The organism is Nonomuraea sp. NPDC049152, from assembly GCF_040648355.1.
In the GTDB taxonomy this organism is placed as follows: Bacteria; Actinomycetota; Actinomycetes; order Streptosporangiales; family Streptosporangiaceae; genus Nonomuraea.
The window spans coordinates 1-57,156 of sequence record NZ_JBEZDO010000031.1; the positions used below are offsets into that span (position 1 = coordinate 1).

At 70.1% G+C, this 57,156-nt stretch carries 51 protein-coding genes, 1 tRNA gene and 1 pseudogene (1 of these 53 only partly in view); 23 read left to right on the top strand and 30 right to left on the bottom strand.

Annotation, left to right across the window (positions count from 1 at the left end; translation table 11 throughout):
• Positions 1–234 precede the first annotated feature (234 nt).
• Positions 235–1,446, bottom strand: coding sequence for a threonine ammonia-lyase (ilvA, locus tag AB0B45_RS39875; RefSeq protein WP_358142091.1), 1,212 nt, complete (start codon positions 1,444–1,446; stop codon positions 235–237).
• A gap of 425 nt (positions 1,447–1,871) precedes the next feature.
• Between ilvA and AB0B45_RS39880 the strand changes: the two genes are divergently transcribed.
• The 6 genes from AB0B45_RS39880 to AB0B45_RS39905 are packed head-to-tail and all read left to right on the top strand — an operon-like array spanning position 1,872 to position 7,691.
• Positions 1,872–2,738 carry a hypothetical protein gene (locus AB0B45_RS39880; protein WP_358142094.1) on the top strand — a complete coding sequence of 289 codons (867 nt, stop codon included), beginning with the start codon at positions 1,872–1,874 and terminating at the stop codon, positions 2,736–2,738.
• 54 nt (positions 2,739–2,792) lie between these two features.
• Positions 2,793–3,110 carry a PadR family transcriptional regulator gene (locus AB0B45_RS39885; protein ID WP_358142097.1) on the top strand — a complete coding sequence of 106 codons (318 nt, stop codon included), beginning with the start codon at positions 2,793–2,795 and terminating at the stop codon, positions 3,108–3,110.
• On the top strand, positions 3,107–4,012 hold the full coding sequence (locus AB0B45_RS39890; RefSeq protein WP_358142100.1) for a hypothetical protein: 906 nt from the start codon (positions 3,107–3,109) through the stop codon (positions 4,010–4,012). The genes AB0B45_RS39885 and AB0B45_RS39890 overlap by 4 nt, the downstream gene beginning before the upstream one ends.
• Before the next feature lie 55 nt (positions 4,013–4,067).
• Complete coding sequence (locus tag AB0B45_RS39895) at positions 4,068–5,837, top strand: peptidoglycan-binding protein (RefSeq protein ID WP_358142103.1); 1,770 nt, start codon at positions 4,068–4,070, stop codon at positions 5,835–5,837.
• On the top strand, positions 5,830–6,516 hold the full coding sequence (locus tag AB0B45_RS39900) for an ABC transporter ATP-binding protein (protein ID WP_358142105.1): 687 nt from the start codon (positions 5,830–5,832) through the stop codon (positions 6,514–6,516). Before AB0B45_RS39895 ends, AB0B45_RS39900 begins: the two co-directional genes overlap by 8 nt.
• The gene (locus AB0B45_RS39905) at positions 6,516–7,691 is read left to right on the top strand and encodes an ABC transporter permease (protein ID WP_358142108.1); all 1,176 of its coding nucleotides are present in this window, start codon (positions 6,516–6,518) and stop codon (positions 7,689–7,691) included. The genes AB0B45_RS39900 and AB0B45_RS39905 overlap by 1 nt, the downstream gene beginning before the upstream one ends.
• Before the next feature lie 29 nt (positions 7,692–7,720).
• Here AB0B45_RS39905 and AB0B45_RS39910 read toward each other — a convergent pair whose 3' ends face one another.
• Positions 7,721–8,890, bottom strand: coding sequence for an FIST N-terminal domain-containing protein (locus AB0B45_RS39910; RefSeq protein ID WP_358142111.1), 1,170 nt, complete (start codon positions 8,888–8,890; stop codon positions 7,721–7,723).
• 144 nt (positions 8,891–9,034) lie between these two features.
• On the opposite strand from AB0B45_RS39910, the gene AB0B45_RS39915 reads away from it, so the two are divergent.
• The 3 genes from AB0B45_RS39915 to AB0B45_RS39925 all read left to right on the top strand — a co-directional run bounded on the left by AB0B45_RS39915 (position 9,035) and on the right by AB0B45_RS39925 (position 13,261).
• Positions 9,035–10,426 (top strand): sigma 54-interacting transcriptional regulator, encoded by a 1,392-nt coding sequence (locus AB0B45_RS39915; RefSeq protein WP_358142114.1) that lies wholly within the window; start codon positions 9,035–9,037, stop codon positions 10,424–10,426.
• Positions 10,427–10,504: 78 nt separating this feature from the next.
• A complete protein-coding gene (locus tag AB0B45_RS39920; protein WP_358142117.1) occupies positions 10,505–11,242 on the top strand; it encodes a hypothetical protein in 738 nt (245 codons plus the stop codon).
• 27 nt (positions 11,243–11,269) lie between these two features.
• Positions 11,270–13,261 (top strand): hypothetical protein, encoded by a 1,992-nt coding sequence (locus tag AB0B45_RS39925; RefSeq protein WP_358142119.1) that lies wholly within the window; start codon positions 11,270–11,272, stop codon positions 13,259–13,261.
• Here the strand turns inward: AB0B45_RS39925 and AB0B45_RS39930 are convergent.
• Genes AB0B45_RS39930 through AB0B45_RS39940 form a run of 3 tightly spaced genes read right to left on the bottom strand, consistent with a single transcriptional unit; the run spans position 13,258 to position 14,949 of the window.
• Complete coding sequence (locus tag AB0B45_RS39930) at positions 13,258–13,611, bottom strand: DUF6292 family protein (protein WP_358142122.1); 354 nt, start codon at positions 13,609–13,611, stop codon at positions 13,258–13,260. The genes AB0B45_RS39925 and AB0B45_RS39930 overlap by 4 nt on opposite strands.
• A gap of 55 nt (positions 13,612–13,666) precedes the next feature.
• Entirely contained in the window at positions 13,667–14,173 is a 507-nt protein-coding gene (locus AB0B45_RS39935) for a GNAT family N-acetyltransferase (protein WP_358142125.1), read from the bottom strand.
• A complete protein-coding gene (locus tag AB0B45_RS39940; RefSeq protein ID WP_358142128.1) occupies positions 14,170–14,949 on the bottom strand; it encodes a GntR family transcriptional regulator in 780 nt (259 codons plus the stop codon). Before AB0B45_RS39940 ends, AB0B45_RS39935 begins: the two co-directional genes overlap by 4 nt.
• A 174-nt stretch (positions 14,950–15,123) precedes the next feature.
• On the opposite strand from AB0B45_RS39940, the gene AB0B45_RS39945 reads away from it, so the two are divergent.
• Positions 15,124–15,390, top strand: a complete 267-nt coding sequence (locus AB0B45_RS39945) for a hypothetical protein (RefSeq protein WP_358142131.1) — start codon at positions 15,124–15,126, stop codon at positions 15,388–15,390.
• Here the strand turns inward: AB0B45_RS39945 and AB0B45_RS39950 are convergent.
• Positions 15,366–15,788 carry a DUF6292 family protein gene (locus AB0B45_RS39950; RefSeq protein ID WP_358142134.1) on the bottom strand — a complete coding sequence of 141 codons (423 nt, stop codon included), beginning with the start codon at positions 15,786–15,788 and terminating at the stop codon, positions 15,366–15,368. The genes AB0B45_RS39945 and AB0B45_RS39950 overlap by 25 nt on opposite strands.
• Before the next feature lie 257 nt (positions 15,789–16,045).
• On the opposite strand from AB0B45_RS39950, the gene AB0B45_RS39955 reads away from it, so the two are divergent.
• Complete coding sequence (locus tag AB0B45_RS39955) at positions 16,046–16,474, top strand: hypothetical protein (RefSeq protein ID WP_358142137.1); 429 nt, start codon at positions 16,046–16,048, stop codon at positions 16,472–16,474.
• On the opposite strand, the gene AB0B45_RS39960 is transcribed toward AB0B45_RS39955, so the two are convergent.
• The gene (locus AB0B45_RS39960) at positions 16,471–17,610 is read right to left on the bottom strand and encodes a cystathionine gamma-synthase (RefSeq protein ID WP_358142140.1); all 1,140 of its coding nucleotides are present in this window, start codon (positions 17,608–17,610) and stop codon (positions 16,471–16,473) included. The genes AB0B45_RS39955 and AB0B45_RS39960 overlap by 4 nt on opposite strands.
• 113 nt (positions 17,611–17,723) lie before the next feature.
• Positions 17,724–17,915, bottom strand: coding sequence for a hypothetical protein (locus tag AB0B45_RS39965; RefSeq protein ID WP_358142142.1), 192 nt, complete (start codon positions 17,913–17,915; stop codon positions 17,724–17,726).
• 622 nt (positions 17,916–18,537) lie between these two features.
• On the opposite strand from AB0B45_RS39965, the pseudogene AB0B45_RS39970 reads away from it, so the two are divergent.
• Positions 18,538–19,128, top strand: a pseudogene (locus AB0B45_RS39970) (histidine kinase); the annotation flags it as partial.
• On the opposite strand, the gene AB0B45_RS39975 reads toward AB0B45_RS39970, so the two are convergent.
• On the bottom strand, positions 19,069–22,131 hold the full coding sequence (locus AB0B45_RS39975; protein WP_358142145.1) for a BTAD domain-containing putative transcriptional regulator: 3,063 nt from the start codon (positions 22,129–22,131) through the stop codon (positions 19,069–19,071). The pseudogene AB0B45_RS39970 and the gene AB0B45_RS39975 sit on opposite strands and share 60 nt — an antisense overlap.
• A gap of 53 nt (positions 22,132–22,184) precedes the next feature.
• Between AB0B45_RS39975 and AB0B45_RS39980 the strand changes: the two genes are divergently transcribed.
• A complete protein-coding gene (locus AB0B45_RS39980) occupies positions 22,185–23,063 on the top strand; it encodes an NAD(P)-binding domain-containing protein (RefSeq protein WP_358142147.1) in 879 nt (292 codons plus the stop codon).
• Positions 23,064–23,290: 227 nt separating this feature from the next.
• Here the strand turns inward: AB0B45_RS39980 and AB0B45_RS39985 are convergent, their stop codons facing one another.
• Positions 23,291–24,661 carry a cystathionine beta-synthase gene (locus AB0B45_RS39985; protein ID WP_358142150.1) on the bottom strand — a complete coding sequence of 457 codons (1,371 nt, stop codon included), beginning with the start codon at positions 24,659–24,661 and terminating at the stop codon, positions 23,291–23,293.
• A 187-nt stretch (positions 24,662–24,848) separates the two neighbouring features.
• Here AB0B45_RS39985 and AB0B45_RS39990 point away from each other — a divergent pair, with 187 nt between their 5' ends.
• From AB0B45_RS39990 to AB0B45_RS40005, 4 genes are all read left to right on the top strand, one after another.
• The gene (locus tag AB0B45_RS39990) at positions 24,849–25,829 is read left to right on the top strand and encodes an SGNH/GDSL hydrolase family protein (protein ID WP_358142153.1); all 981 of its coding nucleotides are present in this window, start codon (positions 24,849–24,851) and stop codon (positions 25,827–25,829) included.
• A 36-nt stretch (positions 25,830–25,865) separates the two neighbouring features.
• Positions 25,866–27,194 (top strand): PQQ-binding-like beta-propeller repeat protein, encoded by a 1,329-nt coding sequence (locus AB0B45_RS39995; protein WP_358142156.1) that lies wholly within the window; start codon positions 25,866–25,868, stop codon positions 27,192–27,194.
• Positions 27,195–27,334: 140 nt separating this feature from the next.
• A complete protein-coding gene (locus AB0B45_RS40000) occupies positions 27,335–28,552 on the top strand; it encodes an acetyl-CoA C-acetyltransferase (protein ID WP_358142159.1) in 1,218 nt (405 codons plus the stop codon).
• Positions 28,553–28,725: 173 nt separating this feature from the next.
• Positions 28,726–29,985 (top strand): hypothetical protein, encoded by a 1,260-nt coding sequence (locus AB0B45_RS40005; RefSeq protein WP_358142162.1) that lies wholly within the window; start codon positions 28,726–28,728, stop codon positions 29,983–29,985.
• Here the strand turns inward: AB0B45_RS40005 and AB0B45_RS40010 are convergent.
• From AB0B45_RS40010 to mfd, 19 genes are all read right to left on the bottom strand, one after another.
• The gene (locus AB0B45_RS40010) at positions 29,942–30,352 is read right to left on the bottom strand and encodes a PPOX class F420-dependent oxidoreductase (RefSeq protein WP_358142165.1); all 411 of its coding nucleotides are present in this window, start codon (positions 30,350–30,352) and stop codon (positions 29,942–29,944) included. The two genes, AB0B45_RS40005 and AB0B45_RS40010, sit on opposite strands and share 44 nt — an antisense overlap.
• 60 nt (positions 30,353–30,412) lie before the next feature.
• Positions 30,413–30,646 (bottom strand): DUF4287 domain-containing protein, encoded by a 234-nt coding sequence (locus tag AB0B45_RS40015; protein ID WP_358142168.1) that lies wholly within the window; start codon positions 30,644–30,646, stop codon positions 30,413–30,415.
• A 162-nt stretch (positions 30,647–30,808) separates the two neighbouring features.
• Positions 30,809–31,597, bottom strand: coding sequence for a Bax inhibitor-1/YccA family protein (locus AB0B45_RS40020; RefSeq protein ID WP_358142171.1), 789 nt, complete (start codon positions 31,595–31,597; stop codon positions 30,809–30,811).
• Between the two features lie 505 nt (positions 31,598–32,102).
• Positions 32,103–32,175: transfer RNA gene (locus tag AB0B45_RS40025), tRNA-Leu, on the bottom strand.
• 49 nt (positions 32,176–32,224) lie between these two features.
• A complete protein-coding gene (locus AB0B45_RS40030; protein WP_358142174.1) occupies positions 32,225–32,740 on the bottom strand; it encodes a peptide deformylase in 516 nt (171 codons plus the stop codon).
• Positions 32,737–33,249: an ACT domain-containing protein gene (locus AB0B45_RS40035; RefSeq protein ID WP_358142177.1), complete on the bottom strand. Its 513-nt coding sequence runs from the start codon at positions 33,247–33,249 to the stop codon at positions 32,737–32,739. Before AB0B45_RS40035 ends, AB0B45_RS40030 begins: the two co-directional genes overlap by 4 nt.
• Before the next feature lie 48 nt (positions 33,250–33,297).
• A complete protein-coding gene (locus AB0B45_RS40040) occupies positions 33,298–34,617 on the bottom strand; it encodes an NAD(P)/FAD-dependent oxidoreductase (RefSeq protein ID WP_358142180.1) in 1,320 nt (439 codons plus the stop codon).
• A 111-nt stretch (positions 34,618–34,728) separates the two neighbouring features.
• Positions 34,729–35,538, bottom strand: coding sequence for a uracil-DNA glycosylase (locus tag AB0B45_RS40045; RefSeq protein WP_358142183.1), 810 nt, complete (start codon positions 35,536–35,538; stop codon positions 34,729–34,731).
• A 136-nt stretch (positions 35,539–35,674) separates the two neighbouring features.
• Positions 35,675–36,598, bottom strand: a complete 924-nt coding sequence (locus AB0B45_RS40050; RefSeq protein WP_358142187.1) for a hypothetical protein — start codon at positions 36,596–36,598, stop codon at positions 35,675–35,677.
• Positions 36,598–36,924, bottom strand: coding sequence for a PadR family transcriptional regulator (locus tag AB0B45_RS40055; protein WP_358142190.1), 327 nt, complete (start codon positions 36,922–36,924; stop codon positions 36,598–36,600). Before AB0B45_RS40055 ends, AB0B45_RS40050 begins: the two co-directional genes overlap by 1 nt.
• 118 nt (positions 36,925–37,042) lie before the next feature.
• The gene (locus tag AB0B45_RS40060; RefSeq protein ID WP_358142193.1) at positions 37,043–38,515 is read right to left on the bottom strand and encodes a hypothetical protein; all 1,473 of its coding nucleotides are present in this window, start codon (positions 38,513–38,515) and stop codon (positions 37,043–37,045) included.
• A gap of 175 nt (positions 38,516–38,690) precedes the next feature.
• Positions 38,691–39,644 carry a Ppx/GppA phosphatase family protein gene (locus AB0B45_RS40065; protein ID WP_358142196.1) on the bottom strand — a complete coding sequence of 318 codons (954 nt, stop codon included), beginning with the start codon at positions 39,642–39,644 and terminating at the stop codon, positions 38,691–38,693.
• Positions 39,641–40,147: a DUF501 domain-containing protein gene (locus AB0B45_RS40070; protein WP_358142199.1), complete on the bottom strand. Its 507-nt coding sequence runs from the start codon at positions 40,145–40,147 to the stop codon at positions 39,641–39,643. The genes AB0B45_RS40065 and AB0B45_RS40070 overlap by 4 nt, the downstream gene beginning before the upstream one ends.
• Entirely contained in the window at positions 40,134–40,571 is a 438-nt protein-coding gene (locus AB0B45_RS40075; protein ID WP_358142202.1) for a septum formation initiator family protein, read from the bottom strand. Before AB0B45_RS40075 ends, AB0B45_RS40070 begins: the two co-directional genes overlap by 14 nt.
• A 543-nt stretch (positions 40,572–41,114) precedes the next feature.
• Positions 41,115–42,392, bottom strand: coding sequence for a phosphopyruvate hydratase (eno, locus tag AB0B45_RS40080; RefSeq protein WP_358142205.1), 1,278 nt, complete (start codon positions 42,390–42,392; stop codon positions 41,115–41,117).
• Positions 42,393–42,434: 42 nt separating this feature from the next.
• Positions 42,435–44,330 (bottom strand): serine/threonine-protein kinase, encoded by a 1,896-nt coding sequence (locus AB0B45_RS40085; RefSeq protein ID WP_358142208.1) that lies wholly within the window; start codon positions 44,328–44,330, stop codon positions 42,435–42,437.
• 76 nt (positions 44,331–44,406) lie between these two features.
• Complete coding sequence (locus tag AB0B45_RS40090) at positions 44,407–45,324, bottom strand: MazG family protein (RefSeq protein ID WP_358142211.1); 918 nt, start codon at positions 45,322–45,324, stop codon at positions 44,407–44,409.
• Position 45,325: 1 nt separating this feature from the next.
• Positions 45,326–45,916, bottom strand: coding sequence for a SurA N-terminal domain-containing protein (locus AB0B45_RS40095; protein WP_358142214.1), 591 nt, complete (start codon positions 45,914–45,916; stop codon positions 45,326–45,328).
• A gap of 72 nt (positions 45,917–45,988) precedes the next feature.
• Entirely contained in the window at positions 45,989–49,477 is a 3,489-nt protein-coding gene (gene mfd, locus AB0B45_RS40100; protein ID WP_358142216.1) for a transcription-repair coupling factor, read from the bottom strand.
• A gap of 281 nt (positions 49,478–49,758) precedes the next feature.
• Here mfd and AB0B45_RS40105 point away from each other — a divergent pair, with 281 nt between their 5' ends.
• The 3 genes from AB0B45_RS40105 to AB0B45_RS40115 are packed head-to-tail and all read left to right on the top strand — an operon-like array spanning position 49,759 to position 52,624.
• Positions 49,759–50,472 carry a methyltransferase domain-containing protein gene (locus AB0B45_RS40105; protein ID WP_358142219.1) on the top strand — a complete coding sequence of 238 codons (714 nt, stop codon included), beginning with the start codon at positions 49,759–49,761 and terminating at the stop codon, positions 50,470–50,472.
• A 44-nt stretch (positions 50,473–50,516) separates the two neighbouring features.
• Positions 50,517–51,746, top strand: a complete 1,230-nt coding sequence (cysC, locus tag AB0B45_RS40110) for an adenylyl-sulfate kinase (protein WP_358142222.1) — start codon at positions 50,517–50,519, stop codon at positions 51,744–51,746.
• Positions 51,734–52,624, top strand: a complete 891-nt coding sequence (locus AB0B45_RS40115) for a sulfite exporter TauE/SafE family protein (protein WP_358142225.1) — start codon at positions 51,734–51,736, stop codon at positions 52,622–52,624. Before cysC ends, AB0B45_RS40115 begins: the two co-directional genes overlap by 13 nt.
• Here the strand turns inward: AB0B45_RS40115 and AB0B45_RS40120 are convergent.
• On the bottom strand, positions 52,569–53,633 hold the full coding sequence (locus AB0B45_RS40120; protein WP_358142227.1) for a hypothetical protein: 1,065 nt from the start codon (positions 53,631–53,633) through the stop codon (positions 52,569–52,571). The two genes, AB0B45_RS40115 and AB0B45_RS40120, sit on opposite strands and share 56 nt — an antisense overlap.
• Positions 53,634–53,884: 251 nt before the next feature.
• On the opposite strand from AB0B45_RS40120, the gene AB0B45_RS40125 reads away from it, so the two are divergent.
• The 3 genes in view from AB0B45_RS40125 to AB0B45_RS40135 are tightly spaced (each overlapping or abutting the next) and all read left to right on the top strand, a layout consistent with a single transcriptional unit that may run on beyond the window.
• Complete coding sequence (locus AB0B45_RS40125; protein WP_358142229.1) at positions 53,885–55,243, top strand: Wzz/FepE/Etk N-terminal domain-containing protein; 1,359 nt, start codon at positions 53,885–53,887, stop codon at positions 55,241–55,243.
• On the top strand, positions 55,240–56,535 hold the full coding sequence (locus AB0B45_RS40130; protein WP_358142232.1) for a hypothetical protein: 1,296 nt from the start codon (positions 55,240–55,242) through the stop codon (positions 56,533–56,535). Before AB0B45_RS40125 ends, AB0B45_RS40130 begins: the two co-directional genes overlap by 4 nt.
• A protein-coding gene (locus AB0B45_RS40135; RefSeq protein ID WP_358142234.1) for a hypothetical protein crosses the window boundary here: on the top strand, positions 56,528–57,156 show its 5' portion. It continues 277 nt past the right edge of the window; 629 of the gene's 906 nt are visible here — the first part of the coding sequence; the start codon lies at positions 56,528–56,530; its stop codon lies beyond the right edge, outside the window. The genes AB0B45_RS40130 and AB0B45_RS40135 overlap by 8 nt, the downstream gene beginning before the upstream one ends.

Here is a 57,156-nt window from a genome sequence, read left to right on the forward strand (position 1 = left end):
GGGTTTCCTGACGAGCATCGGCCTCGCCAGGCTCGCCCGCATGAGTAAGGCCTACTCAGACGAACCGGCTCTCCTCCACATCCGGCAACAGATCACGACTTACCGTCCTCGACTGGCAACCCTCTGTGCCGATCGGGTGGTCAAGGCGGCGCTGGAGGACCCGCTACGCCCCGAAGCAGGCCTCGATCCAGGCCCGGATACGGGCCGAGTACGGACCGCTGCTCGGAGAGTGAGTCAGACGAAGACCTTGTAGCCCTCGCGAGCGAGCACCCCCAGCACCTCGTCGCAGTGCGCCTGGCCACGGGTCTCGAGCTGGAGCCTGACCTCGACCTCGTCGACGTGGAGCCTGGCGTTGACCCGCTCGTGAACGATGTCGATCACGTTGGCGCGCAGCTCGCCGAGCGTGGCGAGCAGCGCGGCGAGCGCGCCGGGCCGGTCGGGGAGCCTGATCCTGACCGTGAGGTAGCGACCGGCGGCGGCCAGGCCGTGCCGTAGCACCTTGGACAGCAGCAGCGGGTCGATGTTGCCGCCCGACAGGACCGCCACCACGGGCGGCTCGAAGGCGTGCGGGTGCGCGAGCAGCGCCGCCACCCCCACCACGCCCGCAGGCTCGACCACCAGCTTGCCCCGCTCGACGCACAGCACGAGCGCCCTGGAGATCTCCTCCTCCGACACCGTCACCACGCTGTCGACCAGGTAATGGATCATCTCGAACGGCAGCTCGCCAGGGCGGCCCACCGCAATGCCGTCGGCCATCGTGCCCGAGGGGTCGACCACCACGGGCTCCCCCATGGCCAGCGAGGCCGGGTAGGCGGCAGCCTGCTCGGCCTGTACGCCGACGATCCGCACGCCGGGCCGTAGCGACTTGACGGCCAGGGCCACGCCCGCGGCCAGCCCGCCGCCGCCGATGCCGAGCACGATCGTGCCCGTGCCGGGGAGCTGCTCGATGATCTCCAGGCCGATCGTGCCCTGGCCCGCGATCACGTCGGGGTGGTCGAAGGGGTGGATGAAGACCGCCCCGGTCCGTTCGGCGCGCTCCCTCGCCCTGGTCAGCGCCACGTCGACGCTGGCGCCACCGAGCACCACCTCGGCGCCGTAGGCCTGCGTCGCCTCCACCTTGGGCAGTGGCGCGGCCTCCGGCATGTAGACCGTGGCCCGCGTGCCGACCAGCCCTGAGGCGAGCGCGACACCCTGCGCGTGGTTGCCCGCGCTGGCGGCGACCACGCCGTTCCGCCTGTCGTCTTCGGTCAGCTTGGCGATGCGGACGTAAGCGCCGCGGACCTTGAACGAGCCCGCGCGCTGGAGGTTCTCGCACTTGAGGTGGACGGGGCCGCCGATGGCCTCCGACAGGACGCGGGACTGCAGCACGGGAGTCTGGACGGCGACGCCCGACAGGAGGTCGCGTGCGGCCACCACGTCGTCGAAGGTCACTCGCGGGAGAACCATGCAGCCCAGTCTCCCACCACCCGTTCTTCCGAAGGACCAGGTGAGACGCCGCCCCATGGGCCTGGAAGGGCGCCCGAGGGCAGCGCGGGGCGAAATGAACCGCTTGACCATACTTCGCGGGGCGAAGTATGGTCCTCTCCATGCCAAGCGATCAATGGCGATCCGGCGAAGATCCCAACGAGCGCATCATCTTCTCACTCTCCAGCACTCGCGCAAGGCCTCAGCGAGTCCTCGGAAAGAAGGCCTCCTCGGACGCGGACCTGACGACGGGCCCGGGCCATAGCGTTCGGGGAGGCCGCCCGGACCCACCGCACCAAGGAAACAACGAGCGCACTCGACGACGTGGAGTGCGGCAAGGAGTTCCATCCCATGTTCGGTCCCAAGCAGACCCCGCCGAGTGCGCGCGTCAACGCGGAGCTCGGACAGTGAGGCGCGCGGCGGCGTTCCTCGCCCTCGCCCTGGCTGCCGGGTGCGGAAGCACCCCGGCCGAGACCGACCCGAACCCACAGGCCCAGGGGGTCGAGCACCGACTGGAGGCCGAGCTGGCCACCTGCATGAAGGGCAAGGGCTTCAAGTACGTCGCGTTCGTGGCCAAGGGCCGCAAGCTGAGCGCGCAGCGCAAGGCGGCCAACAACGGCGACTACGCCGCGATGAAGGCGGAACGCGGCAAGTACGGCTTCGGGCAGTTCTCCCTGTACGTCTATCCCAAGGAATTCGACTCACCGATGTACAAGCCGGAGAATCCGGAGATCGACCCGAACTGGGCGATCCAGAGCTCGCTGTCCGAACAGCAGCGCAAGGCTTACGAAGACGCCCGCGAGTCCTGCTACACGGCCGCGATCAAGAAGATCACGGGCAAGGTCGTGAAGTCGTCGACGGACCACTACGAGGAGGCGGACAAGGCCAAGACGCAGGCCAAGGCCCGAGAGCTCGACGGCGATCCCGCCCTGGCGGAGAAGGCCACGCGCATGGCCGACTGTCTGAAGGGCCAGGGCTACAGGGTGCCGAAGGTCAATCCGTCCGCGATGGCCACGCGCGGCTCGGACGAGATCCGCGCCCAGGTCGTGAACCTCGGCAAGACCGACGACGTCGACGACAGCAAGCTTCCCGAGGGGCAGTTCTACGAGCCCACGCTCACGGCCGCGCAGGCCAGGCCGTACCTCACCAAGGAGATCAAGATGGCGCTCGACGACCTCGAGTGCGGCAAGGACTTCTACGCGGCCTACCTGCCGCGGGAACAGGAGATCACCGCGAAGGTCGACGAGGAGTACGGACTGAAGACATGGTCTTGACGATACTTCGCCGAACGAAGTACGTTTCCGGCTATGCCTAAGGGATCATCCGGTTTGAGTGAGCAGACCTATTTTGTCCTTGCCGCACTCCTGGACGGTCCGCTTCACGGACACGCGATCATCAAGAAGGTCGTCGACCTCTCGCAGGGCAGGATCACGCTGGCCGTCGGCACCCTCTACGGCGCCCTCGACCGGCTGGCCGCCAACGGTGTCATCACGGTCGAGCGCGAGGAGATCGTCAACGGCCGCAAGCGCCGCTACTTCAGGATCACCGACGAGGGCAGCGGCATGGTCGAGGCAGAGGCCAGACGCATGCAGCAGGCGGCCGCCGTGGTGACGGGACGCCACAGCCTGGGAGCCACGTTCGCATGACCTCGCTCGAGCGGCGTTACCGCTGGCTGTTGCGGGCCTACCCCAACGGCTACCGGGCCGACTACGGGGACGAGCTTCTCGACGTCCTGCTGGACAGCGCCGCGCCAGGCCAGGCCACGCCGCCGGCGCGCGAGGCCTGCGCGCTGGTCGCCGGCGGAATACGCACCCGGATCATCACGGCGGCACAGGGGCTCGCCTGGGCGGACGGGTTGCATCTCGGCGTCACGGCGCTGGCCGTGCTCAACCTCGCGGTACTCGTTCCCTACGCCACCAGCGTCCCGTTGTGGCTGGCGCTGTCGGCCGTCGCTCTCGTGCTCATCCTGCGTGGCCGTGTACGGCCGGCGCTCCCCCTCGCGGGAGCCGTCGCCGTCAAGGTAACCACGATCACCATGGGGCAGCAGTGGCTGGACCACACCCTGCTGCCCGTCTATCCCGACTTTCCCGAAGAGCTGTGGTCAGGTCCCGCGCTGTACGGCAACGGCGGGCCCATCGCCCCGCTGACCTCCAACGTGCTGATCATCGCCGGCCTGCTGGTCCTGGCGAGCAGGCGTGAGCGGCCGCGCACCCGCTCGTGGTGGTGGCTGGCGGCGGTCCCGCTGGTCGCCGGGGCCGACCCCGCGTGGCTCGACATCGTCGCCGGCTCGCCCACGGCCATGACGAGGGTGTGCCTGGAGGCGGCGCTGCTGTTCGGCGCCGCCTTCGCCGGCCACCTCACCGCCGACCCCCGCTGGGCGGTCGCGGCGGGCGTCTACCTGGTGCCCGCCACGGCCGTGCTCTACGAGAACACCTCCATCGAATACGCCATCACCAGGCAGGACATCGCGCACGCGGCCCTGCTGGTGGTTCTGACGATCGCGGCGGCGGCGGTGCCGTACCGCGCCAAGCGCCGCATCCTCCTCTAGCGCGCCGCAGGGCCATGAGCTCTGTTCGGCATGCCCGAATTCAAGGAGTTCCGACGTGAAGTCCCCCCGCAAGGTGCTGATCGGCACCGTCGCCGGCGTGATCGTGATCGCCGGTGTCGGCTGGGGTGTCAGCACCAGGCTGCGCTCGCCCGCCGACGAGGCCGCCCTGCGCAAGCCGCCGAAGGCCTCGCTGGTCACCGCGCCGGTCGAGCGCACCGAACTGGTCAGCACGATCGTGGTCAACGGCACCCTCGAGTACGGCTCGCCGCTGCCGATCACCCTGGCCGGCGTCGTCGGCGGCGCGGACACCACCCAGCGCGCCACCCGCGCCCCCCACCCCGGCAGGGTCAAGGAGGGCGGCATCCTCATGGAAGTGAACGGCAGGCCCGTCTTCGCCATGTCGGGCAAGGTGCCGATGCACCGCACGATCAGCCCCGGCGCCAAGGGCGACGACGTCAAGCAGTTGCAGCGCTCCCTGCGCCGCCTCGGGTACGGCACCCGCGTGACGGGCGTGTTCGACCAGGCCACCGTCACGGCGGTCACCAGGTTCTACGCCAAGAAGGGTTACGAGGCCCAGCAGCCCACCCTCGAGGCCCGCCAGCAGCGCGACACGCTGCGCAAGGCCGTACAGACCGCGCAGGAGACGCTGGCCATCGAGCAGAAGACGCTCGACCAGGGCGGCGACGTCCTGCCGTTGAAGCTGAAGCTCACCAACGCCAAAGCGGACCTGAAGGCGGCCGCGCTCGCCCACCGGCAGGCCAAGGCGCAGCAGTACACCACCGACGACGTCGCCAAGATCGAGGCCGCCGACGCGGCGGTCAGGGCGGCCGAGGAGAAGGTCCTGCAGGCCGAGCAGGACCTGGCGGCGGCAAGGGCGGAGAACAACAGGCAGGAGCCGACCACGCCGCCCAGCACGCCGGGGGCCACCCCCGCTCCCCCCTCCACGCCCAAGCCGCCCACCGACACGACCCTGCTGGAGCTGAAGGTGTCCAACGCGCGGGCCGACCTCGACGCGGCGCGCGGGACCTACGGACGGATCGAGGAGGAGGCGCGGCAGGTCAGGGACAAGAAGCTGACCGAGCTGAGCAAGTCCGTGCGCGACGCGAAGGAGGCCGTCGCCGTCGCCGAGCAGGGATTGCGGCAGGCCCGCGAGCTGTCCCCGGTCAAGCTGAAGGTCGCCAACGCCAAGAAGGACCTGGGCGCGGCGAAGGAGCTGATGGGTGAGTACATGAGGACCTACGGCACCACGATCCCGCCTGGCGAGCTGGTGTTCCTGCCGAAGCTGCCCGCCCGCCTGCACAAGGCGGGGGTCAAGGCGGGCGAGACCGCGGACAAGGCGATCGCCACCGTGACCAGCTCGTCCTTCGTGGTGACGGGGTCGGTGGAGGCTACCGAGGCCGGCCTGCTCAAGGAGGGGCTGAAGGCGGTCATCGAGACCGCCGCGGGCAAGACCTACCCGGCGCGGCTGATCGCGTTCGGCGAGAAGGCGAAGCTCGCCACCGGCGAGGCCAAGGCGGGCGAGAACACCGAGGCGATGAGCTCGGAGCCCGTGCTGATCAGTCCGCTGTCAGAGAAGGGACTCAAGGGACAGTCGGGCACGAACGTCACCACAAAAGTGACCGTGGGGGCGACGGACACCGAGGTGCTCGTCGTCCCGGTGGCCGCGGTGATCACCTCGGCGGACGGCAAGGCGCGGGTGCGGGTGGAGGTCTCGCCGGATCAGACCAAGGACGTCGAGGTGCGCACGGGCCTGACCGCCGACGGCAAGGTCGAGGTCACCGGCGAGCTCAAGGAAGGCGACAGGGTGGTGGTCAACAGTGCCTGAGCCCGTCATCTCCCTGGACTCCGTCAGCAAGGAGTTCCCCACGGACCCGCCCGTGCGCGCGCTGTCCGACGTCTCGCTCATGGTGGACCCCGCCGACTACCTGGCGATCATCGGGCCCTCGGGGTCGGGCAAGTCCACGCTGCTCAACGTGCTCGGACTGCTCGACAAGCCCAGCTCGGGCAGCTACCTGCTGGACGGGATCGAGACCACCGAACTGCGCGACGGCGAGCGCACCAAGCTGCGCGGCAGCCGGATCGGCTTCGTCTTCCAGTCCTTCCACCTGCTCTCCCACCGCAGCGTGGCGGAGAACGTGATGCTCGCCGAGGTGTACCGCAGCGGCGCCGCGAAGCGCGAGCGGAAGGGCCGCAGGGACAGGGCGCTGCGGGCGCTCGACCGCGTCGGCCTGTCGCACAGGGTGGATTTCCTGCCCGACCGATTGTCGGGCGGCGAGCGGCAGCGGGCGGCGATCGCCAGGGCGCTGATGGGCGGCCCCTCGCTGCTGCTGTGCGACGAGCCCACGGGCAACCTCGACAGCCGTAACACCGACGCGGTCCTCGACCTCTTCGACGACCTGCGCGACCAGGGGCTCACGATCGTGGTGATCACCCATGAGACCGAGGTGAGCGGCCGTGCCAAGCGCAGGGTCAGGATCACCGACGGCATCCTGGTGGAGGAGTGATGCACCTTCGCGACCTGCTGAACGAGGCCATGGCCGGCATGCTGGCCCGCCCCGTCAGGACCGCGCTCACCACCCTGGGCACCGTGCTCGGCATCACCACGCTGGTCGTCACGCTCGGCATCGCCGCCACGGCCGGCAACCAGATCGTCGGCAGGTTCGACGAGCTGACCGCCACGACGATCACCGTCGAGGTCCCCGACGACGGCAAGGCCGTCATCGAGTGGGACGCCATCGACCAGGTCACCAGGCTGCGCGGGGTGACCACCGCCGCCGCCGTCGCCGAGACCAAGCAGAGCGCCAACCTGAGCGTGCGCTCCAGCAAGCTCGTGGACCCCACCAGGGTGACCGACCAGACCCTGACCGTGGTGGCCGCCAGTCCGAGCCTCCCCCAGGCGGTCAAGGGAAGCATGGTCGAGGGCCGCTTCTTCGACCAGGGGCACCTCACCCGCAAGGACAAGGTGGTCGTCGTCGGCGAGCAGGCGGCCAAGATGCTCGGCATCACCCGGCTGGAGGGGGCGCCCGCCGTCTTCATCGGCAAGCACGCCTACACGGTCATCGGCATCCTCGGCGCGATGAAGAGGGAGCGGAACCTCAGCACCGCGGTCATGGTCCCGCCCACGATCGGCAGGCAGTTCGGGCTCAAGGACGTCACCAGAGTGCTCATCAACACCAGCCTGGGCGCCGCCGACCTCATCGCCAGGCAGGCGCCGCTCGCGCTCAGCCCGGGCAACGAGAGCCTGTTGCAGGTCATCTCGCCGCAGAGCCCCACCAGGGCGCGCGACGGCGTGCAGAACGACGTCAACTCGCTGTTCCTCATCCTGGGCCTGGTGTCGCTGGTCGTCGGCGCGGTCGGCATCGCCAACGTCACGCTGGTCACCGTCATGGAGCGCGTCACCGAGATCGGCCTGCGCCGCTCTCTGGGCGCCGCGCGCAGGCACATCGCCGCCCAGTTCCTGCTGGAGTCGACGCTCACCGGCCTGACCGGCGGGGTGATCGGCGCCAGTTTCGGCGTGGTCGCGATCGTCGCCGTCTCGGCGGCCAAGCAGTGGACGCCCGTGCTCGACCTACGGCTGGCCGTGGTGGCGCCGCTCGCTGGAGCCGTGGTGGGCCTGCTGGCGGGGCTCTATCCCTCGCTGCGGGCCGCCCGCATGGAGCCGGTCGACGCGCTTCGCTGAGGAGGGGCAGGGGGTGTCGATCGCCGGGGTCACGAGGAGAAGACCAGGATCGAGGCGGTGAACCCGTGCACGTGGTTCTGCCCTCCCACGGGTCCCACCTCCCCCGCGGCGAAGAAGCCCGCCATGCCGATCGAGCCGAGCGTGTCGCGCAGCGCCACCGCGTCGTGGTCGGCGGTGCCGAACATCGCCGACCCCCTGCCGTTGCAGGCGAACAGGAGCGCGCCGTCGATCCTGCCCAGCTCCTCGCGGTGCGCGTCGAGCAGGTCGTAGAGGTCCTCGTCCGCGGTGGCGGCGTCGCGCACCTGGAAGCGCACGGTCCTGCCGATGTCGACCACGTCCCCTATCGCGACCGCCTCCCGCTCGGGGTCGATGCCGAGAACCCCGCGGATCAGGAAGTCGCCCCGCTCGTGGTGCTCGGCGTACTCGTCCATGGCCACGCCGATCTGCAGGCCCGACGCGACCAGCTCGCGGTCGTCCTCGTCCAGGTCGCTGACGATGTCCTCCAGCCTGGCGAGCGCGGGCTGGCCCGCCAGCTCCAGCAGCAGGTTCTCCTCGGCGCTGGTGACGACCATGGTCGGGCCGATCGGCCTGCATCCCTGGCTGACGACCGTGCTGACCTTGACCTCGCCGCTCAGCAGCACGCCGATGGCGCCCTCGGTGTAGACCTCGCCGGCGGCGAACAACCGCACCGAGCCCCTGCCCTGCAGCCCGTTGGCCAGGCCGCCGATCAGCGGCAGTTCGCCGAGCACCTCGGCGGAGCGCTCGACGAAGGCGTCGGTGGGAAAGCTGTAGGGGTCGGCGAGCAGGATCGCCACCCTGTCGTCCACCCGGCGCTCGGGCAGGCCGACGACCACGAACTTGTCCTCGGCGCTCAGCGTCTCCAGTGCGAACGTGGTCAGCCGTCCCCCGTCGAGGGTGGCCGCCCACGCGCTGACGGACGGCGTGAGCTCCACGCCCTGGCCGCCCCCGATGACGCCGGTCGCGCTGCAGCCGATCACATGGGCGGCCGGCGCCACCGCCATGGCCCTCAGCCCCGCCCTCGCCACGTCGTCGGGATCCTCACCGCAGATGAAGAAGCAGACGAGGTCGGCGGGCCCGCTCAGCCCTGACAAGGCCTGCCTGACAGCTGTTTCCGCGGCTGTGACCAGGTCGGAACCCACGGCGAGGCCGTCCGCGAATCGGCTCGTCAACAGGGCCACGCGTCTCGCCCCCCTCACGCTTCGGTGATTTCCCTCGGGCGGATTCTCCCCACTGCAGGGACAAGCACGCGCCCTTATCGTCACGCATCAGTCAAATCCGAAAGACATTCCCGCATTCCCCAAACGCGACGTAGTCTCGAACGCGTGCATCAGCCTCGTATTCTCCGCGAGTTGCGAGAGAGCGGCCACGCCCATCGCAGCGTCAAAACCGAGGTCCGCGAAAACCTGCTCACCAGGTTGCGGGCGGGCGAGCCACGCTTTCCCGGCATCGTGGGCTTCGACGACACCGTCCTGCCCCACCTCGAGCGCGCCCTGCTCGCGGGCCACGATCTGGTCCTGCTCGGTGAACGCGGCCAGGGCAAGACCCGCCTCATCCGCACCGTCACCGGCCTGCTCGACGAGTGGACCCCCGTGGTCGAGGGTTGCGAGATCAACGACCACCCCTATGCGCCGGTCTGCGCCCGATGCGTACGGCTGGCCGCCGAGCTCGGCGAGGAGCTGCCCGTCGCGTGGAAGCACCGCGACGAACGCTACGGCGAGAAGCTGGCCACACCCGACACCTCGGTCGGCGACCTGATCGGCGACGTCGACCCGATCAAGATCGCCGAAGGGCGCACGCTTGGCGACCCCGAGACGGTCCACTACGGCCTGGTGCCACGCACCAACCGCGGCGTCTTCTCCGTCAACGAGCTGCCCGACCTCGCCGAGCGCATCCAGGTCTCGCTGCTGAACGTGCTGGAGGAGCGCGACATCCAGGTCCGCGGCTACAACCTGCGACTGCCGCTGGACATCCTGCTCATCGCCAGCGCCAACCCCGAGGACTACACCAACCGCGGCCGGATCATCACCCCACTGAAGGACCGCTTCGGCGCCGAGGTTCGCACCCACTATCCGCTGACGATCGAGGACGAGCTCACGCTCATCCGCCAGGAGTCGATGCCCGACATCGGCGCCGACGTCCCCGAGCACCTCGTCGAGGTCATCGCCCGCTTCACCCGCCTGGTCAGGGAGTCGACCGCCGTGGACGCCCGCTCGGGCGTGTCGGCGCGCTTCTCCATCGCCGCGGCGGAGACCGCGGCCGCCTCCGCCGTACGGCGGGCCGCGATCACCGGTGAGGAGCGCGCGGTGACGCGCGTCTGCGACCTTTCCACCGTCGTGCCCAGCCTGCGGGGCAAGGTGGAGTTCGAGGTCAGCGAGGAGGGGCGGGAGAGCGAGATTCTCGCCCACCTGCTGCGCCGCGCCACCGCAGAGACCTTCCGCGGCAGGCTCGGCGGCATGGACCTGGCGCCACTGTTGGACAAGTTCGCCGCGGGCAACCAGGTGGAGTCGGGCGAGCTGGTCCCCGCCGCCGAGCTGCTGCGCCGCATCGGGCCTGTCGACGGCCTGGCCAAGGTCATGTCGAAGCTCGGCATGGGCACCGGCGAGGAGTCTCCCGGCCACGCGGCGGCCGCCCTGGAGTTCACGCTGGAGGGCCTCTACCTCATGCGCCGCCTGTCGAAGGACGACGTGGACGGAGTCGCCGTCTACCGCACCTGATCCGCCGACACGCTCGGGTGAACATTTTCGCGATCTCCCGCGTCCTAGATGATGAAACCTACGACCTCGGGGGAGATCATGCGCCTGCTCGCTCTGACCGCCACTGCCGTTCTCTGTGCCGGCCTCTGCGCCACCGGCGCGGCCTCAGCCGCGGCCGCGGGCTCGGTCGCGTACGGCTTCGCGTGGTCCGACGGCGACGGCGCGCTCAGGGTCACGCCCGCCCGCGCGACCCTCGTCAAGGAGCACGGGATCCTGCGCTACAAGCTCAAGGCCGTCCCAGGCGCCAAGGAGGCCAGGCTCGAGTACGGCAAGGCCGCCTACCGCCGGGTCACCGTCGCGTGCGACCTCGTCGAGACCGAGGGCCACGTGGCGCTCGACGGCAAGGGCCTGGGCAGGACGGAGTGCAAGCCCTCCGATCTCGCCTTCACGCTGCGACGCGGACCCGCCCCCGTCAAGGTGGAGTACACGGGCAAGCAGGCGGTCAGGGTCAGCGAGTTCCTGACCGAGTGGGGCGACTCGAAGACCGCCACCGGCACGATCGAGCGGGTCAACGACACCACGGTCTCCTTCAAGGGGATCAAGCTGGGCTACACCCACGCCCTCGCCTTCAACCGCGTCACCGCCTCGTGCTCGTCGGGATGGCTCTCCGGCAGGCCCGTCAACGCCGACCACGACGGGCTCGGCAAGAAGCACTGCGACGCCGCCCAGTTCACCAAGACGCTGAAGGCGCAGAAGCATCCCGTGCTGGTCAAGGCCGACTACAACCCGCTGAGCGGTGAACTGCAGGAGGTCTGGGAGGTCTTCGGCGACGCATAGAGGGATATCTCGGGTTAGCGTGGGCCCATGGTCTACCGCTATGGCGAGTACCACGACGGGCCTGACCCGCTTGCTCCGCCGTACGACGTGCGGGCGGCGCTCGACGAGATGGGTGACGCCATCCTGTCCGGGTCCACCCCCATCCACGCGCTGCGCGACCTGCTCAAGCGCGGCCTGCCCGGCGCGCAGGACCGCAGGGGACTGGACGACATGCTGCGCGAGGTCCGGCGGCGCCGCCGCGAGCTGCGCGAGCGCGGACGGCTCGACGGCACCCTCGACCGGGCCCGCTCGCTGCTGGACAAGGCGATCGGGCAGGAGCGCGCCGAGCTGTTCCCCGACCCTTCGGACGACGCCCGCCTGCGGGAGGCCTCTCTCGACGGCCTGCCTGACGACACCGCGAGCGCCATCCAGGAGCTGAGCTCCTACGAGTGGCGTTCGGCGGCGGCGCGGCAGACCTTCGAGGAGTTGCGCGACCTGCTGCGCAGGGAGGTGCTCGACTCGCAGTTCAAGGGCATGCGCGACGCGCTGGCCAACCCTGATCCCGCCGCGATGGAGCGGATCAGGCAGATGATGAGCGACCTGAACGACATGCTGGACAGGGACGCCCGAGGCGAGCACACCCAAGCGGACTTCGACTCCTTCATGTCGAAATATGCCGACATGTTCCCTGAGCGTCCGCGCACGCTCGAAGAGCTCGTCGACGCCCTCGCCCGCAGGGCCGCCGCCACCCAGCGGATGCTGGCCTCGCTCACCCCTCGCCAGCGCGAGGAGCTCGCCAACCTGATCAACCAGACGCTCGACCAGGCCGGCCTGTCCGAGCAGATGCGCCGCCTCGGCGACTCGCTCTACGCCCGTAGGCCCGACCTGGCATGGGGCACCCCCGAGCGGCTGACCGGCGAGGACCCGATGGGCATGGGCGACGCCGTGAGCGCGCTGGAGGAGCTGGCCGACCTCACCCAGCTGGAGGCCGCGCTCAGGCAGGACTACCCCGGCGCGCGCCTGGACGACATCGACGAGGCCGCCATCCGCCGCGCCCTGGGGCGTTCGGCGGTCGACGACCTGGAGGCGTTGAAGCGAATCGAACGCGAGCTGGAGGAGCAGGGGTACCTGCTGCGGCGGCGCGGCAAGCTCGAACTCACCCCCAAGGCGGTGCGCCGCCTCGGTGAGACGGCGCTGCGGCGCGTCTTCGCCTCCCTCGACGCCGGACGCCGCGGCGACCACGACCAGCGTGACGCGGGGTCGGCGGGCGAGCTGACCGGGTCGTCGCGCGCGTGGCGCTTCGGCGACGAACAGCCGATCGACGTGGTGCGCACCCTCGTCAACGGCATCCGCCGAACCGACACCGCCCGCCGTACCGGCCATCCAGGGGGGCACCCGCGTATCGCCGGGCGCCCGCGGGTCCGGTTGTCGGTGGACGACTTCGAGGTCAGCGAGACCGAGCGACGCAGCGCCGCCGCCGTCTGCCTGCTCGTCGACCTGTCCTACTCGATGGCCCTGCGAGGCACCTGGGCCGCCGCCAAACAGACCGCGCTGGCCCTGCAGGCCCTGGTCGCCTCCAAGTTCCCTCAGGACGCCGTCCAGATCGTCGGCTTCTCCAACTACGCCAGGGTCCTGCAGCCCGACGAACTGGCCGGCCTCGACTGGGACATGGTCCAGGGCACCAACCTGCACCACGCCCTGCTCATCGCCGGCCGCCACCTCGACCGGCACCCCGACTTCGAGCCCGTCGTCCTCGTGGTCACCGACGGCGAGCCGACCGCGCACCTGATGCGCAACGGCCGGTCCGCCTTCGAGTGGCCGCCCTCACCGGAGACGCTGGAGCTCACGCTCGCCGAGGTCGACAAGATGACCAGGCGGCGAGCGACGATCAACGTGTTCATGCTCGCGGCCGACGAGCGGCTGCAGGAGTTCGTCGACGAGGTGGCCAGGCGCAACGGCGGCAGGGTCTTCTCCCCCAGCGCCGACCGGCTGGGAGAGTACGTCGTCAGCGACTTCCTCCGCCAACGCAGGTCCCGCTAGACGATCGCGGGAACGGTGTAGGTGGCGAGCCGCTCGTCGAGCCCGTCACCGTAGTCACGGTAGGACCGGTAGACGGTCCTGACCGGGCTGCCGCCCATGGCCTGCAGCACGGGCACGTCCGCCGGCCTGGGCAGCACGCCGCCACCGAGGTAACGGGGGTCGGCCAGTTCGGTGCGCACGCCCTTCTCCCCTGAGACGAACCTGCCGTGCCGCCAGCCGCTCTCTTCGTCCCAGACCAGCGCGGATCCCGAGACGAGCAGGATCGTCGCGTCTCGCGGGTCGAAGGGGTCGTCCCACCATTCGAGGGCGTCGACCGCCAGGGCGACTTCGGCGACATAGGCGACAGGCATCGAAAGCCATTCGGATGTGTACGGCCGCATGCTCTTCCCTTCGATGGGGGAGACTTTACCCTAATGTAACCAACTTCCTGTGGAAGAGGGCCGCGGACGGATACCCGGGCAGCGGGGAGATCCCGACGAATTCGAAACCCTGCCGCAGGTAGTACTTGTGGAGCGCCTCGTTGGTCCGCCACACGTCGATGCGCAGCAGCCCTGGCCCTCGTGCCGCCGCCCAGTCGATGATCTCCGCGCCGAGGCCCTGACCCGCGAGGTCGCGGTGGACGACCAGCCGGTGCAGGTACAGCGCGTCGGCGTCGGGATCGTGGTGTTCCCACAGCTCCCGCTGCACGGCCGTGGTGAGGGTGACGGTGGCCGCGATCATCCCGTCGCGTTCCTCGACCCAGGTGACGGCCTCCGCGATGCCGTTCCAGACCCTGGCGTCCCTGGCGGCGCGGTCGGGCCAGGGACGCTGCCACTGGTCGGTGTCCTTGTCCGCGAGCCATGTCGCGGCGTTCTCGATCAGGCCGATGATCGCCGGGAAGTCCTCCGGTGTGGCCCTGCGCAGATGGATCATGAGCTCCGGTCTCGATACTTCGCCGGGACGGACCCGATGTGGTAGACGAGGCGGTTGCGGTCGGCCGGATAGACGGTCACGGTGAGCCTGATCGGGCGGGTGGCGTCGAAGGCCGTGCGCCAGAGGACCTGGACCGAGACCCCGGCCCCGGTGACTCCGAAGAAGGCGCTCTCGTCGGTGTAGGACATGCGGGCGGTCAGCTCGTCGGTGTAGCCGACCTGAGGGTGCCCGAGGTCTTCGAGCAGCCTGATCGTGCCGCGCGTGATGTCGCCGGGCCTGATGAGCTCGGTGCCGTCGGCGATGTCCATCGGGTAGTAGGAGGTCTGCAGCGACCACGGCACGCCGTCCACGAAACGCTGCTGCACCCTGGTGACGACCTTGGCGCCGACCGGGATGTCGAGCCTGGCGGCGACGTCGGCACGGGCCTCGACCACGTCCACGTGCGGCCTGCCCACCTCGGGGCGGCGCCCGCGCAGAAGGACGGAGGAGACGTAGGCGTCGCCAGGCAGGTCCGCCGTGCGCCTGCCCTCCTCGTCCGACAGCAGCACGGGGAAGGTGTCGGGTGAGCGGCGGACGAACGTTCCCTCGCCCTGGCGCTTCTCCAGCAGCTCCTGGTTCACCAGCTGGCGGATGGCCTCCCGCACGGTGTTGACCGAGAAGCCGGACGACTCCTTCAGCTCGACCTCGGTGGGGATCTGGTCGCCCGGCCTCCAGCGCCCGTCCTCGATGGCCTTGCGCAGACGGTCGGCGAGCTGCTGGTACTTCGGGACAGGCACCGGATCGCTCCTCTTTGAGTTCCGATGGTTTGAATGACACCAATCATTGGTATGACTGGTTTCACACAACTGAATCCTACACCTAGGATTCCCTGCGAGAACGGACGCGGCAAGGAGGCCGCATCACGGGACCGCGATCCCCGAAATCCCACCCCACACCGAGGGGAGGCCTCCATGATGGAAGCAGCCATCATCCTGGCGCTGATCATCGCGAGCGGGGCGGCAGGCGTCTTCGTCGTCGTGGTCATCGGCATTCACCACGAGGACGGCAGGAGCTCGGCGACCGGAACGCCACCGGGCCCCATCGACGCGGGCACCAGGCGCATCCTCAGGCTCACCGTCGATCACGCTGGATGCAGGTACGCCACCAACGAGCAGCACGCGCCTTTCGACTGCCCCACCTGCGGGGGAAAGGGTCAGGCGTTGAGCAAGGAGCAGTAGTAGCTGAGCGCGATGTCGAAGCCGTCGCGGCAGTTGCGATGGGAGCGGTAGCAGGGCCGCCACGCCGAACTCGCGCCGACCCCGGCGCGGGCCTCGGCCAGCGCGCCCCGCACCCGCTCCGGTTTCGGCAGCAGTCCGTGGCCGAGATAGCGCACCTCGGCCAGCTCGGCGTGCTCACCGCGGCAGCCGGAGACGAACCGTCCGAGGCGCCAGCCGCTCTCCTCATCCCAGACCAGGGCACTGCCGTCACTCAGGCGCACGGTGGCGTCACGGGGGTCGCACGGGCCCTCCCACCAGTCGGCCACCTCGGCCCCGAGCAGGGCGACGACCTGGCTGACGTAGGAGAACGGCTGGCGTACCCACTCGTCCGAGTACGGCTCGACGTGCCTCACGGCCACGACGGCACCCCCTTGTGCCTGGGAAACAGATAAGCAACCATACCGGCGCTGAACTTATTCCATTGCCAGAGCGTCTAGTCATTACGGACGATATTCGGGGAAGGAGGAGGCCCATGCTCCCCATGATTGTGATCATCGTCGTGATGGCCGTGGCCATCGCGGCTTTCGAGCTGTGCATGAGCTGCCCTCACGACCGCGATGATTCGCGGGAGGAGAGTGTTTCCCGGTGAGATCACCGGGCGACTAATGTCAGCCCCATGAATAGCACGTTGCTCTGGCTGCACATCGCGTTCGCGATCTTCGCCATCGGCCCGCTCACCGCCGTGATCATGGCCTCGCCGCGCGCGATCCGGGCCAAGAACGCGGCCGTCCTGCAGACCCTGCAGCGGATGACCAGGATCTACGGCTTCGGCTCGCTCGGCGTCCTGGTCTTCGGCATCTGGCTCGCCCTCAGCCTCGGCGTGATCGGCGAGTGGTACATGACGGCGTCGATGACGCTGTTCCTCGTCTCCCTCGTCCTGCTGTTCCTGGTCGAACGCGACCTTCGCGCCGCGGTCAGGGTCTTCTCCACCCAGACCACCGACGACGACGCGAAGGTCGAGAGCGGCCGCATCGCCGCGCTCGGCGGCCTGACCGGCCTGATCTACCTCGTGATCCTGTTCCTGATGGTCGTCCCCGGCGACTAGCCCAGCGCCTGGGTGAGGTCGGCCAGCAGGTCGTCGATCGTCTCGATGCCGACCGACAGCCGGACCAGGTCGGACGGCACCTCCAGTGGCGAGCCCGCCGCCGAGGCGTGCGTCATCCTGCCGGGGTGCTCGATGAGCGACTCCACGCCGCCCAGCGACTCGCCCAGCGTGAACAGCTTCGTCCTGTCGCAGATCGCGACGGCCTCCTCCTCGCCGCCGTCGACGCGGAAGGACACCATGCCGCCGAAGCGCTTCATCTGCTTGGCCGCCACCTCGTGCCCCGGGTGCTCGTCGAGGCCCGGGTAGAGCACCTGGGTGACGCGCGGGTGCGCGAGCAGCAGGTCGACCACGCGCTCGGCGTTGTCGCAGTGGCGGTCCATCCGCACGCCCAGCGTCTTGAGCCCGCGCAGCGTCAGCCAGGCGTCGAACGGCCCCGCGACCCCGCCGATGGCGTTCTGGTGGTAGGCGAGCTCCTCGCCCAGCGCCTGCGACGCCGTGATCAGCGCGCCGCCGACGACGTCGGAATGTCCGCCGACGTACTTCGTGGTCGAGTGCACCACCACGTCGGCGCCCAGCGACAGCGGCTGCTGCAGGTACGGCGAGGCGAAGGTGTTGTCCACCACGAGCAGCGCGTCGTTGTCGTGCGCGAGCTGGGCGAGCGCGGCGATGTCGGCGATGCCGAGCAGTGGGTTCGTCGGCGTCTCGACCCAGATGATCCTGGTCTTCTGCGTCATGGCCCCAGCCACGGCGTCGATGTCGCCCAGCGGCACAGGGTCGTAGCGCAGGCCCCACCGGTCGTGCACCTTGGCGAACAGGCGGTAGGTGCCGCCGTAGGCGTCGTTCGGGATGACGACGTGGTCGTTGGGCTTGCACACCGTGCGCAGCAGCGTGTCCTCGGCCGCGAGGCCCGAGGCGAACGCCAGGCCCCTCGCCCCTCCCTCGACCGCCGCCAGCGCCTCCTCCAACGCTGTCCGCGTCGGGTTGGCCGAGCGGCTGTACTCGTATCCGCCCCGAAGGCCGCCCACGCCGTCCTGCTTGTAGGTGGACGTGGCGTAGATCGGCGGCACGACCGCGCCGGTCGTGGGGTCGGGCTCCTGGCCAGCATGAATGGCCAGGGTCTCAAATCCGTTGCTCATACCCCCCACGCTAAACCGTGAGGCCCGTGATCCGTCCCCCGACCGATCACGGGCCTCACTGCCGTCACGCGCGGCCTGTCCCCCAACCGCCCACGCGTGACGAGATCAGGGTGTCAGGCCGCCTTGGCCTCGCTCCGCTCCTCGGAGCGCCGAGGCAGCTGTACGACGTCGGCACCGATGTGGCGGCCGCTCCCGCCTTCGGCGGGCTCGCCGTTGATCCGGGACAGCAGCACCGGGTCTGCCAGCACGAGCAGCAGCACGACGACGAGCCCGAGAACCAGCATCACGAATCCGATAACGACCATTTCCTTCATCTCCTTCGACGCTTCAAGCATCCGCGATCGGCGGTTGCTCCCACCTCCGCTGAAGGGTTGGTCCGCGGGTGGCCCCCTCGGCCGAATGGTTGATATGGGTTGTCCGACTTCCGGCCTAGGCTCAGGTGCCGTGGGGGACAACAAACGTTTCGTCTACTGGGTCAGACGGCTCAGCGAGATCGCGATGATCGGCTGGCTGGGCATGCTGCTGCTGGTGGATCTGGCGGCCTCGTTCGGCGCGGGCGGGCTGCAGCACCTGGTGCCCGTGTGCGGCGCGACCGGGATCGCCGCTGTGGTGCTGCGCAGGCGCTACAGGATCGAGGGCTTCGTCGTCCTGATGTCCTGCTCGCTGGCGATCTCCCTGCTGATAGGCGTCACCGACTTCGCGGGTTTCCCCGGCATGGCCGAGAGCGGCGCGCTGCTCATCCTCACCATCGGGATCCTGCGGCACGTCGAGCCCGTCCCGACGGCGGCGACCCTCTCGCTGGTCGCGATGGGCGTCCTCATGGCCGAGGGCGGCATGCGCGACTACAAGAACGGCGGGCTCGCCTTCTCGTTCGTGCTGTTCATCGGCTGGGCGATGGCGGCCGGCGTCGGCGGCTACCTGCGCTTCATGCAGGAGCGCCGCACCGAGGCCATCCATTCGGTACGGCGCGCCGAACGCCTCGAGCTGGCCAGGGAGCTGCACGATCTGGTCGCCCACCACATCACCGGCATCGTGGTCCAGGCGCAGGCCGCCCGCACGGTGGCCGAGATGAAGCCGGAGGCCGTCGTGCCGGCCCTCGACGCCATCGCCCACGCGGGGGCCGACGCGCTCACCTCGATGCGCCGCCTGGTCGGCGTGCTGCGCGCGCAGGACGAGGCGGCCCGTACCCCCGGCACCTCGCTCGCCGACCTGCGCCTGCTGACCGAGCGCTTCTCCTCCAGCGGCCCCAACGTCGCCTTCGAGGTCGGGCAGGGCATCGACGACTCCACGCTGCCGCCCGAGGTCATGACGACCCTGCACAGGGTGCTGCAGGAGTCGCTCACCAACGTGCGCCGCCACGCCCCCGGCACCGGCTGGGTCGAGGTCCACCTGCGGCGCTACGACAGGGTCGTGGTGCTGCGGGTGCGCAACTACGGCTCGGCCACCGACCCGCGCATCTCACGACTGGGCGGCGGGTTCGGGCTGGTCGGCATGGCCGAGCGGGTCGAGGCGCTGGGCGGCAGGCTGCTGGCGGGGCCCACCGCGGAGGGTGCGTGGGAGGTGTGTGCCGAGTTCCCTCTGCCCTGAGGCGTGGGCCTCGGCGTAGGCCTGCTCGCCCAGCTCGGCCAGCGCCCTGGCGGCGATCCGCTCGACGTCGCCGCGTTCTGCGGGCGGCAGGGGCGCGCCTACCGACTCCCTGATGGCGCCTGCCGTCCCGAGGAACCTGGCCGCGTCGCGGGCGGGCAGCGCGCCCGCCAGCCCCTCCAGCGCCAGCGCAACGGCCCTCGGGTCGCCGCTGGCCCGCGCGCAGGCGTAGCCCTCGCGGTGCAGGGCCAGCGCCGCCGCGGTGTCGCCGCGCTGCTCGGCGGCGAAGCCCAGCTCGGCGAGGATCAGCGCGAGCCCCGGCTGCCCGTCCACCTGCCGCAGCCAGGTCAGCCATGGGCGCAGCAGCCTCTCCGCCTCCTCGAGCCGCCCCTGCCGTCGCGCGCTCAGCCCGAGGCCGAGCACCGCGTGCTCCTCCGCCGACTTGTACGACTGCTCGGCCGCGAGCCTCCTGGCCCGCTCGTGGTAGTCGTCGGCGAGCGTGTAGTCGCCCCTCAGCAGGGCGGTCCTGCCCAGCACCGACAGGCGGTAGGCCGATTCGAGCCCCAGCTCCTCGGCCAGCCGCAGGCCGAGTCCCCGCCACCTGGCCGACTCCTCGTACTCGCCGCGGATCTCGGCGAGCAGGCCGAGCGTCTCCATCGCCTCGCTCTGGCCCCAGCCGTCGCCGACCTCCTGGAAGATCGCGACGCTGCGCTCTCCGTCCGCCTCCATCGCCGCGAGGTCGCCGCGGACGATCGCGAGCTTGGACCGCACGTCCAGCGCCGCCGCCGTCCCCCAGCGGTCGCCCAGCTCGCGGAACGCGGTCAGCGCCCGCTCCACCCTGGCCTCGTGAGCGGGGCGGTCGCCGTAGGCCCACCTCACGTAGCTGAGGAACCAGTCCGCGAACGCGGCCCCCGCCCTATCCAGCTCCTCGTACGGCACGGCGTCCGCCTGATCGCCCGTCGACAGCGTCATCCCCGCCTGCCACACCGCGGCCAGCGCCCGCTCGCCCGTCTCGCCCCCGCCGAACGACAGCGCCCTGGCGATCGCCCTGCTCGCCTCACCCCGCCTGCCACGCAGGAACCAGTACCAGCCCAGCGCGTTGACCAGCCGCAGCGCGTGGCTCTCGCGCTCCAGCGCCACGCGCAGGTTGGCGCCCTCCGCGTCGAGCCTGCGCAGCCACTCCCCCTGCTCGGCCCCGCGCAGCTCGGCCCGCTCGGCCAGCTCCGTGTAGTACGCCGCGTGCCGTCGCCTCAGCTCCTCGGCCTCGCCCGCCTCCTCCAGCCGTTCGAGCCCGTAGGCCCTGACCGTCTCCAGCAGGCGGTACCGCGGCCCGGGGCTCACCAGCGACCTGTCGACCAGCTGCGCGAGCGTGCCGAGGACGTCCACGCCCTGCTCCGCGCACACCTGCTCGGCCGCCTCCAGCAGGCACCCGTCCGCGTGTACGGCCAGCCGCCGCAGCACCACCCGCTCGGCCTCCGACAGCAGCTCCCAGCTCCAGTCGATGACCGCGCGCAACGTCTGCTGTCTGCCGGGCGCGCCCCTGCGGCCCGCGCCGAGCACCCTGAACCTGTCGTCGAGCCGCGCCGCCAGCTCCCGCACTCCCAGCGCCCGCACCCTGGTCGCCGCCAGCTCCAACGCCAGCGGGAGCCCGTCGAGCCGCTCGACGATGGTCGCGACCGTCTCCGCGTTGCCGTCGTCCAGGGCGAAGCCGGGATCGGCGGCCACTGCCCGCGCCGCGAACAGCCGTACCCCCTGCGCGGTCTCCAGCGGGGGCACCGGCCACACCCGCTCCCCCTGCACGGCCAGCGGCTCCCTGCTCGTCGCCAGCACCCGCAGCCCGCCGGCGGCCCTCAGCAGCGTCGCGACCAGGTCGGCCGTGCCGTCGATGACGTGCTCGCAGTTGTCCATGACGAGCAGCAGCCGCTTGTCGCGCAGCGCGGTGACCAGGCGCTCGACCGGGCCCACGGAGGCCCCGTCGTCACGGATGCCCAGCGCCTCGATCACCGCCTGGACGGGGTCGTTCGTCGCGGCCAGCTCGACCAGCCGTACGTCCTCCAGCCGACCGGCGGTCTCCATCGCGAGCCGCGTCTTGCCCACGCCGCCGGGTCCCGTGAGCGTCACCAGGCGGCCCGCGTCAAGGAGCGAGCGCACCTCGGCGACCGCGTCCTCCCGTCCGATCAGCTCGGTCAGCGGCAGAGGGAGCCGCTGCCCTGACGGGCGCGTCTCGAGTGAGGGGTCCTGGCGCAGGATCGCCTCGTACAGCGCCGCGAGCTCCTTGCCCGGGTCCACGCCCAGTTCCTCGGCCAGCCTTTCCCGCACCCCGGCGTAGCTCTCCAGCGCCTCGCTCTGCCGGCCTCCGCTGTAGAGCGCCCGCATGTGCAGCCCGCGCAGCCGCTCCCTGAGCGGGTGCCGATCGACCAGCGCGCCGAGCTCCACCGGCTCGCCGAGGGCCAGCCGTACCTCCGCCTGGTCTTCGAGCGCCGTCAGGCGCGCCTCCTCCAGGCTCGCGGCCGCCGCCGCCACGAACGGCTCGTCGGCATGGTCTGCGTAGGCGGGACCCCGCCACAACGCCAGCGCGTCGGCCAGCAGCCCCGCCCGCGCCTGCGGCGTGCTCTCCCTCGCCCGCGCCACCAGCGCCGTGAATTCCCCCGCGTCGACCTGCGCCCCCGCCAGGCGGTACCCGGCAGGCTCGCGAACGACCGTCTCGGGGCCGCCCAGCGCGCGGCGCAACTGCGAGACCCTCGCCTGCAGCGTCCCGACCGGATTGCCCGAAGGGCGCCCGCCCCACAGGTCGTCGATCAGCCTGTCCATGGGCACCGGACGGCCCTCGTGCACCAGCAGGTCGACCAGCAGCGCGCGGACCTTGGCCTCGGGCACCCGGACGGGACTCCCGTCGTCCGCCCACACCGCCAGCGGCCCCAGCACTCCGAAACGCATGACCCGTAGCTAACCAGAAGGATTCCCGAAGGGCGGTCGCCGAGGCTGGGGGCATGACAACGCATGTGACTGTGATCGGGCTCGGCGCGATGGGCTCGACGATGGCCGAGACGTTCCTGAAGGCGGGACACCGGGTGACGGTGTGGAACAGGACGCCGGGCAAGGCGGGCGCGCTCGTGGCCCTGGGCGCGCACGAGGCCGCCTCCCCCGCGGAGGCGCTCTCCCCCGCCGCGGGCGAGCTGGTGGTGGTCAGCCAGGTGGACTACCGGGCGATGTTCGACAGCCTCGCCGACGTCGACCTGACGGGGAAGGTGCTGGTCAACCTCAGCTCCGACTCCCCTTCGAAGCTGCGCGAGGCCGCGGAGTGGGTGTCGGCCAGGGGCGGCGCGCTCATCACGGGCGGCATCATGACCCCGCCGCCGGGGATCGGCCGGCCCGGCGCCTACACGTTCTACAGCGGGCCCTCCGAGGCGCTCTCCCGGCACGAGGAGACGTTGAAGGCGCTGAGCGACGTGACCTACATCGGGGCCGACCCGGGGTTGGCGATGCTGTTCTACCAGGCGCAGCTGTTCATGTTCTGGTCGGGACTGACATCGTTCATGTACGCCAGCGCGCTGGCGGAGAGCGCGGGGCTGCCCGTGTCGACGATGCTGCCGTACGCGCAGGAGACGTACGGCGGGCTGGCCGGCGAGGGGCCGATGGGATTCCTGGCGATCCTGGCGGCGGAGTTCGAGGCCCGGGTGTATCCGGGCGAGCTGAACAACCTGCACATGCAGGCCGTCGGGATGGAGCACGTGGTGCACACGTTCGAGGACGCGGGGCTGGACCTGGCCGTGCCGGTCGCGCTGAAGGAACTGTTCGCCCGCGCGGACGAGGAGGGACACGGGGCGGAGGGGCTCGGCTCGATCATCGAATCCATCAGGAAGCCGTAACCCGCGATCGGCACACCCACGGAACCCCAGCCCGGCCGACACCCACCGCATCACGCGGGACGCGGGGCCGGGGTCTCCCGGGAGGACCGCGAAGTGGGATACGGGCGGGGTCTTTCCAGAGAACCACGAACCCCGGCTCGCATCCCACCCGCGCGGCCTGGCCACGTGGGGATGCGAGCCGGGGTATCCGAGGGCGACCGGCCGGCAGGCCGCGGCTCGGACGAGGGTCAGTGGTTGGCGAGGAAGGCCAGCAGGTCCTGGCGGGTGAGGAGTCCTGCGGGCTTGCCGTCGTCCAGCACCACCGCCGCGTCCGCCTTCTCCAGCGCCTCGACCGCCCGCGACACCGGCTCGCCCGCGCCGATCATCGGCAGCGGCTGCGACATGTGGTCCGCGATCGGGTCCTCGGAGCTGAGCTTGCCCCTGTACAGCGCCTCCAGCAGGTCGCGCTCCACGATCGAGCCGACCACCTCGGCCGCCATCACCGGCGGCTCCTCCTTCATGACAGGAAGCTGCGACACCGAGTACTCCCGCATGATCGAGATCGCGGTGCCGACCGACTCGTGCGGGTGCGCGTGCACGAACTCCGGCATCGTCCCGCCCTTGCGCGACAGCACGTCACGCACGAGCCCGTCGTCCGAGGCCGTGGTCAGGAACCCGTAGTCCGCCATCCAGTCGTCGTTGAAGATCTTGGACAGGTAGCCGCGACCACCGTCGGGCAGCAGCACGACCACCACGTCGTCGGGCCCCGCCTGCGCCGCCACCTTGAGCGCCGCGACCACGGCCATGCCGCAGGAGCCGCCGACCAGCAGCCCCTCCTCGCGGGCCAGGCGACGCGTCATGTTGAAGGAGTCCTTGTCGGACACCGCGATGATCGAGTCGCAGATCGTCGTGTCGTAGGTCGCGGGCCAGATGTCCTCGCCGACCCCCTCGACGAGGTACGGGCGTCCCGTGCCGCCCGAGTAGACCGAGCCCTCAGGGTCCGCGCCGATGATCTTCACGCGGCCGTCGGAGATCTCCTTGAGGTAGCGCCCCGTGCCGCTGATGGTGCCGCCGGTGCCGACGCCCGCCACGAAGTGCGTGATCCTGCCGTCGGTCTGCTCCCACAGCTCAGGGCCGGTGGAGTGGTAGTGCGACTCGGGGTTCTGGACGTTGGAGTACTGGTCGGGCTTCCACGCGTTCGGGATCTCCCTGGCCAGCCTGTCGGACACCGAGTAGTAGGACTCGGGGTGGTCGGGCGCGACGGCCGTCGGGCACACCACGACCTCGGCCCCGTAGGCGCGCAGGACGGAGATCTTGTCCTGGGCGACCTTGTCGGGGACGACGAAGACGCACTTGTAGCCCTTCCTCTGGGCCACGATGGCCAGGCCGACGCCGGTGTTGCCCGAGGTCGGCTCGACGATCGTGCCGCCGGGCCGCAGGGCCCCCGACTCCTCGGCGGCCTCGATCATCCGAACCGCGATGCGATCCTTCACCGAGCCGCCAGGGTTGAAGTACTCGACCTTGGCGAGCACCTGTGCGGGCAGGCCGGCGGAGACCTTGTGCAACCTGACGAGCGGAGTGTTCCCCATGAGCTCGATCAGGGAATCGTAGACGCGCACTGAGGTGTTCACCTTCTTTGCCGAAGCTTGATCAGCTTGTGGATGGCCGCGGCTCCCAGGGGGTGGTGGAGCCTCGGTTAGGTTTCAGACCGATGAGGATCACGCCGGGGGGCCGCCTGAGCAGCCATACCAGCACGTTTCTCAAGGACAACGCTACCGTCGCGACAGGTCGAGAGGGGCCGCTGAGGTGATCTGGACTCCGGGGGTGGCGCGTACCGCGCGCAGGATCGCCGCGGCGGCGGCGCTCGGCGGCGGCGGGTTGACCGCGCTCGGCGCCACGGCGTACGGCCTGCTCTTCGCCGAGAGCCTGGTCGCCAGGATGGTGATCGGCCGCCCGCACGGCTTGGAGGGCCCCGCCTCCGACGGCCTCTACGGCGACTTCCACGGCGAGCCTCTCAGGCTGGCCATGCTGGGCGACTCCCTCTCCGTCGGCCTGGGCATGAGCGACCCCGAGCACACTCCAGGCGTACGGCTGGCCCGCGGCCTGGCGGCCATCGCCGAGCGCCCCGTGGGGCTGACGGTCGTCGGCCAGTCGGGCGCGCCGTCGGCCGAGCTCGGCGACCAGGTCGACAGGGCCCTCAGGACGCGTCCCGAGGTGGCGGTCATCTTCGTCGGGGCCAACGACGTGACCACGCAGACGCCGCCGGCGACAGCCGTACGACATCTGGCGAAGGCGGTGCGGCGGCTGCGGGAGGCGGGCGCGGAGGTCGTGGTGGGCACCTGCCCCGACCTCGGCACGGTGCGGCCCATCGCGCAGCCGCTGCGGTGGGTGACGCGGCGGTGGAGCCGCCAGCTGGCCGCGGCGCAGACGGTGGTCGTGGTGGAGGCGGGCGGCAGGACCGTGGCCTTCGCCGACATTCTGGGGCCGGAATTCGCTACAAACCCGACAGAAATGTTCGGACCCGATCGTTTCCATCCATCTGACCGAGGTTACGCACAGGCCGCTTACGCGGTGCTACCTTCTGTATGCGCTGCGTTGGGGTTGTGGCCTGAGCCACATCCCGGGCGCGGCGAAGGACTGCAACCGATCTACCTTGCGGCGGCGACGGCCGCGGAGGAGTCAGGCACCGAGGTCACCGCGACCAGGGTCGCCGGGCGGGCGACGGGTCCCCACGGGAGATGGGTGACGCTCTTCCGCCGGAGGCCTGAAGACACCCTCCCTGGCTGAGCCGTCACTCCTCGCCCCCATTGGAGTGGAATAACCGTGCTCCGGCCCCTCGCGAAACCGGCCCTCGCCCTAGCCGGAACCATGGCGCTGGCCGCCTGCTCCGGCAGCGACGCCGCCACGGCGGACTTCCCGACATGGCGCAACTCCGACGTCAACGTGGTCAGCCGCATGGTCAGCGCCGCAGGCGTGGCCACCGCCACCTCCATGCGGCCCGACGGCACGCTGGAGACGGTCGCACTCGACCTGACCAGCGGCAAGAAGCTCTGGGCGCAGCCCGCCACGATGGAGGGCAGACTGCCCGGCATGGGCGTGCCGCCGCCCGCGATCGTCGACAGCGTCATCGTCTCGCTCGACCCGCGCAAGCGGGGCAAATGGAACGCCAACCTCGTGGCGCGTGATGCCCGTACGGGCAGGCAGAAGTGGATCAGGCCCGTCCACTCGACGTTCGGCCCGCAGCGCTGCGGGCCGTACGTGTGCCTGTCGGAGCACACCGCGCTGTCGACGGCCAGGGTGGTCGTGCTCGATCCCGCCTCGGGCAAGCTGATGTGGAAGCTGCCCGGCATCGCCGAGGTGGAGTGGTCCGACGCCAACAGGGTGCTGCTCCTTCGCCTGGCGTCCAACCCGATGATCGAGTCCTACGAGCTCAAGACCGGCAAGCTGCAATGGCAGCAGCCGATCGAACAGGCGCTCGGCCCCGGCATCGACATGTCGGGCGGCTGGGCGTTCGGCGCGACGGGCGACAACCTCGTCGGCTACGTCGCGCCGTACACCAATCCGGGCACGAAGAAGGTCTCGACCTTCGGGCTGTTCTCGCTCAAGATCGCCAACGGCACGATCAACTGGATGCGCCCGTCGGTCGTGCGCGTCTACCCCAGCGGCAGCCCCGGCCTGGCGCCGGTGGTCCGCCCCGTCGACCAGCAGGGCCAGTACGGCGGGTTCGCCAGGCTCGACGCCGAAACCGGTCGCGTGATGGGGCAGATCACCGCCTCTCAGGTGCCGGGCTCGGGCTGGTGGCTGGCCTTCCCCGGGCAGATGGAGCGGCTCGGCTTCCTCAAGCACAACAGCGCCGGCACCGCCTTCGACCTGGCCAGCGGCAAGTCGGTGCCGGTGAAGGAGCAGCACGGCTGGTCCTTCTGCGTCACCGATCCCAAGCCACTGCCGCTGAAGGGGCAGGCGCCGGGCTTCTACTCGATCGCCTCGGTCTGCGAATTCGACCTGTCGAACGGCAAGCGGGTGGCGGGCCAGAACGCGCCGCCCTTCTGGTTCACCGGCAGCCACGACGGCTGGCGGCTCTGGCGCGACGAGAAGGGCGGCATCCACGGCATCAAGGACGCCGCCGTCAGCGCGCCCGGCATGTACGGATGAGCGGAGGCCGGGCGGCCTGGGCCGCCCGGCCTTTCCCTTAACGAAACAACATTCTGTTTTCCCGGCCCCAGGTCGTTGCATGCGGGCTACTGAGGGGTAACCTCGCGGTTGGAGTGCTGACACGAACCCAGGAGAGCCCCATGCCCGAGGCAGTCATCGTCGCCACCGCGCGCTCGCCGATCGGCCGAGCCTTCAAGGGGTCGTTGAAGGACATCCGTCCCGACGACCTGACCGTCCAGATGATCCAGGCGGCGCTGGCCAAGGTGCCGCAGCTCGACCCGAAGACGATCGACGACATCATGCTCGGCTGCGGCCTGCCGGGCGGTGAGCAGGGCTTCAACATGGCCCGCGTGGTGTCGGTGATGATGGGCCTGGACAACGTCCCCGGCACCACGATCACCCGCTACTGTTCGTCGTCGCTGCAGACCACCAGGATGGCCTTCCACGCCATCAAGGCGGGTGAGGGCGACATCTTCGTGTCGGCGGGCGTGGAGACCGTCTCCCGCTTCGCCAGGGGCAACTCCGACTCGCTGCCCGACACCCAGAACCCCATCTTCGACGGCGCCCGTGCCCGCACCGCGACGTTCGCGGAGGGCGGCCAGACCTGGCGTGACCCGCGCGAGGACGGCACCGTGCCCGACATCTACATCGCGATGGGCCAGACCGCGGAGAACCTCGCCCAGCTCAAGGGCATCTCCCGCGCCGAACAGGACGAGTTCGGCGTCCGCTCGCAGAACCTCGCGGAGAAGGCGCTCGCCGACGGCTTCTGGCAGAAGGACATCACGCCCGTCACGCTGCCCGACGGCACGGTCGTCAGCAAGGACGACGGCCCGCGCGCCGGCACCACCTACGAGGCCGTCTCGCAGCTCAAGCCGGTCTTCCGCCCCGACGGCACGGTCACGGCCGGCAACTGCTGCCCGCTGAACGACGGCGCCGCCGCGGTGATCGTCATGAGCGACACCAAGGCCGCGGAGCTGGGCATCACGCCGCTGGCCCGCATCGTCTCCACCGGCGTGACGGGCCTGTCTCCCGAGATCATGGGTCTCGGCCCGGTCGAGGCCTCCAAGCAGGCGCTCGCCCGCGCCGGGATGTCGATCTCCGACATCGACCTCGTCGAGATCAACGAGGCGTTCGCCGCCCAGGTGATCCCTTCCTACCAGGACCTCGGCATCGACCTCGACCGGCTGAACGTCAACGGCGGCGCGATCGCGGTCGGCCACCCGTTCGGCATGACGGGCGCGCGCATCACCTCCACGCTGATCAACAGCCTCCAGCACCACGACAAGACCATGGGTCTCGAGACCATGTGCGTGGGCGGCGGCCAGGGCATGGCGCTCGTGCTGGAGCGCCTGTCCTGATCGATCCTGTACGGCAAGCCCGGCCACGCGCCACCCGATGCGCGTGGCCGGCGCCCGTCCAGGGACACGCGTCCCCGAGCGCGCGTGGCCAGGCTGGGCAACGGCGCCGGTAGAGCCGGACAAATCCCACGAAATCGGCGTGCCGTACCCGGAGCTTCGCCATAATCCGACCGGTGAAGATCGCATACCGCGCGATAGCCGCCGCGGCCTGCCTGTCCCTCCTCGCCGCCTGCTCGGGCGAGGGCGGCGACGACCGCGAGCGCGTGGGCACGACCGCGGACGCGAGTAGGACCGCGGTCGAGGGCCGGGTCGGGATGGCGGCCACCCCGACCGCGAGCCCCACTCCCGCAGGCCCGCCCCCGCTCTCTCCTCGATGGAAGAACCTCGGGAAGGTCCCGCTCGACGAAGCCTCGGGACTCGTTGACGTGGTGGCGACAGGCCCCAGGCAGGCATGGGCGCTGGGGTACGAGAACGGCGCGGAGGAGGAGATCGCTCACACCACCGTGGTGCGCTGGAACGGCACGAAGTGGTCGAGGATGCCGATCAACAAGTATCTCGGCCACAACGGCTTCGACGCCACGGGCCCCGAGGACCTCTGGGTCGCCGGTGACGACACGGTCGCGCACTGGGACGGCCGCCGGTGGACCGCGAAGCGTCCGTTCGGGATATCCGACGACAAGCACTTCCGCGACGTCGCCTCGGACGGCGACAAAGCGGTGCTGATCGGCTCGGACGACACGGGATCGTTCATCGCGACCAGCGGACGAGGCGGCTTCGAGCTCGTGCCCAACGGAGACGAGGGCATGCTCGAGGCCGTCACCTTCAGGTCGGGACACGCCTGGATCGTCGGCGCGAAGCCTCGCTCGAACTGCGAGGGCATCACGCCGCACATCGTGCACAGCAGGAAGCTCGCGGGCTGGGACACGATGCGCGTTCCCCACGTCCCCGGCGGCATGCTGACCTCCGTCGTGCAGATCAGCCCCACGGACGTGTGGGCCGTGGGGAAGATCATCAAGACTCGCCCGGCGGAGCAGCTCCCTGACAGCTCATGCCCGGAGTCGGTCTACTACGAGGCGGAAGAGGTCGAATCCCCCGTCACTCCTCTGGCCATGCACTGGGACGGGCGCTCGTGGCAACAGGTGGGACTGCCGTCCATGTCCGCCGAGCTGACCAGCGTCACGGCCTTCGGCCCCGACGACGTGTGGGTCGCGGGAAAGATGCCCGAACACCCGGTGGACCTGGTGTTCCTGCACTTCGACGGAAAGGCTTGGACTGAGGAGCACAGCTACGGCGGCAGGGTCGAGGCCATCGCCGCGATCCCCGGCACGAAGGACGTGTGGGCCGTGGGCCGGCCTGACGAACACACGGACAAAGGCCCTGAGCTCATCCTCAGGCGTGATGGTCGGGGCCGGCCCGGTCGAGCGCGATCCTGAGCACGACGCGCCGCTCCCGTTCCATGGCCGCGCGGTAGTCCGCCCAGTCGGGGTGCTCGCCGGAGACGCCCCGGTAGTAGGCGATCAGGTGGTCCATCGCCTCGGGCAGCGAGACCACCTCGGCCGTGCCCTCGACCTGGATCCACTCGCCGAAGAAGCCGTCGGTGAACGCGCAGACCGCGACCCGCGGGTCCCTGCGCACGTTGCGCGTCTTGGCCGCGCCCTCGCGGGTGCTGACGACCGCGTAGCCGTCCTCGTCGACGCCGACCAGCACGGGCGACAGCTGGGGCCGCCCGTCGGCGTGGTGGGTGAGCAGGACGGCGTGGTGGTTGCGCGCCAGGTAGCCGCGCGCCTTGTCGAGATCCATCCTTCAATGATGCGCGCCCGAGCCGAATCCACGGCACGGGCGCGACGGGTCTCGAGGGGTTTAGATGAACCCCATTCTGTTACGGCGGTGCCGCTCGTGCTCGAGAACGATGGCGGCTGCGTAGCCATGGGTGAGCCCGTGTTCCTCGGCGAGCCAGTGGGCCCGTTCGTCGCATCTGAGGAAGGATGGACCGTTGTCGATGGCTAGGAACCACTCTGGGAGTTCGCGTCCCGTAATGGCAGGGACTCTTGCGATCAGCTTCGTCTGCATCTCCGGTGAGTGGTTCAAGGACATGGGCACCTCCACGGATGGATTAAGGTCCTTTGCTTGACACTGCAACACCTCACCGCGAATGGCAACCCCTCGGCGGCCAGCGTTCTGTCACGCCGGGTAGATCACTGGTGGCGCAAAGAAAAGACCCCACTGGTGGACCAGCGGGGTCTTTTGGGTTAGCGATCAGTCATCGCCCGAGAAATAGCTGATGAAGCGCAGCACCTCGAGGTAGATCCAGACCAGGCTCAGCGTCAGCCCGAACGCGCACTGCCAGGCGAACTTCTCCGGCGCGCCCGACTTGACCCCGCGCTCGATCTCGTCGAAGTCGAGCAGCAGGAAGAAGGTGCCGAGCAGGATCATCGCGGCGCTGAAGATCCAGCCGAGCGGGCTGTCGGTCCGCAGGCCGAGGCCGCCGTCGACGAAGAAGCCGACGACGAGGTTGACCAGGACCAGCGCCAGCGCGCCGATGGCGGCGGCCACCACGAACTTGGTGAACTTCGGCGTGACCCTGACGATCCGCAGCGAGTAGACGGTCAGCACGGCCGCGAAGGCGAGTGCGGTGCCGATCACCGCCTGGAGCACGATCCCGTTGAAGAACGACTCGTACATGCGGCTCAACGCGCCCACGAAGACGCCGTAGAACAGGGCGTAGCCGAGGATGAGCGCCGGGTTGGTGCTCTGCTTGAACGACGCGATGAGGCCGAGGACCACACCGATGAGGGCCGAGACGACCGCGACGCCCATGCCGACCTCGAAGTACCACGAGGCGGCGCCGGCGACGACGAGCGTGCCGAGCGTCATGAAGCCGCGGACCACGACGTCGTCGATGGTCATCGTTCTGGTGGCCGGCGCGGTGGGCGGTGCGTAGGCCGGGTTGTCGTACATCCCCTGCAGGTGCTGGGGGCTAGGGGTCCACCCTTGCTGCTGGTGGGTGTATGGCGACCGGCTGAATACGGGGTTCTTACTCTCCATCGCTGCCTCCACGCTGCGACCCAATGTGATCAGGTTATGGGACCGGCAGTCACACGGGCCAAGTCACGCCGGGATCTATGTACATTCGAGACTTCCGCAGCGATCCCAACGAACGAGGCTTCACGCCAGTTCCCGTCGTCGCCACCCGACTCTCGGCCGGCACGGGCCGGCGATCAAGGACCTCGCTCGGATCGGGTGCCCGAAATTACCTAATTGCCCGATTTGTCCTATTTGTGATGGTGAGAGAGTGGTTTACTTCACATTCTCACCCACCGCCTTGACCAGGCGCCTCGCCCCGCTTTTTCCGGGTCGGAAAACCGTTTTCGGAGCACCCGGATAAAGGCGCCGGAGCGACCAGAGGAAAGGCCCGTTGTCAAGCCCTTTGCCCGAGCCCCCACGACCCGGGAGGCCCTCTGAACACGCAGCGTCGCAGCTCCCTGACAGCTGGTCCGGACGTCAAGGAGAAACGCCAGGTCAGAGCCATAAAATAGATATAAATAAGCGGTGCCCCCGGCGGGATTCGAACCCGCACGTCAACCCTTTTAAGGGGTTTGCCTCTGCCATTGGGCCACGGGGGCGCCGCAATCATACGAAACGGACCATGCTCACGAGGAGCACAACTTTGTATCAGGCGTAACAAGAGTGAGATCTGTGGTGAAGTGCCCGCGCTCCGGACACTCTGTCCAGGAAGAGCAGCCCGTCCAGATGATCCAGTTGATGCTGGATGCACCGGGCTTCAAAGGCATCGGCCTGGATCGTGATGGATTCGCCCGTCCTGGGCAGCTCGCCGTACACCGTGATCCTGGCGGCCCTGGGGACCTCGCCGAGCAGACCGGGCACGGAGAAGCAGCCCTCCCTGCCGTGACGCCAGTCAGACGCCTCGGCCAGACGCGGATTGACCAGCGTCAACGCGCCCGCGCTCGACCTGCTGCGCGGGTGGAGGCTGGCGTTCACGGCGATCAGCCGCCAGCTCAGCCCGATCTGGGGCGCGGACAGGCCCGAGGGCTTGCCGATCTCGCGCAGGGTCGTCAGCAGGTCGGCGGCGGCGGAGACGACGAAGGGGTCCGTGGGGTCCACGAGCTCGGCGGCCGTGGACAGCACGGGATGAGGAGCGCGGAGGACCTCGCGCGGTACCCCGCTCACAGCAGATCCGGCTCGCCGGGCCGGAAGGTGATCTCCGAGCCGAGACGGGCCCCGACGACGGCCAGCCTGCGCATGAGATCGGCCACGTCGACCGAGGCGGGCAGGTCGACGTCGGCGATGAGCACGTAGAGGCGGCCGCTCAGCCTGGTGCTCATGCCCGTGATGTTGCCGCCGACCGAGGCCAGCACGCCCGCGACGGCGGAGATGATCCCCGGCTTGTCCGGGCCGTGCAGGGTGAGCACGTAGCCGAGGCCGATGCCGGGGCGGCTGAAGTGTCGGCGCGCGTCGACGGCCGCCGCGCTGATCACGACGTCGGGAACGCACACCTTCTCACGCAGCTGCTCGGCGGTCAGCTCGCCCGCGACGAGAAGCATCATCGCGACGTGCCCGCCGAGCAGCGTCATGGTCGAGTCCTGGATGTTGACGCCGCAGTCGGCGAGCGATCCCGTCACCTCGGCAATAACGCCAGGCCGGTCGACGCCGAGCACGGTCACCGCAGAGAGCCCCACCCCTGGATCTCCCCCTTCTCATCGTGCGGGAAGGAGGGTTCCGAAGCGTTAGCGACGGCGGTTGCTCGCGACCGCCGCCCTGAACCCGTCGCGCGGGTGCTCCATCTCGCCGAGAGACACGGTCTCCCGCTTGAAGAACAGCGCCAGGGTCCAGTCCGCGACGACGCGGACCTTGCGGTTCAGCGTCGGTACCCGGGACAGATGGTAGGTGCGGTGCATGAACCATGCAGCCAATCCGCGAAGCTTGATGCCGTAGACGTTCGCCACGCCCTGGTGGAGCCCCAGCCCGGCGACCGATCCGACGTACTTGTGGCGGTATTCGACCAGTTGCTGTCCGCGGAGCGAGCGGACGATGTTGTCGGCCAGCACCTTCGCCTGCCGTACGGCGTGCTGGGCGTTGGGCGCGCAGTACTGGCCGGGGTTGGTGACGTCGGGCACGCCCGCGGCGTCACCGGCGGCGAAGGCGTCCTTCGTCCCCGCGACGGTCAGCTTGGTGGTCGTCTTGACCCTGCCGCGCTCGTCGATCGGCAGGTCGCCCTCGGTCACGACAGGGCTGGGCTTGACGCCCGCGGTCCAGACGAGGGTCTCGGCGTCGAACTCGGTGCCGTCCGACAGCACCACGTGCCCGCCGGTGGCCGACTCGAGGCGCGTCTCCAGCTTGACCTCGATGCCGCGCTCGCGCAGCTGCTCCAGCGTCCACTTGCCCATCTCGGGGCCGACCTCGGGCAGCACCCTGTTGGTCGCCTCGACGAGCACCCAGCGCACGTCAGCCGGGGTGATGTTGCGGTAGTAACGGGTGGAGTCCTTGGCCATGTCCTCGAGCTCGGCCAGCGCCTCGACGCCCGCGAACCCTGCGCCGACGACCACGAAGGTGAGCGCCCGCCTGCGGACCTCGGGGTCCTCGGTCGACTCGGCCACGTCGAGCTGGTGCAGCACCCTGTTGCGCAGGGCGATGGCCTCGCCGACTGTCTTGAAGCCGATGCCGATGTCGGTGAGCCCCGGGATCGGGAGGGTCCTCGAGATCGAACCGGCGGCCATCACCAGCAGGTCGTAGGAGATGTCCCTCGGCGCGCCCTCGCTGGGAGCGAAGGTGATCACCTTGCCGGCGTGGTTGACCTTGGTGACCACGCCGTTGAGGATCTCGGCCTTGGGCAGCACCCTGCGCAGCGGGGCCACGACGTGCCGCGGCGACAGGTTGCCCGCGGCGGCCTCGGGCAGGAAGGGCTGGTAGGTCATGTAGGAGTTGGGGTCGATGACGGTGATGTGCACGCTGCCGTCGCGCAGCTCCTTACCGAGCTTGCGCTGCAGCCGCAGGGCGGTGTACATGCCGACGTATCCGCCGCCGACGATCACGATGTGCTTGTTCACCACGGGGTCCCATCCTCGAGTTCACGCTTGTGAAATCTTTCACAAGCATATCCGTGGAACCTCGTGGGTGGCCATGGCATTCCCGAGTGAATCTCCCCACATTTCGCCGCCTCAGTTCTCGGGCCCCTCTCCAGCCAGCTCGGAGGCCCTGGCGAAGACGGCGTCGAGCATGGGGGCGGTGACCCTGCCGGTGAAGGTGTTCTGCTGGCTGGGGTGGTAGCAGCCGAGCAGCGTCACCTCCGCGCCGCCGTACGACAGCGGGACCTCGACGCCGTGGCCGAACGGCGGCCTGGTGCGCGGCATGCCGTACCCCGTCTCCTTGAGCGCCGGCCAGACGGCCTGCCAGGCGTAGCCGCCGAGCGCCACCACCACCCGCACCCTGTCGGCGACCAGCGCGAGCTCGCGCTGGAGCCACGGGTAGCAGGCGGCCCTCTCCTCGGGCAGCGGCTTGTTGGCGGGCGGCGCGCAGCGCACGGCCGCCAACACGCGCGCGTCGACGAGGCGCTGCCCGTCGCCCGCCCGCACGCTGGTCTCCTGTACGGCCAGCCCCGTGCGGTACAGCGAGGCGAACAGCCAGTCGCCGCTGCGGTCGCCGGTGAAGATGCGCCCTGTCCTGTTGCCGCCGTGCGCGGCGGGCGCCAGCCCCACGATCAGCACACGCGGCTTCTCCTCCCCCCAGCCGGGGACGGGCCGCCCCCAGTACGTCTCCTGGGCGAAGGCCTTGCGCTTCACCTCCGCGACGTCCTCCCGCCACTCCACGAGCCGGGGGCAGGCCCCGCAGACCGACTCGCGGGCCGTCAGCTCGGCGAGGGTACCGCTGGCGGCCGCGAGCTCCCTCACCTCCTCGGGCGAGCGCGCCACGGGGGTGCCGGGAGCCGCGGGATCGTCAGGCCAGCCGGTGCCGGGAGGTACGAAGCTCATGGCACCGATAGTGCCCGATCAGGTGCGGGCGACGGAGCAAGGGGCCTCGGCCGTCCGCGCGGAGCCGTCGCACAGGCCGCGCGAGTCCTCGCCGAACCGCGCCTCGTCGTGGACCGTCTTCGACGTGGTTCCGTGGCTACTCAGATCTCTTCGTGGGAGAGGGACTCCTCGTGGCGGATGGCAGGGGAGCGGCCGTGGCGGACGGCAGGGGGCCGGGCGAGGCGGACGGCGCCGCGCAGGCCGAAGGAGCCTTGGTGGGCGCGAAGGCGGTGCCGGTGTCGTCCACGGTCTCCTCGTACTGGACCAGGGGCAGCGGGTAGCGGTTGAGCACGGGCTCGCCGCATCCGCGGTCCACGACGTAGCCGGAGTCCTCGAAGCTCGTGGTGACCGGCCTGCCGTCCTGGTCGTAGAGGTAGACGTCGCTCAGCGGCGTCCCGTCCTTGGAGTACGGCCTGATGTTGATGACGTCGCCGAGGGTGGAGACAGGGTTCATCATCACCGGCTCCTGGTAAGCGATCGCCGGCTCGAAGCTCCTCTCCTCCGCGGCGGCGAAACCGGCGAGCAGGGCGAGCACACCGATGCCGGAGGCGAGCGCCGAGGCGATCGTCACCCATCGGCCCCTCCTCGCCCTGCCGAGCGTGTACGACAGCCAGATGGCGAAAGCGACCAGGGCGAATTCGCCCAACGCGTCGGGCACCAACTGCGGCCTGTCCGCTACTGAGATCAGCAGCATGGCCAGGACGTAGCCGCGCAGCACCCACCACCCTGGCCGCAGCTCGGGGAACAGGCCCGTCAGGCGGGCCACGGCCGGATGTCCGGCCAGAGAGGCTCCCGTCGCCCTCAGGTCGAACCTCCTTCGCCGCTCGCCGGTCCTGCCGCCATAGGCGGCGGCCAGCTCGGCCGCGTACGCCTCGGGCGGCCCCAGGCGCACCTCGAGCGGCACCTCCGATTCCGACGCCACCTCCGCCAGGTGGTCATCGAGGTCTTCCAGCAGTTCTTCGCTGTTGGGATGGCCGGCGAGAGTCTCTCGTACGGCCTGCGCGTACTGTTCCGGTGTCATCAGTGGTGCCTCTCCTTGAGCAGGTCGGCCATGGTGGCGGCGAAGGAGGTCCAGGTCGTGGCCGAGGCGGCGAGCTGGGCCCTGCCGACGTCGTTCAAGCCGTAGTACTTGCGGTGCGGCCCCTCGTCGGAGGCCACCACGTACGAGGTCAGCGCGCCCGACTTGAACAGGCGTCGCAGCGTGCCGTAGACGGACGCGTCGCCCACGTCCTCCAGCCCTGCTTCTCTCAGCCGCCTGACGACGTCGTAGCCGTAGCTGTCGCGTTCGTCGAGGACCGCCAAGACGGCGAGGTCGAGCACGCCCTTGAGGAGCTGGCTGCTATCCACGCGATGCACACTACTGTGCAATGCGCAGTAGCAGCAACAGAAAACCGGGCGGCGCCGGCGAAGGCACCGCCCGGTCTCAGTTCAGCCGATCAGACACCCGCAGGTGCCTTCTCGTCTTCTAGCTGTTGGCAACCGGAGCCGGCGCAGGGCAGTGGTCGCCGTACGTGGCCAGGCTGGCGTCAGACGCGCCACCCGCGAGGGTCGCCTTGGCGTGGATGCCGTTGGTGCCCGCAGCCGGGAGGCTGTAGGACACGGTCTGGCTGCCCGCCTTGTCGAAGTCGAGGGTGACGTCCTTGCTGAAGCCGCCCACCTCGCTCCGCAGCTGGACGAGGACGTTCTTCGCGGCACCGTTGACCGTCACGGTCGCGGTGGCGTTGATCGTCGAGCCCTTGCCGTCCTTGCAGGTGCTCTGGTCGTGCACGGCGGAGACGCTGACCTTGACCGAGGTCGCACCAGGCTCGGGCTTCTGGCAAGCCGCGTACGACTGGGAAGCCGAGTCGCGGTTGTTCGGGCCCGAGATGGAGATCGACACGGTGCCGCCCTTGGTGGCCTCACCGCTCAGCGCCTGCTCCGACAGCGAGACCGACTTGCTGCCGGCGTCACCGAAGTAGGTGTCGCCGGTCGCGACGGCCTTGCCGTTCACGGACCACACGTACTCGACGCGGCCACGGCCGGTCGAGGAGATGGTCGCGTTGGCGCCGACCGCGCAGGTGTTGTGGTTGGTGCCGGTGGTGGGAGTGGACACCGAGACCTTGGTCTCGTTGTGGCCACCGTCATCCTTGCACCAGACCTTGTAGCCAGCGCGGTTGGACTCGGTCGCGCCACGGCCGAGGGTCTCGAGGACCGCCCAGCCACGGTGGCTGGAACGCGGGGAGAAGCCGAAGCCGACCTTCCGCGAGTTCCAGACCTTGACCTTGCCCCGGTCGACGACGTCACCGTTGAGGATCCAGCGGTAGTGCACCCAACGCGGGGTGTCCACGCTGATCACACCGGTGAAGTCGATCTTGTCGCCGGGAGTACACGGACCGACGTACGTGCTCGGGGACGCCCATGCGCGGGCGGTCACGTCGTCGTAGTCGGCCTCGTGCAGGCCATCGTTGTCGTTGTTGCCGTTGTCACCACACGTGACCGAGAAGTGGACCTTCTTCGACGTCGCGTGCTTCGGGCCGAGGACCTCGACGGCCTCCCAACCCTTGACGTTGTCCGTGAACTTGATGGCCTGGGACACGTTGATCGTCTTGACCCCGTTGCCCGCGACCTTCTTGGTCTGGACCTTGCCCTTGGACCCATTGCCGTGCAGCCAACGCCACGCGACCGTGGTCTTGCCCTTGAGCTTGACCTTGATCTGCGCGGAGAACTTGACGTTCACCGGGCACGAGCCCTCGTAGTCACGGACAGACGCCTTGGGCGTCGTGACCGAAACCGCGAGCGGCTTGGCCTTGGTGGCCCCGGCAGCCGTGGAGAGCGTGCCGGCCTTGGCCGTGGTCGCCGCCTGTGCGGGAGCGGCGGCCAGCCCCGCGACCATGGCGGCCAGCACCGCAGTCGTGGCGCCGAAGGCGGCCACTCTGCGAGCCAGTCCTGAGGACTTCATGTGAGAGTGCTCCATTCCGTGAGGGAAAAGGTGCGCTCGGGAACGGTCGCCACGCCGGCACACCCCGTGCCGAACCATATGGCAAAGCCCCCGTAAAGCTCCTTTACCTAATCACAGAACAGAATGCACTCTCAACACGCCCCAAAGGGGGTGAATGTCCGAAATCCCGGAAATTTTATGAGATGGACCAGGCGATTCCGTCCAGAATGTCGTGTTCGCTGACAACGACCTGCGGAAACGCGAAACGCCTCACGATGCGGTCCAGAATCAGGGCCCCCGCCCCAATCACATCGACTCGTCCTGGATGCATCACGGGAACTGCGGCGCGCTCACCATGCGTCATGGCGACAAGTCTGCGCGTCACGTTATGAACCTCTTCGGCGGAGAGAATCGCGTGATGAATCCGCTCCGGATCGTAAGCGGGCAGACCGAGCGCGATCCCCGCCACCGTCGTGACAGAACCCGCGAGGCCGACGAGCGTGCGCGCCTGCCGTACCGGGACCTCCGACTCGATCCTGTCGAGCGCGGCCTCGATGTCGGCGACCACCCGCTCGAGCGCCTCGGCCGAGGGCGGGTCGCCCGCGTCACGAAGGTGACGCTCGGTCAGCCGCACGCACCCGATGTCGACCGACAGCGCGCCCAGCACGTGGTCGGTGCCGACGACGAACTCCGTGGAGCCGCCCCCGATGTCGACCACCAGGTACGGCGGCAGCGGACCGTCCGGCACCCCCGTCTCCAGTGACAGGTGCAGCAACCCCTTCGTCGCGCCGGTGAAGGACAGCTCGGCCTCCTCGGCGCCCGAGACCACCTCCGGCTCCACGCCGAAGATCTCGCGCACCCCGTCGACGAACTCCTGGCGGTTGTCCGCGTCACGCGTCGCGCTCGTCGCCACGACCCTGGTGGCGGTCGCGCCGTGCTGCTCGATCAGCTTGCGGTAGTCGCGCATGGCGGTGAACGTGCGCTCCAGCGCCTCCGGCGCGAGCCGTCCCGTCCTGTCGACGCCCTGGCCCAGCCTGACGATCTCCATGCGCCGTTCGACGTCGGTGAGCTCGCCGCACGAGATGTCGGCGATCAGCAGGCGGACGGAGTTGGTGCCGCAGTCGACGGCCGCCACACGCTTGACTGTCACTGCTCGTCCTCCACCCGCACACAGGGACCGTCGGCCCACCAATCGGGCAACGCCTCCAGCGCCTCCGCGCCGAACGGGTTGCCGCCTTTCACCGCCAGTTCGTGCGCGACCAGCGCGTGCAGGCACTTCACCCGGTACGGCATGCCGCCCGTGCTCTGCATGTCACGCGGCAGCGGCTCCATGCCCTCCTCCGCGGCGGCCTTGTCACGCCTGGCGATGTAGTCGTCGTGCGCGGCCTGGTAGGCGGCGGCCAGCTCGGCGTCGTCGGCCAGCCTGGCCTGCATCTCCTTCATCAGCCCCGAACCTTCGAGGGTGCCGATCGCGGAGGCGGCCTTGGGGCAGGTCAGGTAGTAGAGCGTGGGAAACGGGGTGCCGTCGGGCAGCCGCGGCGCCGTCTCGACCACGTCGGGGTTGCCGCAGGGGCAGCGGTGCGCGACCCTGCGCAGGCCCCGCGGCGGGCGTCCGAGCTGCTGCTCGACCGCCTCGATGTCATGGCTTTCCATCGTCCTTCTTCTCCTCGGCCGTGGCCGTGGCAGAGGCCTTGACGCCCTTGCCCGTGTCGGCCGCCTCGACCGACTCCCACAGCGTCTGGTACCAGGGCGGCGTGATCGCGGCCTGCTGCCGCGCGCCCGCCTGGGTCTGCTTCGGCCGGCTGTCGGCGACCATGTAGCACTTCTCGCCCGCGCCGCAGTAGTGGAGCCTGCGCCTGGCTTCGCGCTTGATGTAGTTGGGATCCTCGAGCTGCCTCTTGCGCTCGGCCAGCACGCGCTGCTCCTCCTGCTCCTTGGCCTTCTCGGCCTCCAGCTGGGCGATCGCGCGGCGCTGGGCGACGTATTCGCGCACGGGGTAGGCCAGGCTCATGGCGATAGCGCACACCACCACCGCGAGGATCGCGGCCCGTCCCGTCAACTGCGGTCGCTTCGCCACCTGTGCTCCCTCCGCCTCACTCCGCCGCTTCCCCTACCCAGGGTCGTGACCGCCTCCCCTGCGAGCCTCCCGGCCCACGGCCGCCGCTCCACCGCGAGTAGTCAGACCCTCGCGTCGGGCCGCCGACGGCAGGCCCCGGCCCGTGTCGCCGGCATTCGGCTCGCCCCCGACGCCGGACGGTCACTTGGTGGCCGCCCGTCCGACGGTCACCTCATGGCCAGCCGTCCGACGGTCGATCGATGGTCACCCCGGCTGACAGTCTGCCGGTGATCGCACGCCTGACGGTCACCTCGTCGCCGTCCGTCCGACGGTCTGCCGGTGATCGCCCGGTTGACGTCTGCCGGTGATCTCCCGTCCGACGGTCGGCCGGTTGACGGTTGGCCGGTTGACGGTCGGCCGGTGGTCGGCACCGGTCGGCCGTCTCGCCCGGAGGAGCCCCACGGAGCGGCCCGAACACCCGATGCCAGGGAAGCCCGTCCGGGCGAGCCCGGCGGGTCGGTCTCGGAAAGGTGCCCGAGACCTGGCGCCGGGCCGTACTCGAAACTAGCGCCGGAACCGCGGGAAAGCCGCGCGACCCGCGTAACGCGCGGCGTCGTCGAGGATTTCCTCGATGCGGAGCAGCTGGTTGTACTTGGCCACCCGGTCGGACCGGGCGGGTGCGCCCGTCTTGATCTGACCGCAGTTGGTCGCCACGGCCAGGTCGGCGATCGTGGTGTCCTCGGTCTCGCCCGAACGGTGGCTCATCATGCAGCGGTAGCCGTTGCGGTGGGCCAGGTCGACCGCGTCGAGCGTCTCGGTCAGCGTGCCGATCTGGTTGACCTTGACCAGCAGCGCGTTGGCGGTGCCCTCGGCGATGCCGCGGGCCAGCCGCTCGGGGTTGGTCACGAACAGGTCGTCGCCGACCAACTGGACCTTGTCGCCGAGCGCCTTGGTGATCTTGTTCCAGCCTTCCCAGTCGCTCTCGTCGAGCGGGTCCTCGATGGAGACCAGCGGGTAGGACTCGACCAGGTCGGCGTAGAAGGCGATGAGCTCGTCGGCCGACAGGCCCTTGCCGTCGATGGTGTAGACGCCGTCCTTGTGGAACTCGGAGGCGGCCACGTCGAGCGCGAGCGCCACGTCCTCGCCGGGCGTGTAGCCCGCGCGCTCGATGGCGACCAGGATCAGGTCGAGGGCGTCACGGTTGGAGGGCAGGTTGGGGGCGAAGCCGCCCTCGTCGCCCAGGCCGGTGGCGTAGCCCTTCTCCTTCAGCACGCCCTTGAGCGCGTGGTAGACCTCGGTGCCGACGCGGACGGCCTCGCGGAACGTCTCGGCGCCGATCGGCGCGATCATGAACTCCTGGATGTCCACGTTGGTGTCTGCGTGGGCACCGCCGTTGAGGATGTTCATCATCGGGACGGGCAGCACGTGCGCGTTGGGGCCGCCGACGTAGCGGAACAGCGGCAGGTCGGCGCTGTCGGCCGCGGCCTTGGCCACGGCCAGCGACACCCCGAGGATGGCGTTGGCGCCCAGCTTGGCCTTGTTGGGCGTGGCGTCCAGATCGATCATGATCTGGTCGATGATGCGCTGCTCGTCGGCGTCGATGCCGAGGATCTCGTCGGCGATCTCGTCGGTGACACCTAGCACGGCCTTCTCGACGCCCTTGCCGCCGTAGCGCTCGTCGCCGTCGCGGAGCTCCACGGCCTCGAACGCGCCGGTGGAGGCGCCGCTGGGGACCGCTGCGCGGCCTGTGCTGTTGTCGTCGAGGAGGACCTCGACCTCGACCGTCGGGTTGCCCCGGGAGTCGAGGATCTCGCGGGCGGAAACGGCCTCGATGGAAGCCACGTCAGGCGCTCCTAGAGTCGAAGGGCGGTTTGCCATGAAAGCCTATCGACCCTTGCCAGCTGGTACGCCATCGAGGCTCCACATCCTCATGCCGTCTCCGTTGACGCCCGCCACCACGACGGGCTTGCCGCCGACCGTGCCCGTGGCGACGGCGCTCACCTTGCCCGAGCCCATCACGGTGGCGACGGGCTCGCAGGTCCGGAGGTCCCACACGCGCACCCCGGCGCCCGCGCCGATGAGCTTGTCCCCGCTGCTCGTCAGGTGGGCAGTGGACTGGCTGACCTGGCAGGTCGGGCCTACGCCGTCGAAGTCGACGACGTCCACGCCTACGCGCAGCTGTACGGCCAGCCTCCCCTGCTCGGTGGCATGGACGGCGACCGCGCCCTTCTGGTCGCGGAACTCCGGCTTCAACGCCGACCACGGCCGCCAGCGGATGACGCGGCCCTTGACGGTGTTGATGAACACGCTCTCGCCGTCCCCCACCGTGGACACGCTCTCGACCGCCGCTCCTGAGTAGAACGAGCCCGTCCTCTTGCGCGTCGCCAGATCCCATGCCTGCACCCCGCCCTCCGGGCAGCCCACCACGACCGCGGCGCCCTCCGGCCTCGGGACGACGGCGAAGTGCGGCGTTCCCTTGCAGACGGGAATCGACTGCACGGGCGCGGAGCCGCCGGGGTACCACCAGCGCACCGTGCCGTCGTCGGCCCCCCACACCAGCGCCTGCCCATCGCCCATGGCGGCGAAGGCCAGCGAGTCGACGCCGCGGACGCGCTGCGGGACCCGGGCCAGCATCCGGCCCTTGACCGGGTCCCACACGCTCAGCAAGGCCGTCGACGAGTCGACGGCGGCCACGACGGCCGACCCGTTGCTCTCGCCGACGGCCACCGCCTCCACCACTCCCTTGCCGAACGCCGCCCCCACCTGTCTGCCGAAGGCAGGGGCGGGCGCGGAGGACGGGCTGCCGGCGGTGCTCGTGACCACCGGGCCCGAGGACCCTCTCTGGCCCTGCCATACGAGGCCCAGGGCCAGTCCCCCGACCAGTGCCACGCCCACGCCTGCCACCACGACCGGGCGGCGCCGTCGTGCCGGGGCCGTGTGCCGAGCCCTGTGCGACGGTCGGCGAGAGGCGCCGCGGGCGGCGGCCGCGGCCTTGGCGTGGAAGGCGTCGTCGGCTGTGGAGCCGTCCAGGAGGGACTGCAGCACGTCGTCGGCCGAGGGGCGAGCGCCCGGCTCCTTGTCCAGGCACGCGGCCAGCAGCGAGCGCAGCGGCTCCCCGATCCCGCGCAGGTCAGGCTGCGCGGTGAGGATGCGGTGCATCACCGCGGGGATCGACTCCCCGGCGAACAGGGCCTTGCCGGTGGCGGCGAAGGCCATGGTGGTCGCCCACGCGAACATGTCGGAGGCGGGGCCGGCCGGATGTCCCGCGATCTGCTCGGGCGACATGTAGCCGGGGGTGCCGACCACGCTGGAGGCGGTGGTTCCCGCGTCCATGGCCTTGGCGATGCCGAAGTCGATCACTCTGGGCCCGTCGGGGCCGATGAGCACGTTGCTCGGCTTGAAGTCGCGGTGCACGATGCCCGCCCGGTGGATGGCGGCCAGCGCGGCCGCCGTGCCGACGGCCAGCCGCTCCACCGCGCCGTCGGTGCGTGGGCCCTCCTTCGCGACCAGTTCCTGCAGCGAAGGGCCCTCGACGTACTCACTGACGATGTACGGCCTGCCCGCCATCAGACCCGTCTCGATCACTTTGGCGGTCGAGAACGCGGCCACCCGCGCGGCGGTCGCGCCCTCCTGCAGGAACCTGCGCGTGGCGTGCTGGTCGCCGAGCAGCCTGGCGTGCAGGAGCTTCACCGCGACCCTGCGGCCGTCGGGTCCCTCCCCCAGGAACACCGAACCCTGACCGCCGTCGCCGATCCCGCCGAGCAGGCGATAATCGCCCACCTCGTGCGGCTCACCAGCGTGCAATCGCCTCAATTCCCCCATGCCGGACGATCCTGGCATCAGGGAAGGCCGTTCGCTACCGGGTCTCCCAGGCTTCCACCCGATCGCGGTACGTCCTGGCCGCGGCCCGCAGCTCGGCTTCGGCGTCGAGCCCCGCCTGCTGCGCCCGCCGTACCAGGTCGAACAGCTCCCTGGCCACGCCCTGGCCGACGGCGTGGGCCAGGCCCTCGGGCGCGCCCGCGCTCTCGGCCCTCCGGATCAGCTGCGCGGCGAGGGAAAGGGCAGGCTGGCCCATCGGCACCCCGTCGAACAGGTCCTTGCCCTCCCGCTCGGTGGCCTTGATGGCCTCCCAGTTGGCGTTGACCTCGTCGGCGCTCTCGACGATCACGCTGCCGAACACGTGGGGGTGGCGCCGCACCAGCTTGGTGACGATCGCGTCGGCCACGTCGTCGATGTCGAAGCCCTCGGCCACCCGTGAATGGAAGGCGACCTGCAGCAGCACGTCGCCGAGCTCCTCGCGCAGCGCGGAGTAGTCGCCCCGCTCGACGGACTCCTGGACCTCGTAGGCCTCCTCGATCAGGTAGGGCACGAGAGAGGAGTGGGTCTGCTTGCGGTCCCACGGGCACTCGGTGCGCAGCCTGTCCATCACCGCGACCAGGTCGAGGACGCGGGCGCCAGGCAGGTCGTAGGAGCCGGGGACGACCTCGATCACCGGCGGGTCGTCGAGCGCGAGAGCGGCGTGGCCGACGGCGCGCATGAAGTGCTCGTCCTCGGTGGCCAGCCAGACCACCGTGCCGTCGACGGCCTGCCGTACGAGGGCGGCGTGGTCGGGGACGACCACCTCCACCTCGATGCCCGCCTCCGCCAGGAACGGCAGCTGCGGGTGGTCCTCGGAGGCGGTCAGCACCCGCCCCGACGCCAGCGCCCGCCACGCCTGGTGGCTGAGCACTCCTGGCGCGACGCGCGGCGAGGTGGTGACGACGACGAGCGGCATCTCAGCCCTGGGCGGCGGAGGTCAGCTTGCCGAAGCGGCCCGCGTCGACGAAGCCCTTGTTGGGGTCGAAGGTGCCGTAGCGGGGGCTGTAGGTGATCTTGATGGCCGCGGCCTCCTGGATCAGCCTCTGCTGGCCGCGCTGCTGGGCGGCCTGGTCGGTGCCGCCGCCGTACTGCTGCATCAGCTTGGAGATGGCGATCGAGGTGCCGAGCCACTGGCGGGTGTAGGCCGGCGGGACGCCCTGGACGAGCGTCTTCTGCTCCAGCGCCTCCAAGCCGCCCTGCGCGGCGATGAACTGGTCGATCTCGCCGTCGGTGACCTTGGTGCCCGCCCTGGCGGCCAGCTGCCTGAACTGCTCGACGTTGACCATCTGCAGCAGCGCGTACTGCGTGACGGGCAGCTGCAGCTGCGACTGCGGGATCTTGGCCTTGGCAAGCGCCTCTTCGAGCTGCTTGACGTGCGTGTTCAGATCGCTGGCCGCGATGCGCTCGTCGCCGACGATGGCCGCGGAACCGGCCTGCACGGGCGACGAACAGGCGGTCACCGCGACACCCAGCGCGGCGACGGCCACGGCCACTCGAATCGACTTCACCCTTGATCCCTTCGCGATCCAGCGCGCTGCCCGAGCCGATTGTGGACGGTACGGGCGCGCGTTTCTCGTCGGTTACTTTACCCTCGCCGGTTCGAGGAACATGACCTCGACCAGGTCGGAGCACCATTTCAGCAGTTCCAGGTCGCGCAGCGGCACCCCACCCAGCGGCTTGGTCTTCGGCGCGGGCACGAGCAGCGTCTCCGCGGCCTGCTTGTAGATCGCCTTCTTGTAGAGGCGGTCCAGCCTGACCTGCTGCGACTCCTTCAGCACCACGGGGCCGAACTTGATGTTCTGGCCCTGGAGCGTCACGTCCGTCAACCCCGCCAGGCGAGCCTTGAGCCGGAAGCGCGCGACCGCCAGGAGGTTCTCCACCTCGACGGGCGGCTTGCCGTACCGGTCGGTGAGCTCGTCGCGCACCTCGTCGATGTTGATCTCGGCGGTGATGGCGGCGATCCGCTTGTACGCCTCCAGGCGCAGCCGCTCCGAGGTGACGTAGTCGTGCGGGATGTGCGCGTTGATGGGCAGCTCGACCTTGACGTCCTGGTGCTCCTCCTCGACCTCGACGCCCGACAGCTTGGCCTTCTGCTCCTGGACCGCCTCCGCCATGAGCCTGACGTACAGGTCGAAGCCGACTCCGGCGATGAATCCCGACTGCTCGGCGCCGAGCACGTTGCCCGCGCCGCGGATCTCCAGGTCCTTCATCGCGACGTACATGCCCGCGCCCATCTCGGTGTGCTGGGAGATGGTGGCGAGGCGCTCGTGCGCGGTCTCGGTGAGCGGCTTCTCCGGCGGGTACAGGAAGTAGGCGTAGCCGCGCTCACGCCCCCGGCCGACGCGGCCGCGCAGCTGGTGGAGCTGGGACAGGCCGTAGTTGTCCGCCCTGTCCACGATCAGCGTGTTGGCGTTGGGCACGTCGAGGCCCGACTCGACGATCGTGGTGCAGACGAGCACGTCGTACTCGCGCTCCCAGAAGCCGACCATGATCTTCTCGAGCTGGTGCTCGTTCATCTGGCCGTGCGCCACCGCGATGCGCGCCTCGGGGACCAGCTCCTTCAGCCTGGAGGAGACCCTGTTGATCGAGGCGACCCTGTTGTGGACGAAGAAGATCTGCCCGTCGCGCATGAGCTCGCGTCTGATCGCCGCGGTGAGCTGCTTCTCGTCGTACGGCCCGACGAAGGTCAGGATCGGGTGCCGCTCCTCCGGCGGGGTCAGGATCGTCGACATCTCGCGGATGCCCGTCAGGCCCATCTCCAGCGTGCGCGGGATCGGCGTGGCCGACATCGCCAGCACGTCGACCTGCGTGCGCAGGTGCTTCATGGCCTCCTTGTGCTCGACGCCGAAGCGCTGCTCCTCGTCGATGATGATCAGGCCGAGGTCCTTGAAGCGGACCTCGGGGCTGAGCAGCCTGTGCGTGCCGATCACCAGGTCGACCTGGCCGGCCTTGAGCCCTTCGAGGGTCGCCTTGACCTCGCCGTCGGTCTGGAAGCGGGAGATGGGCTTGACGCTCACGGGGAAGCTGGAGAAGCGCTCGCTGAACGTCGACAGGTGCTGCTGCACCAGCAGCGTCGTCGGCACGAGCACCGCGACCTGCTTGCCGTCCTGCACCGCCTTGAACGCCGCCCGCACCGCGATCTCGGTCTTGCCGTAACCGACGTCGCCGCAGACCAGCCTGTCCATCGGGACGGGCCGCTCCATGTCGCGCTTGACCTCGTCGATGGCCTCCAGCTGGTCGCCCGTCTCGGCGTAGGGGAAGGCGTCCTCCATCTCCCTCTGCCACGGCGAGTCGGGCGCGAACGGGTGGCCCGGGCTGGCCATCCGCGCGCTGTAGAGGCGGATCAGCTCGCCGGCGATCTCCTTGACGGCCTTCTTCGCCCTCGACTTGGCCTTGGCCCAGTCGGCGCCGCCCATCCTGTTGAGCGTGGGCGCCTCGCCGCCGACGTAGCGCGTCACCTCGTCGAGCTGGTCGGTCGGCACATAGAGGCGGTCGCCCTTGGCGTACTCGATGACCAGGTACTCGCGGGTGGCGCCCTGCACGGTCCGCTGGACCATCTCGATGTAGCGGCCCACGCCGTGCTGCTCGTGCACCACGTGGTCGCCGACCTTGAGCTGCAGCGGGTCGACCATGTTCCGCCGCCTGCTGGGCAGGCGGCGCATGTCCTTGGTGCTCGCCTTCTGCCCCACCAGGTCCAGATGGGTCAGTACGGCGAGCCCCGACGTCACGAAGCCGTGCTCGATGAGCCCGGTCGAGACGTGCACCACCTTCGGCTCGGGCGCCCTGTCCAGATATCTCGACAGGCGAGCGGGAACGTCCACGCCCTTGAGCAGCTCGACCATCCGCTCGGCCGACCCCATGCCCTCACTGAGCAGGACGACGGCCTTGTCCTCGCCCAGCCAGCCCTTGATGTCTGCCAGCGCCTTCTGGGTGTCGCCCCGGTAGGACTCGCTGTCCTGCGCGTCGAGCTCGACGCCCTCGCCGAAGGGCGCCATCGTCCACCACGGCAGGCCGAGCGAGTCGGCCTGCTCGCGGACCTCCTCCAGCGTGCGGAAGGCCGCCGCGTCGAGGTCGATCGGCGCCTCGCCGCCGGCCGCCGCGTTGATCCACGACGCTTCGAGGAACTCCTGGCTGGTCCTGACGAGCTCCTCGGCCCTGCCCCTGATGCGCTCGGGATCGCACACGAACACCGCCGCCGTCGACGGCAGGTGGTCGATCAGCAGGTCCATCTCGCCTGCGAGCACGGGCGCGAACGCCTCCATGCCCTCGACCGGCATGCCCTCGGCCAGTTGGTCGAGCACCTCGGCCAGCGAGGGGTGCTCGACGGCCAGCTCCGCCGCCCTGGCCCTGACCTCGTCGGTCAGCAGCAGCTCGCGGCACGGCGGCGCGAACAACCCGTCGTCGGCCGCCTCGAGCGAGCGCTGGTCGGCGACCTTGAACCAGCGGATCTCCTCCACCGTGTCGCCCCAAAACTCCAGACGCAGCGGGTGCTCCTCCGTCGGGGGGAACACGTCGAGCAGGCCGCCGCGCACGGCGACCTCGCCGCGCTTCTCGACCATGTCGACCCTGGCGTAGCCGTTCTGGATCAGCCGCGCGACCACGTCGTCCAGGTCGACGTCGTCGCCCGCCTTGAGGCGGATCGGCTCCAGGTCGCCCAGGCCCTTCACGATCGGCTGCAGCAGCGCGCGGATCGGCGCGACGATGACCGACAGCGGCCCCGCCGTCGCGTCGCCCCGCACCGGGTGCGCCAGCCTCCTCAGTACGGCCAGCCGCTGCCCCACCGTGTCGCTGCGCGGCGACAGGCGCTCGTGCGGCAGCGTCTCCCACGTGGGGAAGACGGCCACGGTGCCCGGCTCGATGAGGCTGGTCAGCGCGGCGGCCAGGTCCTCGGCCTCACGGCCCGTCGCGGTGACGGCCAGGACGGTGCGCTGGTCGTGCTCGGCCAGCGCGGCCACCCCGAAAGGGCGCAGCGCAGCAGGCGCGATCAACGACGCGTCGCCGCCCTTGTTCAGGGCGGCTGTCAGCTTCGGGTCGGCGGAGACAAGGTCAAGCAGTCCGGACAGACTCATCAGATACGCCCTCAAGCCCCACGACGGCAACACGACTACCCCCGGCCGAGTGAGGTCGCGGGGGTCTGTCCGACCAGACTACTTCCACCACAGGCCCGCCTTCCCACCCAAAGCCGAGGACGCCGGGCGGCGTCTCCCGGAGAGCCGCCGCCTCCGGTCCGTTCGCGGCCCACCCTGAGGACGCCCGCCGGAGTTCCAAGAAGAGCGCCCGCTTGAAGGGAAACCCAGGAACGGGCAGGAAATCCCTAACGGCTCGCGATTGTGTGATTACTCTGTGTGATATGGCTGACGTGTGGTCGGTCGCCAGAGGCGACCTCTTCGAGCAGCGGATCCGCGAGCAGTGGACCGAGCAACTGGGGCGCAGGCTCGACCTGCTCGTCGCCGGGTGTGCCCACGACCCGCCACCCTCCCTCGACACGATCGACGCCAGGATCATCGGCATCGACGAGGACCTGCCCGCCATCAGGGCGCTCATGACCGAGCGAGCCGACCTCGACTCGTGGTCGCTCGGCGACCTCCGCTCGGTCCCCGTCCCTCCGCGCTCGTTCGACGCCATCCAGGTGACCTTCCTCGTCGAGCGCATCCACCACGCGGAGCTCGTCCTCGACCGGCTGCTCAACGGCCTGCGCCCAGGCGGTCTCCTGTTGCTGCGCATGCGCGACAGGTCCACCGCCTACGGCCTGTGCGACAGGCTCACCCCCGGGTGGGTCCGCCGCCTGCTGTGGTCGCGCCTGTCGAAGCGCGAGAGCATGTGCCCGCTGCCCGCCGTCTACGAGCCGGTCTCCTCCCGCGAGGGCATGCACGCCTTCTGCCTCATGCGCGGCTTGATGGTCAGTGACGACGTGTCCTCGACCAGCGGCCCCGCCATGGCAGGCATCGGCTCGGCGATCGTGCGCCTGGTCGACAAGCTGTCGCGCGGAAGGTTCACCTCTTCCTACGACGAGGTGACGATGGTCATTAGGAAGCCCCAGAATCATTTCGCCCGGTTGATATGACGGGGTAAGGTATATCCGACTAAGTCGATCGGAAATGTGGAGCGATGACGGCGAACCTCCAGTGGACCCCCGACCCGCGCGAGCTCGCCGACCTTGAGTTGCTGCTCTCCGGCGCCTTCCACCCCCTGACCGGCTTCCTCGGCCATGACGACCTCCACGAGGTCGAAGAGCACGGCACCCTCGCCGACGGCAGGCCGTGGCCCGCGCCGGTGACGCTGCGCGTCCCCGAGGCCAAGCAGGGCGACACGGTCACGCTGCTCGACCCCGAGGGGGTGGCGCTCGCCGTCCTCACGGTGGCGGAGACGGGGCACGACGACCTGGTGTCCGGTCCTGTCGAGGCGCTCGGCGCGGCCGAGCACGGTCCCTTCGCCAGGCTGCGCCGCCTTCCCGCCGAGGTGCGCGAGGAGCTGGCGGGCCGCCCCGCACTGGCCGTCACCATGCGCGGCCCGCTCGACGATCTCAGCACCCAGGAGATCATGGCCGTCGCCGAGGAGCTCGAAGGCATCGTCCTGCTGCTCCCCCTGGCGTACGGCGAAGGCGGCCCCGCGGTGGTCAGAGCCGCGCTGAAGGCCCGCGAGAAGCTGCCCGAGGACACGATCGTGGTCTCGGTGCCGCTCGCCCCTCGCGAGGACCGGGAGATCGACCTGGAGCTGCGCGAGCACGTCGCGGCCGCCTACGGCGCGGCCGAGCACCTGGCCGGCCCCGAGCCCGTCACGCTGCCCGGGCCGCCCCATCGCAGGGGCGTCGTGGTGTTCTTCACCGGCCTGTCGGGTTCCGGCAAGTCGACCATCGCCCGCGGCCTGCGCGACGCCCTGCTGGAGCTCGGCACCCGCACGGTCACCTACCTCGACGGCGACGTGGTGCGCCACCTGCTGTCCAAGGGACTGACCTTCTCCAAGGCCGACCGCGACCTCAACATCCGCCGCATCGGCTTCGTCGCCGCCGAGGCCGCGCGGCACGGCGGGCTGGCCATCTGCGCCCCCATCGCGCCCTATGCCACCACCCGCGAGGAGGTACGCGGGCTCGTCGAGTCCGTCGGCGCCGACTTCCTGCTCGTGCACGTCTCCACACCGTTGGAGGAGTGCGAGCGCCGCGACCGCAAGGGCCTGTACGCCAAGGCCCGCGCGGGCGAGATCCCCGAGTTCACCGGCATCTCCGACCCTTACGAGGAGCCGGAGGACGCCGACCTGGTCATCGACACCACGCACATCTCGATCGGGGCCGCCGTCTCGCGGGTCCTCGACACGCTTCGAAGCGGAGGATGGGTTCGTTGATCGATTTCCCCCTGGTGGCAGGGTCGTTCCTGGTCGCGATCGTCGTCGGGCTGACCGGCATGGGCGGCGGCGCGCTGATGACGCCCATGATGATGCTCTTCTTCAACGTCCCTCCGCTGGCCGCGGTCTCCAGCGACCTGGTCGCCTCGGCCGTCATGAAGCCCGTCGGCGGCCTGGTCCACCTGCGCAGGGGCACCGTCAACCTGCGCCTGGTCGGCTGGCTGTGCGCGGGCTCGGTGCCCGCCGCCTTCAGCGGGGTCTTCCTGGTCAGGGCGTTCGGCGACGGCGCGGCCGTCCAGCAGGCCGTGAAGGTGTCGCTGGGCGTCGCGCTCCTCCTGGCCGTCGCGGGCCTGGTGCTGAAGACCTGGCTCGGCGACAAGGGAGGCTCGTCGAGCGCCCGCGACATCGTCGTGCGCCCTATTCCGACTGTACTGGTCGGTATCGTCGGCGGTGTGGTGGTCGGCGTCTCCTCAGTCGGCTCAGGATCACTGATCATCGTTGCGCTGCTGGCCCTCTACCCCGCGCTCAAGGCCAACCAGCTCGTGGGCACCGACCTGGTGCAGGCCGTACCCCTCGTCGGCGCGGCGGCGCTCGGCCATCTGTTCTTCGGTGACTTCCAGCTCGACCTCACGGTCTCGCTGCTGATCGGCTCGATCCCCGGCGTCTACCTCGGCGCGCGGATCTCGGCGTGGGCGCCGGGCGGGGCGATCAGGGCGCTGCTGGCCGTGGTGCTGCTCGCGTCGGCGCTCAAACTCCTGAACGTGCCCAACACGGCCATGCTCTGGATCGTGGGCGCGGCCGCGGTCCTCGGCGGCGCGGCCCTCACGGTCGCGGCACGGTCGTCGCGGAGAAGTGAGGATCCTTTGCGAGTGCCGTGAAGGCGCGCGCGGCCCCCGGATCGGTGTCGAACCTGGTGTCGCCCCTCGGCGCGCGCGGAGAGTCGAAGTAGACCAACGCCTTGATCTGCGGATAGCGCCTGACCTGCGCCCGCGCCGATTCGAAGAAGGCGCGCTTGCGGTCAGGGGAGAACACGCCCCACTCCGCGATCATGATGGGCTTGCCGGGGAAGCGCCACTGCATCCATCGGTAGAAGCCCGGCCAGCGCGGGTAGTCCTTGCGGGTCTTGTTCACCAGCCCGTCGAAGTCGCGGACCATGGCGTCGGCGTAGGGGTCCATCGCCACCCAGTCGACCACGTCGTCGCCGGGGTAGAGCTGCTCGAACCACGGCTGCGAGGCCCAGTTGGGCGCGCCCATGTAGGTCATGACCGTGATCGCGTTCTTGACCCCCTTCTCGCGAAGCCGCTGCACGACGTGGCGGAACATCGCGGCGTAGTCCGGGGCCGTCATGCCGGAGCCGGGGTTCGGCCTGACGTCGTCCTCAGGCTCGTGGTGGACGGTGAGGAAGAACCGCTCGGGGAAGGTCTCCCTGATGTGGTCGGCCAGCCGGTCGATGCGCCGGTCGAGCGCCCCGTCGGCGATCGCGGCCCAGGTGGTGTCGAACGACGGCTTCCAGTTGACCAGCAGCATCCTGGGGTGGGCGGGATCGCGGGCGAGCGCGATCTCCCTGCCGGTCGGGAACAGTTCCTTGCCTCGATGGTAGACGTGCAGGATGTCGGCGGTGCGGCCCATCCGCTCCTCCGCGTTGGCCAGCCCCGTGTCGGGCGGCAGCCCCGTGAAGATCTCGGGCGCGATCCCCCACCACGCGCCGCAGGACGGGATGAGCTTGGCCGTGACCTCGCAGGCCGGCGACTCGGTGATGCCCAGCAGGCCGTTGATCCTCGCCTCGACCTGGGTGTCCGCCTGCGTCGGCCGGGCCGTACCCGAGGCCGTGGAACAGGCGGGCAGTACGGCGAGCAGAATCAGGGCCGTTGCTTTTCTCAGACGCAAGTCGTCTCCACTCCCCTCGATATTCGTGTCAACCCCCGCCGCGTTGCCGGTCCACACTGCCACGCCTGCCACCTGCGGGGTCACGAATTTCCCGGATCACCAACACCGACATTTCGCGGTAATTCGCGATATTTAACGGGGGTGCCGGGAGAAAATCTTCAGTATTCAACCGTGGAAATATCTGTCCGCCCTATAGTGACGTGACCCCAGTGACTCACAGTCGCGTAGCGACTACAGGGAGATTGCTCTTGATGTCCTCCGGCGCGGACCTGGCCGAGCACGTCTCACTGCTACGCAGGCGCAAGGCCCTGTTCCTCGCCTGTCTACTCACCGGGCTGCTCGGCGGACTCGCGCTGCTGCGCCTCACCCCGCCCGCCTACACCGCCACGACCCAGGTCCTCGTCGCCTCCACCGGCGTGCAGGAGCAGCCCAACCAGGTGACGGGCAGGCAGCGTGAGGCGCTCAACCTCGACACCGAGGCCCAGATCGCCCAGTCGACGGTCGTGGCTGCCAAGGCGGCGGCGGTGCTGAAGGCCACCCCATCGCCGGCGCAGGTGACCGTTCCGCCCAACTCCTCCGTGCTGTCCATCGCGGTCACCGCCGACACCCCCGCCATCGCCGCCGCGCAGTCGCGCGCCTACGCCCAGGCCTACCTCGAACAGCGCACCGAGACCGCGCAGGCCGCGCTCGCCACCCAGCTCAAGGCCCTGGTCGCCAAGCTGAAGCAGGTCAACACCAGCCTGGGCAAGGTGGTAGGCGAGCTGGCCGAGCTCCGCAAGGGCAGCGCCGCGCACACCATCGCGGCCCAGCGGCAGAACGTGCTGGCCAGGCAGGTCTACAGCCTCACGATGAAGTACGACTCGCTGAAGACCGTCGCGGTGACGCCCGGCTACGTCATCAGCCAGGCGGCCGAGCCGACCGCGCCCAGCTCGCCCAGCCTCCCGCTCTACCTCGGCAGCGGCCTGATGCTCGGGCTGCTGTCGGGCGCGGCCGCCGCCTACGCGCGCGACCTGCTCGACAGACGACTGCGTACGGCAGGCGACGTCGAACGGCTGACCGGGCTGCCCGTCCTCGCCGACCTGTCGGGACCGGCCGACTCCCTGGCGCTGCACGAGCTGGCCGCCTCCGTGGTGGCCACGTGCCCTGGGCCGCGGCTGCTGCTGCGCCCGGTGCCGTCGACGCTCGGCTCCACGGCGGTCACGCGGCCGCTGTCGGCCGCCGCGCCCGTCACCGTGCTCACCGGCTCCGACGTCGGCGATCTGGCCAGGGCCGACGGGGCGCTGCTGCTGGTCGGGCTCGGCGCGGCTCGAGCGGACGACGTGGCGCTCGCCGTACGACGGCTGGAGCGGCACTCGGTGCCCGTCATCGGGGCGGTCACCGTCACGGGCACGGCGCCCGCCGCCCCACAGAAGCCGGCACCCTCGAAGCTCACCGCCGGCCTGCCCACGCCGCTCGTCCCCGCCCCCGGCTCCGCCCCCGCGCGGCGGCCCCAGCGGAAGATCAGCCCCGCCACCGGCGACATCCTCGCGAACGGCGGCGCGGACGGTCCGCCAGGGCGCAAGACCGAATCGGCGGAGACGTCCCCGATCCCCCAGGTGTCCGACACGTGACGGTGCGGGACCCCCGCCCAGACAGCCGGGCAGCGTGGCCGATCGCGGCCCTGCTGGTCGGCTATCCCGTGTGGTGGGCGCTCGGCTTCGGGGGCCTCGCGGTGATCGTCCTGGCCTTCCCCATGGCGTGCGTCCTGTGGCGAAGGCGGCCGATCACGCTGCCGCGCGGCCTGGGCCTGTGGGCGCTCCTGCTGGCCGGCTACCTGCTCAGCGCGCTGATGCTGACCGAGATGCCACAGGACACCTACGGCGAGTTCGGCGCGGGCCGGATCATCGGCTACCTCATGCGCCTCGCGCTCTACGTCTCGCTCCTGATCATGGTGCTCTACCTCGGCAACCTCACCGAGCGGGAGCTCCCGCAGCTGCGCCTGGTCAGGATGCTCGGCGTGCTGTTCGTCACCACCGTGGCGGGCGGCCTGCTCGGCGTGCTGTTCCCCTCGTTCGCCTTCACCTCCCCGATCGAACACGTCCTGCCGCGCTGGATCGGCGGCAACGACTTCGTCCAGAACCTGATCCACCCCACCGCCGCCCAGATGCAGAGGGTGCTCGGCCACGCCTCGCCGCGGCCCGAGGCGCCCTTCGAATGGGCCAACGCCTGGGGCAGCAACCTGTCGGTGCTGCTCATCTGGTTCGTGGTCGGCTGGTGGGTGTACGGCGGGCCGCGCAGGAAGGCCGTGACCGTCATGGTCGTCGCGGCGGCGGCCGTACCCGTCGTCTACTCGCTCAACAGAGGCCTGTGGATCGGCCTCGGCCTGGCCGCGCTCTACCTCGTGGTCAGGGTCGGCGGGCGCACCCGCTGGGCGATCTGCGCGGCCGGCGCGCTCGGCGCCGTGGTGTTCGCCGCCAGCCCGCTGGCCGACCTGGTCGTCCAGCGCCTGGACAACCCCCACAGCAACGACATCAGGGCCTTCACCGTGGCCGCCACCATCCAGGCGGCCGCGGGCTCGCCGTTCATCGGCTACGGCAACACCCGCAACGCCACGGGCAACCACCGCACGATCACCACGGGCAAGACCGACTGGTGCCGGGAGTGCGGACACCCGCCCTTGGGCAGCGACGGCCAGCTCTGGCACCTGATCATCACGCAGGGTTTCGTGGGCGCCGCGCTCTACGTCGCCTTCTTCCTCGGCGCGATCCGCCGCCACTGGCCCGACCGCAGCCCCATCGGCCTGGCGGGCGTGCTGGTGATGATCCTCGTGCTGCTCTACATGTTCGTCTACGACGGCCTGGTCACGCCGCTCATCCTCTATCTCATCTCCTTCGCCCTCCTGTGGAGGAACACATATGCGTGACGCCCGCATCAGGCTGCGTTATCTCGGCCAGACCATCCGCCTGCTGTACCCGGGGCCAGGCGCGCCGCACGCCTACAGCCTGCTGCCGCACGCCCTGCTCCCCCGGCGGCTGCGCCCGCGCCGCTGGTGGCACGCGCCCCTCGGGCCGAAGGTCATGCTGCCCGTGGAGGGCTCGATCGAGAGCCACCTGGGCGAGGTGTTCGGCGCCCCCGTCCGCGCGGTCCTCCACGTACGGCCCGCCCGCAGAGCCAACCGCAAGCCCATCCTCGAACTCCACTCCGGCGGTTCGCTGATGGCCTTCGCGAAGATCGGCGACACGCCCAGGTCCCGCGAGCTCATCACCAACGAGGCCGCCGCGCTGAAGAAGCTCGCCGACCTGCCGCTGAAGACCGTCGTGCCGCCGGTCGTGCTCTACCACGGGATGTGGAACGGGCTCGCCGTCCTCGTCATCTCCGCCCTCCCCGTACGGCGGGCCCGCGTCGCGCCCGCGCTGCTGACGGCGGCCGTCGAGGAGATCGCGGCCACCGGCGGCCCCGCGGGACCCGCCTGGCACGGCGACCTGTCGCCATGGAACATCGCGCCCACCGGCGACGGCCGCCTCCACGTGTGGGACTGGGAACG

What these genes read in the sequence shown, in the direction of transcription:
- ilvA (WP_358142091.1), bottom strand. Translation starts at nt 1,446, where the DNA reads ATGGTTCTCCCGCGAGTGACCTTCGACGACGTGGTGGCCGCACGCGAC.
- AB0B45_RS39890 (WP_358142100.1), top strand. Translation starts at nt 3,107, where the DNA reads ATGACCTCGCTCGAGCGGCGTTACCGCTGGCTGTTGCGGGCCTACCCC.
- AB0B45_RS39905 (WP_358142108.1), top strand. Translation starts at nt 6,516, where the DNA reads ATGCACCTTCGCGACCTGCTGAACGAGGCCATGGCCGGCATGCTGGCC.
- AB0B45_RS39920 (WP_358142117.1), top strand. Translation starts at nt 10,505, where the DNA reads ATGCGCCTGCTCGCTCTGACCGCCACTGCCGTTCTCTGTGCCGGCCTC.
- AB0B45_RS39925 (WP_358142119.1), top strand. Translation starts at nt 11,270, where the DNA reads ATGGTCTACCGCTATGGCGAGTACCACGACGGGCCTGACCCGCTTGCT.
- AB0B45_RS39930 (WP_358142122.1), bottom strand. Translation starts at nt 13,611, where the DNA reads ATGCCTGTCGCCTATGTCGCCGAAGTCGCCCTGGCGGTCGACGCCCTC.
- AB0B45_RS39935 (WP_358142125.1), bottom strand. Translation starts at nt 14,173, where the DNA reads ATGATCCATCTGCGCAGGGCCACACCGGAGGACTTCCCGGCGATCATC.
- AB0B45_RS39945 (WP_358142131.1), top strand. Translation starts at nt 15,124, where the DNA reads ATGATGGAAGCAGCCATCATCCTGGCGCTGATCATCGCGAGCGGGGCG.
- AB0B45_RS39955 (WP_358142137.1), top strand. Translation starts at nt 16,046, where the DNA reads ATGAATAGCACGTTGCTCTGGCTGCACATCGCGTTCGCGATCTTCGCC.
- AB0B45_RS39960 (WP_358142140.1), bottom strand. Translation starts at nt 17,610, where the DNA reads ATGAGCAACGGATTTGAGACCCTGGCCATTCATGCTGGCCAGGAGCCC.
- AB0B45_RS39965 (WP_358142142.1), bottom strand. Translation starts at nt 17,915, where the DNA reads ATGGTCGTTATCGGATTCGTGATGCTGGTTCTCGGGCTCGTCGTCGTG.
- AB0B45_RS39975 (WP_358142145.1), bottom strand. Translation starts at nt 22,131, where the DNA reads ATGCGTTTCGGAGTGCTGGGGCCGCTGGCGGTGTGGGCGGACGACGGG.
- AB0B45_RS39980 (WP_358142147.1), top strand. Translation starts at nt 22,185, where the DNA reads ATGACAACGCATGTGACTGTGATCGGGCTCGGCGCGATGGGCTCGACG.
- AB0B45_RS40000 (WP_358142159.1), top strand. Translation starts at nt 27,335, where the DNA reads ATGCCCGAGGCAGTCATCGTCGCCACCGCGCGCTCGCCGATCGGCCGA.
- AB0B45_RS40010 (WP_358142165.1), bottom strand. Translation starts at nt 30,352, where the DNA reads ATGGATCTCGACAAGGCGCGCGGCTACCTGGCGCGCAACCACCACGCC.
- AB0B45_RS40015 (WP_358142168.1), bottom strand. Translation starts at nt 30,646, where the DNA reads ATGTCCTTGAACCACTCACCGGAGATGCAGACGAAGCTGATCGCAAGA.
- AB0B45_RS40020 (WP_358142171.1), bottom strand. Translation starts at nt 31,597, where the DNA reads ATGGAGAGTAAGAACCCCGTATTCAGCCGGTCGCCATACACCCACCAG.
- AB0B45_RS40045 (WP_358142183.1), bottom strand. Translation starts at nt 35,538, where the DNA reads ATGAGCTTCGTACCTCCCGGCACCGGCTGGCCTGACGATCCCGCGGCT.
- AB0B45_RS40050 (WP_358142187.1), bottom strand. Translation starts at nt 36,598, where the DNA reads ATGACACCGGAACAGTACGCGCAGGCCGTACGAGAGACTCTCGCCGGC.
- AB0B45_RS40060 (WP_358142193.1), bottom strand. Translation starts at nt 38,515, where the DNA reads ATGAAGTCCTCAGGACTGGCTCGCAGAGTGGCCGCCTTCGGCGCCACG.
- AB0B45_RS40070 (WP_358142199.1), bottom strand. Translation starts at nt 40,147, where the DNA reads ATGGAAAGCCATGACATCGAGGCGGTCGAGCAGCAGCTCGGACGCCCG.
- AB0B45_RS40090 (WP_358142211.1), bottom strand. Translation starts at nt 45,324, where the DNA reads ATGCCGCTCGTCGTCGTCACCACCTCGCCGCGCGTCGCGCCAGGAGTG.
- mfd (WP_358142216.1), bottom strand. Translation starts at nt 49,477, where the DNA reads ATGAGTCTGTCCGGACTGCTTGACCTTGTCTCCGCCGACCCGAAGCTG.
- AB0B45_RS40105 (WP_358142219.1), top strand. Translation starts at nt 49,759, where the DNA reads ATGGCTGACGTGTGGTCGGTCGCCAGAGGCGACCTCTTCGAGCAGCGG.
- cysC (WP_358142222.1), top strand. Translation starts at nt 50,517, where the DNA reads ATGACGGCGAACCTCCAGTGGACCCCCGACCCGCGCGAGCTCGCCGAC.
- AB0B45_RS40115 (WP_358142225.1), top strand. Translation starts at nt 51,734, where the DNA reads ATGGGTTCGTTGATCGATTTCCCCCTGGTGGCAGGGTCGTTCCTGGTC.
- AB0B45_RS40125 (WP_358142229.1), top strand. Translation starts at nt 53,885, where the DNA reads ATGTCCTCCGGCGCGGACCTGGCCGAGCACGTCTCACTGCTACGCAGG.